Consider the following 57,671-nt stretch of genomic DNA (forward strand, 5'->3'; position numbering starts at 1 on the left):
AGCGTGCCGATGGCTGCGTCATTGACGGTATCCTGTTCGGAACCCAGCTGACCGTTCAGGAACAAGGTCGCCGTGTGTTTGCCGCCGGACAGCTCTTCGAGGGCTGCTTTGAAACCCAAACCCGTGGCTTCCTGGCTGGAGCCGCCGCTGTCACCAACTGCGATTTTAAAGTTTTTTGCTTGTGCAGCTCCGGTAGCGAGCATGGCAGTGACGGAAACGGCTGCGGTCAGGGTGCAGACCTTCTTGAGAAATGACATGGATATCCTCCCTGGTTGTCATTTTTGAAATCTCAAGGTGCGCGCCGGCGCGCCCTCCAGTTGCGCATCTGCCGGTCCGATTCTGCCTCGGTGGACGTGCTTTACCTTGCGAAATACGTTTCAAGAATGTAAATTTTTGCGCATAAGGTTTCATAAATTGCGAACATGGTCATGGCACAGAAACAACTGGTTACAAACATCGGGGACGCGGATCTAAAACTGTTACGGATTTTCAGATCGGTGGTTGAAAGTGGGGGATTGTCGGCCGCTGAAACCGAGCTAAATATCGGTAAGTCAACGATATCAAAGCATTTGGCAGACCTGGAATACCGGCTGGACCTGAAGCTGTGCAATCGCGGTCCCGCGGGGTTTTCGTTGACTGTAGACGGTGAAAAGGTTCTGAAGTCTGCGGAAACCCTTTTGGATTCAGTCCAAAGTTTTCGTGCCGAGGTGAACGAAATTAAACAGGAACTGGTTGGGACGATCCGCGTCTCTCAGTTTGACCTCTGCGCATCCAATCCCGACGCGAGGCTTGCGTCAGCAATCAACGCGTTCAACACGCTGGCACCCGAGGTCGAAATTGATCTCTCGGTCGAACCGCCGAATGTCATTGAAACAATGGTTTTCAACGGTGATATCGACATTGGGATCATCGCCAAACACCGGGTTTCGTCTAGCCTCAGCTATGTTCCGATTTATGATGAGAACATGTTTTTGTACTGCGGGCGGCTGCATCCGTTTTTTGACCGGGACCAATCCAACCTTGCCTTGGACGAAGTTCGTGCGACCAACTACGCGGGGATCAGCGTCAATTCACCGAACCTATTGGTGGGGCAGACGTTGAAATTGCGCCGGTCAGCCAAGGTGCAATCCGAACATGCGTTGACCATTCTGATCCTGTCCGGGCGATATATCGGTTTCTTGCCTGATCATCTGGCCAGCGGTTTTGAAGCTCAGGGTCTGATGCGGGCCATTCTACCCGAGCAATTGCACTACAGGGCCGAATTCTCAGCCATTACCAGGCGCAACCCGGATCCAAACAGGATCACCAAGCTGTTTTTGGAAACATTGGAACGCGAGCACGCGTGTTGACGAGCAGGCGGGTGATTCCGCCAGCCCTCCGATATTTGCGACATTGTGTTCTCTGACCAGTCAGGCCAGTAGGATCAGGCAGGCGGTGTCGAATAGCAAAACCGGCGCTCTGAGTCGGTTTTTGACGGTGGCCATCAACACGGCTGCGATACTGTTTTGGTTCCCGCGGCCAACTGATCCAAATTCTCTGACGATGGGAAATTGGCGCAACCGAGAACTTGTGCCGCGCCTCAAATTCGGACGCGGTCCATCTTGGGATCGTAACGGGATTGCAGGCTGCCAGAAGCTGGTACAGGGCGTCCGTTGACCATCACTGTATAGGATTCAGCTGCAAGGTCTTTTGCGGTCATTCCCTGTGGCAGGGATACGTAACCCATTCCAACCGCTCCACCAACCGTCCAGCCAAAGCTGGCCGAGGTCATACGCCCGACAATTTCACCATCCCTTAGAATTGGCTCCTTGCCAAAGATCAACGCCTCAGGATCGTCCAGCCGGAATAGCAGCAGCCGGGACTTGGCACCGCTACTGCGCATGGCTTGGATCGCGGCTTTGCCAGTGAACTCGGTGTCAAAATCGCACGCGAAGGTGAGCCCGCTTTCAACAGGACCATCAAAGGGCCCGATGTCGTGCCCCCAATGTCTGAAGCCTTTTTCGATACGACAGGAATCCACGGACATGCCACCACAAAGACGAGGTGAATTTGGTGAGGCCATCACAGTTTCGTACACCTGCTGAGCAAATTCCGCAGGCACGTGCAGCTCCCAGCCCAGTTCACCGACATAGGTGATCCGCTGCGCCCGTACCGGTGCGTGGCCCACGTGAATTGCCTGCCAACTGGCAAAAGGAAAGGCATCGTTCGACAGGTCTGCGTCGGTCAACGTGCTCAGAAAATCGCGGGCGCGTGGCCCCATTATGGCCAGCGTGGCCTCGGAGGATGTGACGTTTACGACGCTGACGCCAGTGCCTTCCAGCTGGGATTTCAGCCAGCTTTCGCACTGTGGTTCTGCGCCTGCAGATGCCATCACCAGATAACGTGTGTCGGATTGGCGGGCGACGGTGATATCAGCTTCGATCCCGCCTTGTTCATTGAACATATGGGTGTAGATCAATGCGCCCACAGGCACTGCCATATTGGCCCCGCATAGGCGCTGCATCTGCGCCTCGGCCTCGGTACCATCAACAATAAATCGTCCAAAGGTCAGGTCGATCATACCCAGATCACTGCGTATGGCGATGTGTTCATCGCGCCAGTCATCGAACCACGGCTGACGGTCGAACCCATCAGTCATCTCGCGGCCAAAGTACAACGGGCGTTCCCACCCGTTCGCACTGCCAAATTGCGCACCTGCGGCCTGAAGGTGGCCATAGTAGGGCGTGCGCCGAAGCCCACGCGCCTGTTCCTTGCGCAGATAAGGCCAATGCATGCCATAGGCATGGCTCAGCGTTTCAGCGGCTTTTTCGGATGTGTAACTGCGGGCGTTTAACCCTGGCACGATGCGGCGCGAGTCCACATCGGTAAGGTCCATCGTCATATGGCCCGACATGATCCATTCTGCCAGCGCCTTGCCTGCGCCGGGTCCGTTTTGGATGCCGGTAGAATTAAATCCTGCTGCCACCCACAGGCTCTTCACATCCGCGATCGGTCCAAGATAGTGCTTGGCGTCGGGAGTAAAGCATTCTGGTCCGTTAAAGAACTTGCGAATGCCAGATTCGGCCAAGGCTGGAACGCGTTCCATCGCGGCTTCAAGGATCGGATAAAGATGTTCTTCATCACACGGCAGCTCGTCAAATTCGAAGTGCGCGGGCAGGCCATTATCCGGCAACCATGGCGTCGCATGAGGTTCAGAGCAACCGATCAACAGCTTGCCAGCGTCCTCTTTGTAATAGGCGTATTCATCCATCACCCGCAGGATAGGCAGATCACCGGTGACGCCTTCTATTGGATCAGTCACCACGTAGTAGTGATTGGTATAGTGCAGCGGGATGTTCACACCATGTGACAGCCCGAATTCACGGGCCCACATGCCTGTTGCATTGACCACATGTTCAGCACGTACCAGTCCGGCTTCGGTTTCCACGCCCACGGCACGCCCGCCTTCGATGACGACCTGTTCAACCTTGGTGTCTTCAAAGATTTGTGCACCGTTCATACGGGCACCTTTGGCCAATGCCATGGTGGTATCGATGGGGTTGGTATAGCCATCGCCGGGGAACCAGAACGCGCCTTTGGCACCGTCTGTGGACAGCAATGGCCAGCGATTTTGCGCCTCGGCTGTACTGATTTCTTCGGCGCGAATGCCGCAACCATGGGCATAGTCGACCTTGCGGCGCAACTCCTCCATACGGGCATGATTCAGCGCGACAGTCAGCGATCCGTTGCGTTTGAACCCGGTGTTTTGACCTGTTTCATCTTCAAGGCTTTCCATCAGATCAAGGCCATATTTGGCCAACGCTGACATGACTGGCACGCCTTGGGTTTCAGAGACCAATCCAGCGGCGTGCCATGTGGTGCCGCTGGTGAGTTTTTTGCGTTCGAACAGTGCGACGGACCATCCTGCCTTGGCGAGGTGATAGGCGGTGGCGCAGCCAACGATACCGCCGCCGATGATGGCGACCTGCACGTCTGTCGGAAGAGTTTTTGCCATTGGGTTACCCTCTCAGCCGATCGTTTTCAGGATCATAGAACGGTAAGCTGGCAACCGTGGCGCGTACAGGTTGGCCCAGAATTTCGATGTGGAACACATCGCCAGGGGTCGCAGGCACTGTAAGATATCCCAGAGCAATACGCTTGCCGACCCGAAACCCGGTGCCGCCCGAGCTGACATAGCCCACAGGGGTACCATCGCGACAGATCGGGTCCGACGACAGCGCATCCGCGCCGTGGCCGTCCAACACGAACGCAGTGAAATGATAGTCTTTGGGTTGGTTCGCTTGCGCAAGAAAGGCGTCGCGCCCGACAAAGCTGTCTTTCTTCTTGCTGACAAAACGATCCAGGCTGGCATCAAAAGCGGTATATTCGATGCCGAAATCAGCCCCCCAACCGTGATAGCCTTTTTCCAGACGCATCGCGTTCAACGCATAAGAGCCGAATTCGACCATGCCCTTGTCGGCACCTTGTTCCATGATCGCCGAATAGACAGTAACGAGGTCTTCATTGCGCATGTGCAATTCCCAACCCAACTCGCCGACATAGGAGACGCGCAACGCAATGACAGGTGCGCCTGCGATGGTGATCTCACGCACGGACATCCAAGGTGCGTTTGCCTTGGACAGATCGTCGGTAGTAAGCGGCTGCAGAACATCGCGTGATTTGGGGCCCATGACCATCAAAGCTGCGTCGAAATCTGAGCCTCTGCGCAGGGTGACGCCGGTCTCCGGCAGGAATTGGGACATCCAATCGTGGTCACGTTGATCGGCCAGCGTTGGCCCGCACAGCAGGTACTTGTTGTCGTCCAAACGGGCAATTGTGGCTTCGGACCAGATCTTGCCCTTGGGGGTCAACATATAGCTAAGTTTGACCCGGCCCACAGAGGGCATCGCGCCACAGAACACGGTATTCAGGAAATCGGTCGCACCCGGTCCTTCGACCTCGTATCGGGTGAAACCACCGTGATCCATCACACCGACATTGTCGCGTACGGCCTGACATTCGGCGGCCACAGCATCATGCCAACACTCGTGATGAAAGCTAAGTGCACCGTCGTTTTTGATTGTGTCCGTTTCGAACCAGAACGCCCGTTCCCAACCAGCGACCTGTCCGAACACAGCGCCTTTGGATTTGAGCGTGTCGTAGAGGGGCGTGGTTTGCACTGGCCGCGCCGATTCCCACAGGCGATGCGGGTAGGGGATCGAGTATTGGTTTTCGTAGAGTTCGCTGGCACGGGTTGCGGTATAATCGAACGTGGCCCAGTTCTCGTCGAAACGACGCGGGTCCCACATCGACATGTCCCACTCTGTTTCGCCTTCGGTGATCCATTCCGTGAGCGTTTTGGCCGCCGCGGCAGAATGCGTAATGCCGACCGGGAAACAGCAGGCATGATAGAAGTTTGGCAACCCAAAAGCAGGACCACAAAGCGGAGCGCCATCGGGACTATATGGGATGGGGCCGTTGACGAAACGCCCGACACCGGCCTCGCCCAAAATCGGCACATGGGTCAATGCCGCGTCCAGAACTTCGGCAATGTCATCTACGCTGTCCGGGTAAAGCTGATTGGCAAAACAATCGGGCATTCCATCCAGCCATGCGGGGCGCCCCGCGTGACCGTAGGAGCCCAACAGCAACCCATTCCGTTCGCGGCGCAGGTAATACATGATGTCCGGGTCGCGCACGAGCGGGAAGTTGTCTGGATTGGCCTCCAGTTCCGGCAAGGCCTCGGTCACCAGATACTGATGTTCCAACGTCACAACAGGCAGTTTTTGCCCAACCATTTCGCCAACAACACGACCGTAATAACCGCCTGCGTTGATAACGATGTCAGCGATCACGTCGCCTTTGTCAGTGGTCACCTGCCATTCGCCAGAGGATCGGCGGCTGATGTCCGTGACTTGGGTAAAACGCGCGATCTGAGCACCCAGATCCCGTGCTCCCTTGGCTAGGGCTTGGGTCAGCTGGCTGGGGTCCACATCGCCTTCGTAGGGGTCGTAAATGCCGCCGATGATGCTATCGCCCGAACTGAAATAGGGGTGCATATCGTCCATTTCCTTCGGCGACAGCATGGCCATTTCATAGCCCAACCCCTTGGAAATCCCTGTTAGGTGACGAAAGAAATCCATCCTTTCGGGGGTGTGCGCGGGCCAGAATGCGCCCGTGTGGCGATACGTGATCGGATAATCGACCTCTTTGTCCAAATCCTTGTAGAGCCGCCAGGCATAGTTGCCGGCGCGCATGCCGCCCCAGCTGTTGGCATAGGTCGGAATGTTGCCCGCCGCGTGCCATGTCGATCCCGAGGTCAGTTCGTTCTTTTCGATTAGCAGCGTATCGGTCACGCCCGCCTTGGCCAGATGATACAGGGTCGACACGCCAACCGCGCCGCCGCCAATGATCAATACTTTTGCTTGGGTCTTCATGAGTTCAGGCTTTCAGATGAATAGGCAAACGCGCGCGCAACGCGGCTTCGATTTCTGCAGAAAGATGGTCAGGGGCGGGCAGGGCGTCGATTTCGGCGGCCCGGATGATGGCTTTGTCCCAGATGGTCTGAGCGCCACTTTCCAACCAATCATTAACGCTTTGGCGATCGCCTATGGACGGATAAACATATTCCTTGGTCATCAAGTCCAACGTTTGTGCAGTCCCAAGAAAGTGACCTTCGCCGGTGACGACCTGTTCAATCATATCCAGATCAATGGCACCGTCGAACATTTCGACCCCGCGTACAGATCGAAGGATCGCGCCGCACATATCGTCGTCGATCACCAAAGCCTCTTTGCTGGCGGCCATGATGGAGCCCAACATCCCAACGCTGAGATTGATCATATCCGCCCCGGCCTGGGCGGCCAAAGCGATGGTATAGCCCTTTTCATAGCCTGATTGGGCGTCTGCGGTCTTGGCGTCGGTCATACCAGCCGAAACTGTTGATGGAATGCCAAGGTTCAACAGCAATTGTGCCGCTGCGGCATTGGCCACTGCAGCCTCACCCGAGCCACCCGTCATCGCGCCAGTGCGCAAATCCGAGATGAACGGCAGAAACGCCAAAATGCATGGGAAACCGGGTTTCATCATGTTGACCAGCACAAGGCCCGCCAGTGACTCGGCCAATCCTTGGGCCAAAGCACCTGCCAGGGCGGCAGGGCTGGTTGCGCCTGCTTGGGCAGCCGAGCAGATTTGCAACGGCATCCCCAGACGCACGCATTCGCGCATAACGCCACAGGCTTCCTCCGCCAATGTCAGCGGCGGGACGACGTGACAGATCGAAGCAAAGCAAAACGGTTGCTTGGCAAAAGCCCCTTCGCCGCCCAAAGCCTCGTCAAACATTTGGACCACTGGGGTCACGTTCTCCGGTTCGAAAAAGCTGGTGCCAATGGGTTTAGAAGTGGCTTTCATCGCCGTAAAGGCTGTGTTGATGTCCAGCGTCAGAGGGTCTTCGAGGTCGCGCGCTACAACAGGGCGCAGCGAGTAATGGATGTTGTCGCAGGTGTCGACAATGCGCATCAAGTCATAGAGATCGGACAGTTTGCTGTCGCGGAATTTCCCTGTGCTGGATTCCAGAACCTGAACGGCTGCTCCGCCGGTGCCGATGTGTACGCGGCCGCCGCCAACTTCGATCCCGCGGTCCCGAATGAAGCCGGGCAATTCAACCCGCTTGCAGGATTTGGCGATCATGTCTTCGACCAAAACCCGTGAAAAGAGCAACCGCCCATCCGCGCGTTCTGTTGCTCCGTTGTCCAGCGCCAGCGCGCGAATATCAGCAGGGGCGTTTGAAATGCCAATCCGTTCAAGGATCTCAAATGCTGTGTCAGTGATGTTTTTCAGAGATTCCGGGCCCAGCGGCATAAAGCGACCGCCGATTGGTGGTGTGGCGGAAATCTGGGGTTGGCGGGGGGTCCCGCGCTTTGTTCTGGTGCGCCGCATCAGCGTCCTCATCCTTTGGTGTTACCGCATCTTAGGAACGCATATTGATTAGCTCAATTTCATAAGTTTCCAACTTTTGTGAAAATTTTTCATCCTAAATTTCGCGAACTGACAAAAAAACCCGGAACAGTCACTGTTCCGGGTTCCAATTCAACCAGCCGCACGTTGCGCGAGTGTTCGGTTCAACCAATTGGGATCCATTTCCGGAACTGACGACAAAAGCAGTTCGGTGTATGGCGCGTGTGGCGGGGCGAAGATTGAATCTTTCGCCCCCTGTTCCACAATCTTACCATGCTGCATCACCACCACTTCGTCTGCGATCGCACGGACCGTCGAAATGTCGTGGGTGATGAACATATAAGCCAAGTCGTGTTCTTTCTGGAGCTTGTCCAGCAGACGAAGAATGCCTTCGGCCACTAGCTGATCCAAGGCGCTGGTGACCTCGTCACAGATCACCAGTTGCGGAGAAGCCGCCAAGGCTCGGGCAATTCCAATACGCTGCTTTTGTCCCCCCGAAAGCTCGGACGGCAGCCGGTTCAAATATTGGTCCGGCTCCAATTCAATCGCATCCAACAGAGCACGGATTTCTTCGGTTAACTGTTTGCCCCGCAACCCTTTGTAGTAGGTCATGGGGCGACCGATGATATCACGAATCCGCTGTTTCGGGTTCAGCGCAGTATCGGCCATCTGATAAATCATCTGCACTGCTTGCAGCTGTTTCTTGCTCCGCTTACGGAACTCATGCGGCAACGCTTCTCCATTCAACAGGATATCCCCGTTCAGCGGAGGTAACAGTCCCATGACCGACCGTGCGGTGGTTGATTTTCCAGACCCGCTTTCCCCTACAACAGCCACTGTGCGACCTGCGTGGAAATCAATCGAGATGTCGTCAAGCACCGGACTGGACATTCCGGGATATTGGGCCGTGACATTGCGGAGGGCTATGACGGGTGATTTTTTCGTGTCGATCGGTGGCTTCTCCGACGCTCTGAACGCGCGTACAGCCCAAAGCGACTTTGTATACTCTTCGCGTGGAGCGTCTAGCATGGTTTTGGTGTCAGAAACTTCGACCTCGTTCCCATGACGCAGGACCATAATCCGGTCCGCCATCTGGGCCACGACGGCCAGATCATGAGTGATGTAGATCGCGGATGTACCAAACTGATCGACAATATCACGGATTGCAGACAGCACCTCGATCTGGGTGGTGACATCCAGCGCAGTTGTCGGTTCGTCAAAAATGATCAAGTCAGGTCGACAAGCCATCGCCATGGCTGTCATTGCCCGCTGGAGCTGTCCGCCGGACACCTGATGCGGATAGCGAAATCCGATCTCGTCTGGGTTAGGCAGTTGCAATTTACCATACAGGTCAATGGCATCCTTGCGCGCCTCATCCCTGTTCATAATGCCGCGTCGCACCGGGAACTCAGTATGTTGGTTGATCAGCTTGAAAGCCGGGTTAAAACTGGCGGCAGCTGATTGTGCGACATAGGCAATCCGGGTCGACCGCAAGTTGCGGCGGGTTTCACGGTCTGCGCCGGTCAATTCTACACCGTCAAAATGTACAGTACCCCCGGAGAACCGGCACCCATCCCGCACATATCCCATGGCGGCCAGGCCGATAGTTGATTTCCCGGCGCCACTCTCACCGATCAAGCCAAGAACTTCACCCTTGGCGAGCGTCAGATCGATGCCTTTGACGATAGGTTTCCATTTGTCCTCGGACAGGCCTTCGATCTTCAGGCCCTCTACGGTCAACAGCGGTGTGTTTTCTTGCGTCATATTCATGGCCTCAGGTCTTTAGTCCACTGGCTTTGTGCAGCATCCAGTCCACGATAAAATTGATCGACACGGTCAAAAGGCCGATGGCGGCGGCTGGGATCAGTGGGGTCAGATCGCCAAAGGTGATCAGCGATGCATTCTCTCGTACCATTGATCCCCAATCCGCGGCGGGCGGTTGAATCCCCAACCCCAGAAACGACAGACCCGAGATGGTCAGGAAGACAAAACAGAACCGCAACCCGAACTCTGCGACCAGCGGCGGAGCGGCATTTGGCAGGATCTCTTTGCGCATGATCCACCACAGGCCTTCGCCGCGGATCTGGGCGGCTTCGACGTAATCCATCACCACAATCCCCATCGCGACCGCGCGGGCAATCCGGTAGACAAAGGTGGCATAAATCAATGCAATCACGCCGATCAAGCTGGCCACAGACGCACCAAAAATGGTCAGCAGCAGCAGCGCAAAAATCAGTGTTGGGATCGAAATCACCACATCGACAGCACGCGACAGCAACTGGTCCACCCAACCCTGCAAGATGGCGGCAAAAAAGCCAGCCGCGCTGCCGACAACAAAGGCGATAATAGTGGTCACCAGCGCAATGCCGATGGTGTTGCGCGCGCCATAGATCATCCGCGTTGCCATATCCCGGCCCAGGCTGTCAGTGCCCAACCAATTGACCGATGACCAGGGTTCGTATTCGTAGCCAACGATCTCGCTCTCGCCAAAGGGGGCGAGGACCGGCGCAAACAGAGCCACAAGGATATACATCAGGATCACAATGACCCCGAATTTGGCCGTCAGGGGCGCCTTGTGCAGTTCATACATCACAGCGTTCATCGGATCACTTCCTGTGCAAGAGACGGGGGTTCGAGGCGATCGAGATCAGATCAGACGCCAGGTTGAACAGGATGTAGGTGGCGGCAAATAACAAGCATGCAGTCTGCACCACGGTAAAGTCCCGCTTGGCCACACTGTCGACCAGCAACTGTCCCATGCCGGGATAGACAAACACCACTTCGACAATCACGACCCCGACGATTAGATACGCCAGGTTGATGGCGATAACGGTTACAATCGGTGCAATCGCATTGGGCAGCGCGTGGATCACAATCAGGCGGCGCTGGCTGGCACCTTTCAATTGGGCCATTTCGACGTACGGCAAGGCCAGCAGATTGATCAGCGATGCCCGCGTCATGCGCATCATATGGGCCGTCACGATCAAAGTCAGAGTCAATGCAGGCAGGAACGTACGATAAATCCGATCGGTAAAGGGCGCATCTTCGGACAGGTTGGCAATCGACGGAAACATCGAAAGTTCGACCGCAAAGATCCAGACCAGGATATAGCCGACAAAGAACTCAGGCACCGAAATGGCGGTCAGCGTGGCGACGTTGATGGATTTGTCCAGCAGCGTATCGCGGTGCAATGCGGCTACGACACCCAGGATCAACGCCAGCGGTACTGAAATCAGGGCAGCGAATCCAGCGAGAAAAAAGGTGTTATACAGCCGCTCGGAAATCAGGTCGGAAATCGGGATACCTGAAATCAGCGAAGTCCCCAAATCCCCCTGCAGAAACCCACCAAGCCAATCCAGATAACGGGTGTGAGCAGGCAGATCTAGCCCCAACTCACGTCGGAACGCTGCGAGGTTTTCCGGTGTTGCGGATTGCCCGAGAACTTGTTGGGCCACGTCGCCGGGTAGTAACTCGATGGACAGAAAAATGACGAGAGACACTGCGAACAGTGTCAACAGTCCAAGCGCCAGTCGTTGAACGAAAAGCCTGAGAAGGTGTTGCATGCCGGATTATCGGAACCCTTGAATGTGAGAAATGGCGGGGCCAATGGGCCCCACCAACAGATTTTTTCTGAAAGACTTAGACTTTCCACCAGCGTTCGATGGCCTTGTAACCATCCAAAGCCCAATTGGAGGCCACGTCTTCGGAATGGCTCACATCAGCGCGACGGGCATAGACAAAGTTACGGAAGAACGGGATCACCGACCCGCCCTCATCTTTCAGAATTGCCTGCATGTCGCCGTACATCTGACCCCGTTTGGCTTCATCCAGTTCAGAGCGGGCTGCCAGCATCAGCTGCTGGAACGTATCGTTGCTGAATTCACTTTCGTTCCAGTCGCCACCCTTGGAATAGGCTGTGGCGAAAATCATGTCCGGCACCGGGCGCGCGCCCCACGAGCTGGTAAAGAAGGGTTTCTTCATCCAGACGTCGGACCAGTAGCCATCACCGGGTTCGCGTGCGACCTGTACATCGATGCCACCGGGGGCCGCGTGTTCACGGAACAGCGTGACGGAATCGACCGCGCCAGCGAACAATGAATCTGATACACTTAGCGATACGCTGAGACTGTCCAGGCCAGCTTCTTTGAGGTGGAATTTGGCTTTGTCCGGATCATAAGCGCGTTGTTCCAGCGATGCGTCGAAGTAAGGCATCGAAGGTGCAACCGGGTGGTCGTTGGCCACGGTTCCATGCCCGCGCAACACCTTCTTCACCAAGGCTTCACGGTCCACCCCGTACTTCAGCGCAAGACGCACGTTGTTGTCGTTAAACGGTGCCTGAGAGCTTTGCATTGCAAAGGTTGGGTGGAACCCGCCCGAGATCGATTCAATGGCAACGTTTTTGTCGCGGCCCAACAAGCCCAATGTCTTGTATTCCGCAGATTGAACTGCGTCGATTTCGCCGGTGACCAGCGCTGTTGTGGCCGCACCAGAATCCGAGATCAGCAGCAATTCGACAGTGTCAAAGTTTGCCGCGCCCTCTTTCCAGTAGTTTGGATTGCGTTTCAAAACGGTTTTTACACCGGGTTTCCAGCTTTCCAGAGTGTAACCGCCGGTACCTGTGCCTGACAGATCCAATTCTCCATCATCGCCAACCGGCATGATCTGGAAGTGGTAATCTGACAAGATGAAGGGGAAGTCGGCATTTGGGGCAGACAGGGTAATTTTGATCCCGTCGCTGCCCTCGGCTGTGATGTCAGCAACACCTGCCAACAGAGACTTTGCGCCTGACGTTGAATCCTCGCCACGGTGCAGGTTCAGCGAGGCGATAACGTCCTCGGTACCCAGGGTCTTTCCATTATGGAAGGTCACGCCTTGGCGCAGTTTGAATACCCAAGTTTGCGCATCATCAGACGACCAGTTGGTGGCCAACTCAGGCTTCAACTTGTTGTCTGACCCGATTTCCGTGAGGTTGTTGCGCAGTGCCCAACCCACCATGATCTGCTGTGAACCGCTGGCTTCGGCGGGGTTCAGAGTGTCGCTGGTTCCACCTTGGTTGACCGAGACACGGAATGTTCCGCCCTTGGTAGGCGCGGCAACTGCCGGGCGCGGCAATTGCGACAAGCCCAATACCGCAGCCGAGCCCGTCAGGAACCCGCGGCGGCCGATTTGCAGGCCAGATGTGTATTTTTTCATGTCTTGTTCCTCCCAAGAAGTGTATTGGTTCAGCCCGATTGGGCGAGCTGTTCGTCGCGTGCGAAGTGATCCGGGTGCGCTTCGCCCCAGATTCTAATGGCCTTGTCCGATGTGGTGATGTCGGTCGGGTTGGTTACGTAGCTGAGCAAGAGACTTTGACGTTCACTGCCTTGCGGTGCAGTGACCCGGTGCAACGTGTACCCGCCTCGGAACAATTGCAGATCACCCGGGCGCAATTTCAAAGTGCGCAGGTTTGTGCGATCTCCGTCCAGCACCTGTTTCACCGCGTCGTAGTTTTCGTTCTCGCGGCTACGCAGGTTGGGCACATATTCAAAGTCCCCACCCCGATCCGACTGTTTCAATCCGAAGGAAACGGTGAAGTCGTTGTTGTCGAAATGCCAGGCAAATTCGCAGCCATCGGGCTGGACGTTCACATTGGTGCAGGCGTAAGGGTCGCGGTAGGTATAGAGTTTTTCATACCAAAGTGCCTGAGCCACGAACCGGCATAGATCCGGGTTTTGAAACACTGCCCATATCACCCCATCGCGGGCAAATTTGTCGCCGCGCACCATGCCATGGCGCCGTGGGGAAAAACGGTTCAGCGGATGATCTTCTGGGGTGTCTTCGGGCGGATTCGAGAAATAGGGGTTCAAATTCGCCTCGTGGAACACCGCCCCATCAGCCAGCTCTGCTGCTTCGCGTTGCATGGCTTCGACGATTTCAGGCCGTATGAAATTGGGCAACTGCGCACAGCTGACAGTATCAAGACCTGTGATCGCCTGCTCGAGCATGATGCCGTAGGCGTCGCTATCGGGCTGGTTCAAAGGATAGGTTTCGACGTCAAACAGCTTACTTGTCGAAAACTCAGTGGTGCTCAAGTCTGTGGTCATATCGGCCATTGGCATCCTCCCTTTGCGCAATTCTCTCCCGGGCTCTGAAAGCAGTGGCTTTCAAAGGGATTCGAGACTTCGGACGTGATAGGTCTGCGTTAAGTTTCGGCCATAATTGCGCTGCTTAAGATTATTTCAATTTAATAATAATCTGATTTTGATGAAAAGAATTCACCCAAGATGGTGAGGCCCTTCGAAAAGCCCTGCTGGGACGCACATCTTCCGAAGGTGCCAGAGGTGTGAATTTTTCAGAAATTAAATTCGGTCCAACTCGAGCAGCACGCGTCAGACCTTACGCACTTCAAAGCGTATCCGATTGAAATTAAGCCATTAATTCACTGGTCTTGAGCATTCAGCCAAAAGCGGCATACCCTGACAGTTGGAAATCCTTCAAGGGCATGCCGTAGCACCTGTGAATTCTCTCAGCGTCAACGTGTTCAGAAGATACGACTCCGACGATCACGTAGACCAAAATCGCAAAATTTGACTGAATTTTTTTTCATCACCACCTGATATTGTAGGGTGCGCACGTCAAATCGGGCCATTTCACGAAACGAAAATGGACTCCTCATCTACATGCTGTGAAAGCCCGAATCCGGCATGTCGCACCACTCTGCCAGTAACTCGGCAACCAGCATGATCGGGTCATCCTCGACCATGTCTTCTGATCTTAGGACTGCGCACCAAGGCACGGTAATACCCTCTTGAGTGACCTGTGCGCCCACGATTCTCTGTTCTTTCAAGGCTGCCTGCAGCGCCCAGCTGGACAAAACACTGGTGCCAAGATCCGACGCCACCAATTCGACGATCGCCTCTGGCAGTTCCACGGTCGCTGCCCATTGCGGATAGCTGTCAGTGGGGCGGAACAGACGGGCAAATTCCCGATCTGGTTCTGGAACTTTGGTATAGGTGATAAAGGGTTCCCCCTCGATATCAGTACCTTCGACGAACGCCCTGTCTGCCAGCCGATGCGTCGGTGCCATGATATACAGCAGAGGATCATCAAACAGGGCCAGGCTGCCCAGACCCGCCTGAGCGATATTGCCAGACACCACGGCAATGTCGATGTGCCGGTTGAGCACTCCGGTCAGGGGATCGCCTCGGGCACCGGCCATGATCTGAATATCGATCCCCTCGGTCCGGGTTTTTAGAAATTTGATAAACGAAGGAAGCCAGCGATAGTTGCTATAGGCTTCGACCGACAATCTCACCACGTGCTGAATGCCACGGTTCATGCGCCGCACGTCTTCTTCAGCGCGACTCAGGTCCGACAGGACACGTTCAGCGACCACCGCTAGATAATCCGCCGCCGGTGTCTTGCGGAGCTTTTTGTGCATCCGGGTGAACAAGGGCACGTCAAGACGTCGCTCGGCCTCGCGCAAGCGGTGTGACAAAGCCGAAGGAGTAACCCCCAAAACCTTGGCCGCATCAGTGATGCGTCCGGTTTCGATGATCGCCTGAATAAGTTGCAAATGGCGTAGGTCGAGAAGGGGTTTCATGAGGTTGCCTGAATTTGATTCATTAAAATGAGAAAACTTCGAGATTGATCCTCAGTCAAGATGAATGTGAAATCGCCACAACGAATTTCTCTGGAGCCCGCGAAATGAACGTCGACGCCACCCATACGATTGCCTTAGACAAGGCGCACCACGTCCACCCTCAGTCTAACCTGCGCCAACATGCTGAAAAAGGTCCTACCATGATCACTCATGGCAAAGGCGTTTACGTCTATGACGATCAGGGCAACGAAATCATGGACGGGTTTTCCGGTCTGGGCTGTATGTCATTGGGCTATCACAATGAACGACTGGCAAATGCTGCCGTGCGCCAGATGAATACGCTGCCTTTTGCGCCGACCTTTTACAACCGATCGCACCCGCGTGTGGCGGAGTTGTGTGGGCGTTTGACCAAACTGGCCCCCGGCAACATGACTCGCGCACTGATCCAGTGTTCCGGTTCGGAAGCAAACGACACCGCGATCAAACTCTTGTGGTACACCAACACGGCCAAGGGTCAGCCCGAACGTCGCAAGGTGATCGGACGTATTCGCGGCTATCACGGCAACACTGTGGCAACTGCATCGTTGTCGGGTCAGCCGCACATGCATGCCAAGTTCGGCCTGCCCCTGCCCGAGTTCAAGCACACGGAATTGCCCAACTATTACCGCTTTCACATTGATGGCGAGACCGAGGAAGAATTTTCGGCCCGGATGGCAAAGTCGTTTGAGGATTTGATCCTTGCCGAAGGCCCCGACACAATCGCCGCATTCTTTGCTGAGCCAGCAATTTCGGGTGGTGGTGCCTTGATGCCGCCAAAAGGTTATTGGGAGGAGATGCAGGCGGTGATCCGCAAGTACAACATCACCTTCCTGGTCGATGAAGTTGTGACCGGCTTTGGTCGTACGGGCAATCGTTGGGGATCTGAAACCTGGAACCTCAAGCCTGATATGGTCACCTGCGCCAAAGCCCTGTCAGCGGCATTCTTCCCTGTGTCTGCTCTGATGTTCCGGGATGATTTCTATGCCGATATGATGAAAAACTCGGACGAAATGGGCACCTTTGGGCATGGGTATACCTACGCCGGGCACCCAGTGGGAGCCGCGGTTTCGCTTGAAGCGCTGGACATCTATGACGAGATTGATCTGGTAGGCCACGTCCGCAAAGTTTCTAAGGGTTTCCTTGAGAAATGTTATGCGATGCAAGATCACCCGCTGGTCGCCGAAGTGCGCGGCGTCGGTCTGTTCTGTGGCTTTGAGCTGATGAAAGATGCCAAAACGCGCGAGCCTTTTGATCCATCATGGAAAGTTGGCGAGCTGGTGCAGAACTTTGCTCATGATCGCGGGCTGTATCTGCGCGCGATCGGCGACCGGATGAGCTTTATGCCGCCACTGATCATCAACGACGACGAGATTGAAATCGCAACCGAACGGTTCAAAGGCGCTCTGGATGATGCCTGGGCCGTGGTTCGCGGCAAAATCTAATCTCGACGGGTTCAGATCCCGCTCTCATCTGAATCCAGCGCTGCTCCCATTCTCCCCGGGGGCAGCGTATCTTTATTAAACACCGACACGCGCTGAGGAAGACAAAATGACTACGTTGCTGGAGCCGAAACTGCCCGAGGCTGGACTGGCCGGAAACTACATCAACGGCGCTTGGCATTGGCCTGCCAATGGTCAGACGCTGACGATTGAAAACCCGTCGCGTCGCGTTGACATATGTGCTGTCGGACGTGGCACCGCGACAGAAGTTGATCTGGCTGTCGATGCGGCTCGCGCTGCTCTGCCCGCATGGCGCGCCATGGCAGCCGCCGATCGGGGTAAGCTGTTGAGCGAACTCGGCCGACGGCTCGAAGAGAACGCCGAAGAAGTCGCCCGTGTTCTGGCTGCTGAATCCGGCAATGCGATCAAGACCCAATCGCGCGGCGAAGCGATGGGCGCGGCTGGTGTATTGAAATATTATGGTGGAGTCGCTGTCGAACAAAAGGGTGAAACCCTGCCGTTGGGCCCCGGCATCTTCAGCTATTCCACCCGCGAACCGCATGGGATTGTTGGCTCGATTATCCCGTGGAACTCGCCCTTGCAATTGGGGGCGGTCAAAATCTCGATGGCGTTGGCCACTGGCAACTGCCTGATCCTGAAACCCGCCGAAGACGCGCCACTTGCGATCTTGAAGCTGGCCGAATTGGCGGACGGTCTGTTCCCACCCGGTGTGTTCAATGTCGTCACTGGTTTTGGTGAAGATGCGGGGGCCGCCATCGCCAACCATCCGGGCATCAACAAGGTGTCCTTTACTGGCTCGTCCGAAGTAGGCAAGCTGATCGCACATTCCGCCGCCGACCGCATTGCCAAGGTAACTCTGGAACTGGGTGGCAAATCTCCGACAATCGTTTTCTCGGATGCAATTGAAAGCGGACGTCTGGAAACAACGGCGCAACAGGTTGCCAACGCGATGCGATTTGCACGTCAGGGTCAAAGCTGTACCGCCGGATCACGCCTGTTCATTCACAAAGATATTTGGGACACATTGCTGCCCAAGGTGGCAGAGAAATCCGCGGCTCTCAAAGTCGGCGATGCGCTTGACCCGGATGTTGATATGGGCGCTGTGGTGAACGCCGAGCGCTATGGTGAGATCCGCGCTTTTGTAGCCGAGGCTGAAGCCCAAGGTGCCAAATTCCTTATCGGAGGAACGCCGGCGGAAGATCCAGCAGGTTTTACCCCAAACCCGACCATCATCACAGGCGTCGACAACACGTGGCGCATCGCGCGCGAAGAGGTTTTTGGCCCTGTCATGGTTGCGATCCCCTTTGAAACCGAAGCCGAAGTCATCGAAATGGCCAATGATACCCATTACGGGTTGGCGGCATTCATCTTTACACATGATGTCAGTCGCATCACCCGTCTGACACGCAGCATCGACGCAGGTTGGATTCAGGTGAACCAAGGTGGCGGGCAAATTCCTGGCATGTCTTATGGCGGGACAAAACAGTCGGGCATGGGCAGCGAATATTCGATCGAAGGCGCGCTCGAAGCCTATACCTATCGTAAAAGCGTAACCATCAATGTGGAAGCTGGCGAATGAGCGTTGATCGCTTTGGAAATACCATTGACCCTAGCGTGGGCTTTGCCCGCGGCGCGGTGTTGACAGGCTCAGCAGACGAGGTGCGGCGCTTGGCCCAGGCGGGGCGCGTGGCGGCGGATTTCGTCGCGCGCGAGGGCATCGACAAGGTCGCGATCTGCACTGGGAACCTTCGGTTCTATCCGGCGACTGCTCAGGATTTGGCAGAAAACTGCGAAGAGTGGGTCGGTCCCGGTCTGTTCAGTGAAGAATTGAGGCAGGCTGCGATTGCACATTTGGGTGGGGACGGCAGTGAATCTGTTGCCGTTGTCAATCGGACCAGTGCCGGCATTGTGGCGACGGTTCTCGCTCATTCAAACGGGCGTCCGGTTGTATCTCTGGTGCCCGGTGGCGATCGCTCACATGCGTCGGTTACCCGAGGTGCGCGGTTGGCCAATGTACCTGTTCACGAAGGTTACGACCTGGAAGACATCAAGGCCCTGATTGCCGAACATCAACCAACACTGGTTGTGATTACGCCCGTGACTTCGGAATTGGCTTTGCTGGACGACGAGCTCATCGGCGGAGCCGTGCGTTTGGCTCAGCAAGCGCGCAGCGTCGTTCTGCTGGACGAAGCCTATGGTGCGCGGTTTCGGCCAGTCCTGAAAAACGGAGCACCTTCGCTGTCTTTTGGTGCTGATCTGGTGATTACCAATGCGGATAAAGCTGGTCTGACTGGCCCACGTGCAGGTGTGCTTTGTGGCAATGCAGATGCCTTGGTTCCGGTACAAGCCAAAGCAAGTGAGCTCGGGATGGAGGCGCGCGCACCTATCGCTGTAGGGGCCATGCGAAGCCTGCAGGGTTTTACGCCCGAACTGTTGATCCAAGAGGCGCAGGACGGTCAGGATCTGGCCGCCGGTCTGGAAGCCGTCTTGGGAGCTGGCCGCGTTACGCGGTCGGCGCTTGGGCCCAAGGTCGACGAGCAGGATACGTTGGATCTCGTGTTGGCGATGGCCGGACAAAAGCAAACTGATCGTGTTCCTGCCGAAGTCACCGCCGCCATCGGTATGCTGATGCTGCGTGACAAGGGGATCGTGACTGTGAACACTCACGGCCAACCCGGTGGGCGTGTGTCGATCCGATTAAAACCGACTTCGGGCGCAGTGGCCCGTGCCGGTGGCGCGACCGCTGTGGCGACCTGTCTGGTTGCTGCCATGCAGGAGACCGCCGCGCATCTGGACGATGCGGATTGGTTTGCCACCCTATTGTTTGGAGACGTATGAATGACCGATCCCAATCTGATCACGCGGCTCGACAATCGGCTGGATCAACTGGTGAACATCGACATGGGCGAACGCGGTGTCGAACACTTGTTCGAAGCCGCGCGTGCCTTGCAGGGTGGATCGCTGGTCGGCGCTGCTGCGGATGCGCTGATGGCTGTTCCCGAAGGGGGCACAGTAATTCTGACCACGGGGTCCGTCTCTCGGGCCTGGATCACGCCTGAGCTGGGGGAAAATGACGGACCGTCAGGGGCCGCAGCGATTGCACGGGCGTTGGTTCTAGAACGTAATGCGACCTGTGTGATGCTGTGCGAAGACACCTTGCTGCCTGCGATCCAGAACGTGATGCAGGCTGCAGGACTGTTCCCTGTAACTCTGCAGCAAGCCGCAATTGCACGTGCAGACCAGAGCCTCGCGACCATTGTGATGTTGCCCTATGCAACCGAGGATGACGCAGGACAGGCTCAGGCCACTGAGATGCTGGACAAGCTACAGCCGGACCTTTTGTTCTCAACCGAACGGGTCGGACGCAACGATTCCGGCGTGTACCACTCGATGCGCGGAATTGACTATGGAATGGGTCGCGCACGTGTGGACTTTCTGTTCGATCTCGCCCTTGAACGCGGTATCCCCGTGGTCGCTGTTGGCGATGGGGGCAACGAGATCGGTATGGGCAAAGTAGCAGACCACGTCACATCCCACGTGCCCTATGGTGATACGTGCCAATGTGGCTGTGGCGGAGGCATCGGTGCCGTGACCGGATGCGATGTTCTGGTCACCGCCGCCTGTTCCAATTGGGGATGTACCGCCATCGCTGCGGCCATGGCTGCGCGAACAGGCAACGCCAAATTGTTGCATACCCCCGACCGCGAGGCCTTGTTACTGGACACAATGGTCACCAATGGTCTGATCAACTCCACCCACGGGATCGTCGATGACAGCGTCGACGGTTTCCCCCGCCAAAGCCATATCGGTGTTGCCGAACTCTGCCGCACCATCGTGAGCCGTGCGCTCTGAGATTTCTGACAGGACAAACAGATGATCCAAAACAATCCCGCCCTTATCGCCGCAATCCGTGATCGGTTTGCCCATGTGGACACCTGCCCCTATCAGGGCGAGCGTGTCTTCTTTGAAAACGCTGGTGGAGCGCTGACGCTGAAATCGGTGGCCGAAACCTCGGCGTTTTATGCGGCAATTCCGGATAACCCCGGGCGTATAAATCCCGCCGGTCAGGGCACCCAGAATGTTATCAACAAAGCCAAAGCGGATTTGGCGATGTTTATGAATGCTGCGTCAGGTCAGTTCTTCGCCGGCGAAAGTGGGACCGAGCTGCTGTTCCGCATGATCCGTACTGCCTGCGTGAATGCGCCCAAAGGGGCCAAGGTCATCGGTTCGTCGATCGAACATCCCGCCACCCGCAGCGCGGCACGCCGTTGGGCGGGTATTGTTGGGCAGGAGTATGTGAACGTCCCTCATGACGACGCTACAGGTATGGTCACAGCAGATGACTATGCTGCGCTCATGACACCGGACGTGGCGGTAGCAACAATCCTGCATGCTTCGCCTGTGACAGGTATGGGTATGGATGTCGCTGCGATTTCGAAAGCCATCCGCGCAGTATCTCCTGACTGCATGATTATCGTCGATGGAATCCAGCACGCGGCCCACGGCCAACTGGATTTGAAGGCTTACAATGTTGATGGCTATGCGATCTCGCCTTACAAAGTTTTCTCGCGCCACGGCTATGGCATCGCCTGGATTTCCGACAGGTTCAGTGCGGCACCACATGATATGCTGATCGACGCGCCTGCGACAGGCTGGGAGTTCGGCACCCGCGATACAGGCTCTTATGCGACCGTATCTGACGTTGTCAGCTACTTTGATTGGTTGGGAAGTGAGGTTTCGGACGAAACAGATCCACGTGCCCGGATCGAGGCCGCAGGGCGCGCCATTCATGCCTATGAAACCCATCTGACAAACACGATGATCAACGGCACGGGCAACCTACCTGGTCTGCGCGACATGGATCACATCACCATCCTGGCAGGGGAAGACAACCCAGCCCGCGAAGGGTTGGTGTCTGTCGTCGTCAAAGGCAAGGAGTCACCCGATGTGGTGGAAATCCTGAACGCGCAGGGCATTCGCACCCACACCCGCAAAGCGGACCACTATAGCGGCAATGTTCTGGAACCACTTGGCTTGCCGGACTGCATCCGAATTTCGCTGTGCCACTATAACACTGAACAGGAAGTCGCCCAACTGCTTGGCGCGCTCAAGGCTCTTGGCGAACAGCTGAGTTGATTCAAACGCCAGGTAGAGGTCTGTGCAACAGGCTTCTACCTGGGTGTGAGCGATGCTTGAACCGCGCTCTTGTTGTTGTCAGGGTGGGGGCCTTGCCGCATTTCCTTCAGCATCTTTTCAAGAAAGAACTCAGCTGAGCCTCCCATCCCAGGCACTTGCGGGGGAACCAACGTCAGGCGCGGCGGTTGGTGTTCTCTGTGATCCGCAGTTGTGTGTAAGCGGCTCCCATACCGGTTCTCTTGCTGCGTAATCATTTGCTTTATAATGGAAATTAGAGTTAACGTTAACGCCCGCTTGGTTACACGTCAGCAAGCCGATAATCATAGTTATGTTAATTAATGGGTATTTTCGCAGCAATTCCGGGATCCCTCTGGCATGGGCTATCTTGAAAAACCTGTTGCTTTGCGCTTTTCGAATTTTCAATTGCCTCGGTTCCTGCCGCTTTATGTGTGATACCCGAATTGTGTTTTGGTGAACGGGCCTCTAATCGGACAGCGGTCGATCACATAACTCCACTCCATCAGCATTGGAGCGAGAGACATGAAAGACATCCAGGACACAACCGGAATTCAGGCCGCGATCATCGAAGCGTTCAATTTCCGTCATGCCTGCAAGGTATTTGATCCCGAGCGCAAGATCAGCGACCCAGAGTTTGCGACCATTCTTGAAGCGGCGCGTCTGTCGCCGACCTCGTTCGGGCATGAGCCCTTCAAGATTCTCATGATTCAGACGCCGGAAAAACGAGAACTGTTGCGCGAGTTTTCCTGGGGTGCGAATGGCATGATGAACGGCACCACCGGACAGTTGGGAACCGCAAGCCATTTCGGCATCATCCTTGCCAGCACGGCGCAAACCATGACCGCCGGCTCCGATTACCTGCAGGACTTCTATCGTCAGGTGAAGCAGTTGCCAGACGAGGTGATCGAGATATTCAACGGCGCCTATGGTAATTTCCAGCAGTCGGACCACAAGATCACCACCGACCGCGAAATCAGCGACTGGGCGGGGAAACAGGCCTATATCGTGCTGGCCAACATGATGACCACCGGTGCGCTGATGGGTATCGATTCCTGCCCCATCGAGGGGTTCCAGATGGACGCGACCTCGCAGGCGTTGGAAGAGCAATTCGGGGTTGATCCGAAACTCTACAAGCCTGCCGTTATGTTCGCCTTTGGGTATCGCGCAGCTGATCCGGAATTCCCCAAGACTCGCCGTTCCATGAAAGACACTGTCAGCTGGTTCTAAGCTTTGCCAGCCGGGGCAGGTATTGACCTTGTCCCGGCGGGTCTCAGCTTTGCTCCCAAGCGGGATTCCTGCCGATGTGTTCAAGCAGGAAATCTATGAACACCCTCACCTTTGCGGACAGGACATTGGCTTTGGGGTAAACCAGCCACAGCACTGAATCGCCCGCAACGTGGTAGTCCGGCAAAACGCGGATCAAACGGCCCGCCAAGAGGTCCTGACGGACGCTCCAGATCGAGTTTATCGAGATGCCTGCGCTTGCGATCGTTGCGATCTTCTGACTTAACCCATCATCCATGATGAGCTGGCTGCGCGCATCTCGCGGGCTGTATACTCCGCTGGGACCTGTCGGCCCCGTCAGCGGGCGCGGTTCCTGATCCGCAAATGCGATCAGATCGTGTTGGTTCAGATCCTGTGGGTGCAGCGGCGTGCCGTGTTCGGCGAGGTAATCCGGCGAAGCACAGAGAATGCGACGGTCGCTGGCCAGCTTGCGCCCTTTGAGGCTGGTGTCTTCCAGTGCAGCGTTTCTGAGAGCCAGATCAAAGCTTCCCTCGATCAGATCGAACCGGCTGTCCGAGAGACGCAAGTCCAGCGTGATGCCGGGATATTGCTTCAGGAACACTGGCAGGATCGGAGCGATATAGAGCTGCGCAAAGGTGCTGGGTGCAGTGAAGCGCAATTTGCCAGAGGGGGCTGCTTGCCCCTGTCCCAGAGCGGCGCGACCAGCCTCTTCTTGGGCAAGTATCTCGCGGGCAAAAGGCAGGAATTCGGCACCCTCCAGCGACAGCGCGACTTTGCGGGTCGAGCGGTGTAACAGGTCCGCCCCAAGTGAATGCTCCAGCTTTGCAAGCCGCGCGCTGGACACGGCAGGCGCAAGCCCAAGCTCACGCCCCGCAGCGCTGATGTTGAGCTTTTCCGCGGCCATTACGAACAGGCGAAGGCTGTCAGTATCCATCTCTTTATATCCATAATCCGAATTATCTATCCTGAAATGGACGCTTTTTATCTGATTTTCAACATGTACTTTAATGGAAAGCCACTTTGGTGGCCCTGTTTCCCAAAGAGGCTGTCATGCCCCAAACTGTCATGGTCAACTATCACGTCCACAGCCCCCGTCGTCAGGCGTTTCATATTGATGCGGGTGGTGTCGTGGGCACGGTTGTCTCGCCGGAACTTGGGGAAACCGAGGTGCCGTTGCGCAACCTGCACGGTCCCGAGTTGGATCTGACATTTGCCAGGGACAGCGTTGCCTTTATCTCGGCACCGACCAGGGTTCGGTCCTTTGCGACCGTCCAGGAGTGGTTGACAGATTATGATGCCGAACTTACAGCGCCGCTGACCCACGGGGTTGGCACCAAAGAGGTGGCGGTATTTAACATTACGGCAATAAGGGCCTGCCGTTGGATGGGCGCAGTACCGTCGATCGGATGGAGAACCCCGGCCTCATTTCGATCCGCAAGAGCCTCGAAAGCCGCACATCGGGTCGGCTTTGAGATGACCTCGCAAGGACTATGACAATGCTTGATACACTTGAGGCCCAAGGTTTTGCCACGATCAACCGGGCTTATAATACGGTCTTTCGACCGGAGCGGCTGAGCCTTGGTCTGGTCATGCCGCTCGAAGCTTATCCCAATAGCGCCGTTCCGGCGATGGATCGCCATATCGAACGGGTTCAACTGGCCGAAAAGCTGGGGTTCGCATCCGTGTGGCTGCGCGACGTGCCGTTCAATGTGCCGTCCTTTGGTGATGCGGGTCAGATTTTTGATCCCTTCGTTTACCTTGGTGCCTTGTCCATGACGACCAGCCAGATCGCGCTTGGCGTTGCCAGCATTGTGCTGCCACTGCGCCATCCGGCGCATGTGGCCAAGGCGGCGGCTTCGGTCGATGCTTTGTCAGGTGGGCGTCTGTTGCTGGGCGTTGCCTCGGGAGATCGGCCCGAAGAATACCCGGCAATGGGCATGGGCTTTCCCGATCGCGGTAAGAGGTTCCGGGACAGCATGGACTATATCCGCGCGATGGGCGAAGGTTATCCAAGCCTGAACAACGGCCAAGGGGCGCTATCCGGCGGCATGGATATGCTGCCGAAACCCACCGGTGGTCGCCTGCCGGTCCTGATCACCGGCGGCAGCCAGCAATCCCCCGATTGGGTGGCTCAGAACGGCGACGGCTGGATGACCTATCCCCGTGACGCGACCTCTCAGGGGCGCGTTGTCGCCGACTATCGCGCGCGGATCGCAGAGACCGGAGGTCAGAACAAACCGGTGATGCAATCCCTGTACGTCGATCTGGTGGCAGATGCGGACGCAACCCCGCGCCCAATCCATCTGGGGTTCCAGTCCGGCGTGAATTTCCTGCGCGGCTACCTGCAAGAGGTACAGGCACTGGGAATCAATCACGTTGCCCTCAATCTGCGCTTCAACCACGCTGATATCGAAACCACGTTGCGGTGCCTGTCTGACGAATTGCTGCCCGACTTCTCTGTTTAAGGAACCATTCATGTCCCAGATCATTCTCATCACCGGATCGACCGATGGCATCGGCTTGCTGACCGCCAAAACACTGGCCGAACGGGGCCACACGATCCTGTTGCATGGCCGCAACCAGACCAAGTTGGACAAGGCCGTGGCCGAAGTGGGTGGCACGACCGAGGCCTATGTCGCCGACCTGTCGAAATTGGCGGATGTCGAAGCCTTGGCGACGGCGATCCTTGAGCGACACGACCGGCTGGACGTGCTGATCAACAATGCAGGCGTCTATAAGGTGCCACAAACCAGAACGCCCGAGGGATTGGACGTGCGCTTTGTGGTGAACACTTTTGCGCCCTGGGTGCTGACGCAGCGCCTATTGCCGATCATCCCACAGAAGGGTCGCATCGTGAACCTGTCCTCGGCCGCGCAGGCCGCCGTTGATGTCAAAGCTATGGCCGGACAAGGCGCGCTTGACGACTTCAGCGCATATGCCCAAAGCAAGCTGGCAATCACAATATGGACACAGGAACTGGCGCGTAACTTGTCCGAGGGTCCCATAGTTCTTGCCGTGAACCCGGGGTCTCTGTTGGCCTCGAAAATGGTCAAGGAAGGGTTCGGCGTGGCCGGCAACGATCTGAGTATCGGTGCCGATATCCTGAGCCGGGCCGCACTGGCCCCCGAATTTGCGACCGCCTCCGGCCAATACTTCGATAACGACTCCGGCGGTTTTGCACGCCCCCATTCTGCGGCGCTGGATGCACAGCATGCAAATGCGGTGATGCAGGGAATCAATCAGACGATTGCGCTTATGCGGTGATATTTCGCTCTTCAATCAGCTAAATTCTCGGTCGCGATGGTGTCGTTCATTGTCGCGACCGTAATTTATTCCGGGCAACAAGCATGGGTTGTTGCGGCGGGCAATTGACGTATCGCACAGGCCAACCCGTAAACGACAGAAGACCTTTGGCCGGTTCGAAGCGCCCAGGCAGGCTCAGAGGTTTCTTTCTGCGCACGATCAGATCAATCTGTTCTGGCATCCCCGCTGCTCTCAGCTCATTGAAAGATCCTTCCTCAAATCAAATTACAAAACAGCCAACAGGGCCTGTGCCTGTGCTGCCGCGTTTTTTGTGGTCAGGGACTCAGGCGTACTGCCCAGAAGGTTCTGCAAACTCTCACAGGTCTCGGGGGTGTAGATGATCGTGCCATCCTCCGTGACGCTTTTGATCCCGTCCCATGCCAGCGACTGTTCATTGACCGCAATTGCCTGGTCCAAGCTCCACTCTAGCGGCAAGTCCAGAACAATCCCGGACGTGCTGGCCTGGACCGGATACCCGCCCAGCAACGCGCCAATCCCGGGCAAGTGGATCGATTGCGGTAACTCGGACGTAAGCGCCTGCAGGGCTCGGATCCCTGCCGAGGCCGTTACCCGGTTGAAATGCAGGTCATAGGGAAACGGAAACGGGTCCCACAGTGCTTGGCTGGCGATCGGGCTGACGTCTTCCCCGTGCACGGTTGCCTTGATCAAATGTGGGGGCAGTTCCTTGGGAGTGGGTGCGTTCAGAACATAGTATTCAAACGCGTGCTGCGCCACCAACTGCACCCGCACCTCGTTGGGGCTGCAGCCTTTGATCCGCGCCACGTAGGATTGGATTTTTGCGATAGGTTCCTGCACATTTCCAATGCCGCACGTCGGCCCATAACCCGTGCGATTTAGCACGGCATTGATTACATCTGGATAAGAGGCGCCGATCCAGACCCCGTTGAAATTCGCCTCGGTCATCTGATCCCGCAGGGCAACCATCAAAGCCAGATGTAATGCCGTATATCCGGCAAACGGTAGGCTGGCAGCGGCCTCGTCCAGCTTCCACCAGGGTAACATGCTGGGTGCAGTAAACAGATAATCGGGCGCGATTTGATCCAGCTTTGCACCAAACCCCGGTGCGTTGAAATCCAGTTCTTCGGCAATGATCTTGGGGAAAAACCCTTCGATCCCGGCCCCGATCACGGCATTGTTGGCGCGAGCCTGGGCTTTGGCCTTGTCCCGGCTGGCCACGATGATCGTATCGAACAACTGAGACCGGGCCGCGGCTTCCAGCAAATGTGTGCCCAGCTCTCCCAAGGAAAGTACCATCAAGGTTGGCTTCGCCATGGTGGCTCCTTTTCGATGATGAGCGCCGAGATCGAATCAAATCTTGTAAATGTCTATCGGAAAACGGCGTCGTTTCAAATATGAAACGATTCCAGGTCACAGGACCACCCGCCAGAGAGACTGGTAAACCGCCCAAACGCCCGTAATATCCGTGCAGACAATCATGCAATGATCCGGACATCCGAAAAATGCCGCCAACCGACACGCATAAACCCGACGCTGGGGATCCAGGTCAGATGAATATCGGAGAAACGATTCGTCAAATGCGTGCAACCCGCGGCGTATCGCTGAGCCGCCTGGCCGAGAGAGCCAATGTCTCAAAATCCAACCTGTCAAAGATTGAAAACAACGTAATTTCGCCAACCTTTGACATGATGGGTAAGATCTCTCAAGGGTTGGGAGTGACCACATCCGAATTGCTGTCGCACGGCAGGCTAACCACCGATATGCTGTCTTTTACCGATGCAGGAGAAGGAGGGAAATCTTCCAGCGGGCATTACGAGTTCGAATTTCTGTTTTCCGAACTCAGCAACCGGAAAATGATCCCGATCGTCACAACAATTCAGCCACATAAATCCGAAATGATTTCATCCCCATCTTCTCATGGAGGCGAAGAATTTTTCTATGTGATCGAGGGGACCGTAGACTTCCTGAGCGACGGCAAAGTGATAAAAACCATGAAGAAAGGTGACGCTGCCTATTTCAGCAGCGGATTGCAACATCTTGCTGTAAATCAACAGCCTCACCCGGCCCAACTGCTGTGGGTCTGGCTTGCTTGAGCATCACACGGGTCTGAACGCTGGTCGGTCCTGAACCCCTTACCACGTACGTGTTCACAGGTCAGGGCCGCGTTAACCAATGGGCTAACCCTCAAACTCTTGGTATGAATGAGGGAGCCTCGGGGGCAGGTCAGGCAAACTTTGGTCCGCCCAATATGTTTCTAGTACAAACACACCCAAAGGAGAGAATCCAAGCATGCGTAATCTCGAACTCCCCGGCCGGTCTCCTGTGATTGCCACAACTGCTGTCGCGGCAACGTCACACCATCTGGCCACTCAGACCGCGATTGCGATCTTGCAGAAAGGCGGCAATGCCATGGACGCCGCCATCGCTGCCTGCGCTGTTCAATGTGTTGTCGAACCCCAGTCGACCGGGATTGGTGGAGATTGCTTTTGCATGTATGCACCCAAAGGCAGCGACGACTATGTCGCCTTCAATGGGTCAGGTCGCGCACCCGCCGCTGCAACGCCCGAATGGTTTGCCGAACAGGGTATCACCAGAATCCAGCAACAAAGCGCCCATGCGGTCACTATTCCTGGTGCTGTTGATGCCTGGGATACACTGCACCGTGACCACGGCGTCCTGCCTTTTGCCGATGTCCTGCAACCTGCAATCGATTATGCCCAAAACGGATATCCGATCGCCTCGCGGGTCAGCGTAGATTTTGCGCGCAACCTTGGCCTGCTGCAAGGTTGCGAACATGCGTCTCGGGTGTTTTTGCCGGGTGGTCAATCTGTGCCAGAGGGACATGTTCACAAACAGCCTGATCTTGGTCGAACGCTGGAAAAGATTGCGACCCAAGGTCGTGACGGCTTTTACACCAGCGACGTAGCCGAGGACATGGTGACCTTTCTGCAGGGTCATGGTGGTTTGCACACAATGGAGGATTTCGCCAACGTCCAAGGCGATTATGTAACTCCGATCAAAGCACGCTATCACGGCTATGACGTCTACCAATGTCCACCGAACGGACAGGGTGTCATTGCGCTGATGTTGCTCAAACTGATGGAACGATTTGAGAAAGAAGGTGATACCCCGATCAACCTGGATCGGATTCACCAGGAGATCGAAGCGGGCCGTCTGACCTACCATCAGAGGGATTGCTACGTCGCAGATCCTGAACACGCGCAGGTTCCGGTTGAGTGGCTGTTATCCGATGAAAACATCGACAATCTTTACAACACGATCCAGGCAGATCAGGCACTCACCGAGATGCCGGATTTCACCCCTCCCGTTCATCACGATACGGTCTATATAACCGTCGTCGACAAGGACAGGAACGCCTGTAGCTTCATCAACACCTTGTTCCACAATTTCGGGACGGGTTTGATGGCCCCCAGGTCTGGCGTCTTGTTGCACTGCCGTGGCATGGGGTTTTCGCTCGACTCCGAACATCCCAATTGTATCGCCCCGAACAAACGCCCGCTGCATACCATCATTCCCGGAATGGTGGCCAAAGATGGAAAAACAGTCATGTCCTATGGTGTGATGGGCGGTGCCTATCAGGCCTTTGGGCACATGCAATTCCTGTCCCGCTTCCTGCAATACGGGTTCGACATACAGGAAGCTCAGGATTTGCCCCGTTTCTTTCCAAACCCCATCACAGGGAACATCGATTGCGAAGGAACACTGCCTGACGATATTACGGAGGATCTCAGAGCTCGTGGGCATCGGATTGCCGCTGCCAAGGTCCCAATCGGGGGATCACAAGCCATCTGGATCGACTGGGACAAAGGCACTTTGACCGGCGGATCGGACCCTCGCAAAGACGGCTGTGCCGCCGGGTATTGACGCGCCACTAAGACCTGGACCGGCGCACGCTGTATCAGCCTCGCCATTCCTTGAGCCCCTAAAGGCGCGCGTTCCAAATCGGGGCGGCGTGGCTTGACGTCGCAAACCCTTGCCCGCGTGTCGAAAGGAAACAGGGGCAATCGGGATGCCCGCGTGTCTTTAGGTAGGCTCCCGCCCCTGGTCCACCATTGCGGCCCAGGGGCGGGATCAGTTCGTTAGGCAGACCAGGCCCATTTGTAGTGGTGGTCTTCGTGGGCAAGATGTTTGTCCACGCCTGTCAGACCCTCGACATGGTGGCGATAAAGCGACCGCCAATAGGGCTGGATGGTGACCGCCTCTTCCTGGATCAAGGCTTCGATTTTTGCCATGACGTCGCTGCGTTTGGCCGCGTCGGCAATGCCCAACGCTTCGTCAAGCAGCGCATCAAATTCGGCGTTTTCCCAACCGAATTCATTCCAGGCTGCCCCACTGCGATAGGCCAACGCGTGGATCTGAACACCCAGAGGGCGCGGGTTCCAGTTGGTCGAGCTGAACGGATATTTGGTCCAGTCGTTCCAGAAAGTCGCCCCAGGTAGAACGGTACGCTTCACCTTGAACCCAGCATCACGCAATTGCGCAGCCACCGCGTCAGTGGTGTTACGACGCCAGTCATCGTCGATGGAGTGGATTTCCATTTCGAAATCTTCCATCCCGGCTTCCTTCAACAGCTCCAGCGCCTTGGCTGGGTTGTATTCGGTGTCGCCGATGTCGCGGTATTCCGGGTGCACCGGACCGACGTGGTGATCCTGTGCGGGCTGGCCACGGCCAGCTGCACCCAGCTCCAGCAGAACCGCGTTGTCGGTCGCCAGTTGGATCGCCTTGCGGACGCGTTTGTCGGCATAGGGGCGGATGCCTTCGACTTCGGCCAGTTGGTTGGGACGGATTACGATGGTCGCCATGGTCACCACTTCGGATTTCACGAAACCCAGACCGTCCATCACGTCGATATATTCACCAACCGATTCATACAGCATATCGACTTCGCCGGAATCCAGCGCCGCCAGATAAGCCGACGGATCGGTACCAAAATCGATGTATTTGATGGTGTCGAGATAAGGGCCGCCATAGATCTCGGTGCCCCACCAGGTGTGGTTTGTATTGCGTTCCAGCGTGGCCTTGATGCCCACTTCCAACTCGGTGATCACAAACGGGCCGGTGCCCACAGCGTTCATGGTATCCGCCGGATCATAGCTGGAATGCACGATTGCCGCAGGATAGTCGGTCATACCGGCGATCAGCGAAATATCCGGCTTGACCAGGTTCAACACCACGGTGTGACTGTCGACGACTTCGACCACCCCGTCTTTCAGCTTCTTGGTGTCCGGGTCGACCATGCTCGACATGCGGCCCGCCATCGAGTTGCCCTCGACCCCGCTGTCGCACCAGCGTTCGACATTGTTGGCAATGTCCTGAGCGGTGAAATCGTCGCCATTGTTCCATTTGACGCCCTTGCGGACATTCAATGTGTATTTGGTGGCGTCGTCGCTGACTTCCCAGCTTTCCAGCAGCATGGGGCGGATGGTGCCGTCGTTGTTGAATTCGACGCAATATTCCAGCGTCCCACGGGTCACACAGCCGATTTCGGCCCAATCCATGGTACGTACGTCCTTGAGACCCTTGATCTGCATCTGCACCCGAAGGGTTCCGCCGTCTTTGGGCGTTCCGGCCGCCATCGCAGGGCTGGGTTCGCCAATCAGGCCATAGGCTGCAGCTGCAGTCACGCCGAACCCTGTCGCACGTGTCAGGAATTCGCGGCGGTCCATCAGACCGGCCTTGTATTCATCGACGTACATTTCCACCGCTGGGTGTTTTGCAGTGTTCACACCTTGATCAGTTTGCATCTTTAACTTTCCTTGCTGGTCTTCTGTTTCGGCGAAATTAGTCTTGTTTGCCTGAAGCTCGACCCAGTGCATAAACAACACATCTGTGCCAACTATCCTGTTCGCGCAAAGCGAGTAGTGCGTGGCAGGTCCAGTTCACTCAAACGAATTTTTCGATGGCATAGACCTTCTTTTTATTTTGAGTATGCAATTGCCTTGTATGCCCACGGTGTCCCAGATGAAGAAGTTGGAAAATTGACGCTCTGGAATGCGGGCGGGAACGTCTCATACCTGTTGGTGGTGCGAGAAAGCCATAATACGATCGGACTGACCGCTGGAAATACCCAGTACACCCACTTGGTCAAAGCCGGTCCAGCTCCACCTTGTTCATGACCACCAACAGCCTGATTACAGACAGAAGCCAAACGAAAGCCTGAAACATGACCATATCCGACACGCTCACTCTTTTGGCCTGCCAAATCTGTATTCCGCCGATGGCGACATCGGCCGAACGCGACGCCCATTTAACAGCCTCCACGACCAAAGTTCGCGCCGAACTGGACCGTGCTCAACGACCCGTCGATCTGGTTGTTCTTCCCGAATTGTCGAGCCTTGACTATGCGCGTGAAACCTTTGCGCAGCTGGACGATATTGCCGAGCCTTTGGATGGCGCATCTTTTCGGGCCTGGCGTCAGGTCGCGATGGATTTGAACGTTTTCGTGTCCTACGGATTTGCCCGCGCTGGTGACGGTGGTCCTTTTATCTCGATCGGGGTGGTTGGTCCGGATGGGGTGCTGGTCGGGTATTACGACAAACTTCACCTGGCACAATACGGTGCCTCGATGGAAAAGGAGTATTTCAACCGCGGCAACCATTTGTTTGTATTCGAAGTCAAAGGGTTCCGCCTTGCGCCGATTATTTGTTACGATATCCGCATTCCTGAATTGGCGCGTACTTTGGTCTTGGATCACGATGCAGATGCAATCCTGCATTGCGGGGCCTATTTCCGGGACGAGAGCTTTCACACATGGCACCCGTTTGCCATGACCCGCGCATTGGAAAACCAAGTGTTTTTCCTGTCGCTAAACCGCGCAGGAACCAGCTATGGCAATTCACTGTTTTGCCCGCCATGGCTCGATGAAAACACGCCACCGCTCAGATTTCCGCAGACAGATGAAGCCTTCCGCATCATTACCCTGGATCGCGAAACACTCGACACCGCGCGGCGAGAGTATACGTTCCTCAAGGACAAGTTGGGGACCTACAATATCTCCCTTCATGCACCACAGCGGTCAGGCACCTGAATATAGTGTTCTGAGTGAACCCGTATTTGGGCTAGGATGCGAAGAGACCGTTGTTTTGTGGCGGGCCGTGACACGCAGTTTATTGACCAGTACTAGGCGCGGGTGATCAGGTGATACCCCGGTGCAGCCAAGGCACGCACCATCGTAATCGGCGCATCGTCGATCCAAGTGGTTCGCCCCATAACAAAGAGCGTTTCATCGACGTCTGTTTCCAGCAATTCTGCTTCTCGGTCACGGGTTGGCCTGTGCGAGACGTCGATTGCGTTATGTTGGTCTCTGTGGGCGCGATGGTCGACCTGCGACGCCCGCGCATCAAGCGTCTTTGCGGTTTGCCAGGTTTGACCCGACTGTCGAGAACATCGCCGTCTGCCGGGAGCGCCTGCCAAAGCAGGCGAACCTGTGCAGATTGGGCTCAGTTCGATTCCAGTACCGCATTGAGGAACTGCTGGGTTCGCTCGTTCTTTGGCGCACCAAACAGTTCCACGGGGCTGCCCTGTTCCGCAATGGCACCGCTGTGAAAGAAGCAAACCCGGTCCGAGATATCGCGCGCAAATCCCATCTGGTGCGTCACCATCAGCATGGTCAGGCTGTGCGCATCGACCAGCTTGCGGATGACGTTGGTCACCTCGCCGATCACTTCGGGATCAAGCGCCGAGGTGACTTCGTCGAACAGCATCACCTTGGGCCGCATCGCCAGGGCGCGGGCGATGGCGACACGCTGTTGCTGGCCACCGGACAGGCGCGACGGGTATTGGTCCGCCTTGTCGGCCATCCCGACCATGTCGAGCAATTCCAGAGACCGCTCCTGCGCTTCTTTCTTGGACATGCCCAGCACCTGTACAGGCCCTTCCATGCAGTTCTGCAGCGCGGTCATATGCGGGAACAGGTTGAAGTGTTGGAAACACATCCCGATCTTGGAACGGATGCGGCGGATATGAGAGGCGTTGGCCGGCACCAGCACACCGTTTTTTTCCATATGGGTCAGCGGTTCGCCATCCACATAAATCACCCCACCGTTGATCGTTTCCAGCGTCATCAACATCCGCAGCACGGTGGTCTTGCCGGACCCCGACGGGCCGATGATCGTGACCATCTCGCCCATGTCGATATCCAGGTTCAGGTGATCCAGAACCGTCAGCGACCCATAGCTTTTGCGCACATTGGCAAACCGTACCATCGGAATGTTGTCCCCCTCCAGACGCAGGGGGTATTGGCTCATGTCTTCGGTGTTCATTGGTTACATTCCCATTCTACGGCGCACCCATTTTTCGAAACGGGCGATGAAAAACGCGGTCGGCAGTGAGATCGCAAGGAACAGCACTCCGACCAACGTGTAAGGTTCCAGATAGCGATAGCTTTGCGCGCCTACGGCATTTGCCGTGTGCATCAGCTCGGCGACACCGATCACCGACAGCATCGGCGTATCCTTGAAAATGCCGACCAGATAATTGCCCATCCCCGAAATCGCAGGCGGCAAGGCCTGGGGAATGATCAGCCGCCGATAGGTCTGCACCGTCGACATGTTGATCGCGGTCGCGGCCTCCCACTGGCCTTTCGGCACGCTTTCAATGCCGCCGCGATAGACTTCGGACAGATAGGCGGCGTAGTGGACGCCAATCGCGATCAGACCCGAGGTCCAGGGCGACAAGTTGATGCCGAATTGTGGTCCTACATAAAAGACAAAGAACACCTGCAGCAGTAGCGGGGTCGACCTGACGAACTCTACCACCTCGCGCACGCAGAAGGTTAGCGGACGCCATGGGGTACGCTGCGCCAGCACCAGTACCAGCCCCAGAACAACCGCAATCAGATATCCGCCACCGGCCGCCAGCAAGGTCTTGCCTGCGGCCTCGATAAACCGGGGGAGAAGCTCCCACGTCCAATCCCAACGCCATTCCATGGCTCAGGCCCTCCCGATCTTGAACGCCATCTTGCGTTCGAATGCGCGCATGAATGGCGTCACGCAAAAGCGTGCGAAAACGTAGTAGATGATTAATGCAGTGCCAAAGGTTTCAATCGACAGGAAGGTCGAGATGTTGATCTGGCGGGCGTGGAACATCAGGTCGGTCACCGAAATCAGCGCCACCAGCGCGGTGCCTTTCAGGATCTCGATCACCAGGTTGCCCCAAGGTGGCAGCATGATAACCAGCGCCTGCGGCAGGATGATCCGGCGCATCCGCTGAGCGGTCGTCATGTTTATGGCCATGGCGGCCTCCCATTGCCCTTTTGGCACGGCAAGGATGGCACCCCGGACCAGTTCGGCACCATAGGCGCCCATGTTCAGACCGACGGCGATGAAACCGGCGGTGAATTTATCCATGGTGATTCCAAACAGGGGCAGCACAAAGAAGATCCAGAACAGTTGGACCAGCAACGAGGTGCCGCGAAAGATTTCGATATAGACGGTGGCGGCCCCTTTGATCGCGGGGTTCGACGCAAGGCGCATCAGGCCAAAGGTCAGCGCGATGGCGACCGAAACAACGGTGGCCAGCACGAACTGCACCAGCGTGATCAGAGACCCGTCGACCATGCGGCCGCCATAGTCTTGGAGGAATTCAAAGTAGGACAAGACAGGCGTTCTCCGCTTCTGTCCCGATGAGGGGAGTTGAGGGGGGGCGGTGCCCAGGAACCGGGGCACCGGGTCTTGATTGCGAGAGAGAGGCGCGCCTTAGCGGTTGGCGCAGGCCCATTCCATGGACGCGTCGTCACCGGGTACGTTCGACGGCAGGTAGTCCCACTGTTCGACCTTGGACAGCATGTCGTCGGATCCGATGTACCCCGGCATCGCCGCGTTGAAGTCGGCGCGGAACTGATCGTCTTCGGGGTGGAAGCCGACGGCGACCCAGTTAAAGGTCCACTGTGGCAGCGCATTGGTGTCGGTATGGCCGATCCCGTCGGTTTTCGCCGCCAGATCATAGGCTTCGACCGCCGTCATGGCGCCAATCTCGGCGCGCCCAGCCTTGACCGCCGCCAGCACTTCGGTGGTGCCGGGCAGCTGCATGATCTTGCTTTCCGGGATGCCGACCTTCAGCGCCTCTTCGACATTCACATAGCCCGCAACGGCCGCCATGGTGACACCGGCGTTCTTGATGTCCTCGTAGGTCTGCAGGCCGCCCGGATTTCCATCGGGCACGATAAAGGCGTTGCCGAACTGGCCGATCGGCTCGGAAAAGTCGATATTGGCGCAGCGCGACCCCAGAATGTACATGCCGCCGGTGATCACATCAACGCGGCCCGCCATCAGGCTGGGGATTAGACCGGCCCAGTCGGTGACAACCGGTTCGATTTCGGTGTGACCCATTCTGGCCAACAGATCGAGCGTGATCTGGTTCACAAAGCCCAGCGGTTCATTGTTTTCGCCCGGATGCGCCCAGGGCGCGGCAGCGGCAAAGCCGAGACGGATCGGTTCACCCGCAGCGATGCGATCTTCGAGCGGCCCCGCGAGCGTGGCGCTGGCCGTCAGGGCCAGGGTGGCGGAAACGATGCTTCCCAGAAGTTTGGATTTCATTGGTGGTTCTCCTTGCTGTTGGACATGACGCACCCGGTCCGGCGACTGGATCGCCAGATGGTGGGCCGGATTTCCCGACGCACGGTTTTCCGCATCTTTTCGGGAGAGAGAGGGCCGGTGGTCACCTCACGAGGCGCAGTCACCGGCGAGAATTGGTTTGGGTTCAGTAGGGCGCTTGGACACCTCCCATTTCGACATAGACGGATTTGATCTGACTGTAGTGATCCAGCGCCGCACGCGAGTTTTCGCGGCCAACGCCGGATTTCTTGACCCCGCCAAATGGCATTTCGACGGGCATGATATTATGGGTGTTGATCCAGCAGGTTCCCGCATGAATGCGGTCGATCACCCGGTGGGCGCGCTGCAGGTCGCGGGTAAACACGCTGGCGGCCAGCCCCAGGTCAGTGTCATTGGCGCGGGCGATCACCTCGTCCTCGGTGCTGAATTCCAGGATGGACAGGACCGGGCCAAAGATCTCTTCGCGGGCGATCCGCATGTCGTCGGTCACCCCCGTGAACACGGTGGGCAGCACATAAGCGCCCCGTGCCAGCCCATCGCCTTTGGCCCGGCCTCCGCCACACAGCAACCGGGCCCCCTCTTCTCGCCCAAGCTGCATGTATGACAGCACTCTTTCCATATGCGCCTGCGAAATCAGCGGCCCCATCTGGGTTTCGGGGTCCAATGGGTCGCCCAGACGGATGGCGCGCACGCGTTCGACAAGGCGGGTTTCGAATTCCGCACGGATGTTGCGATGCACGAATACCCGGGTTCCATTGGAACAGATCTGCCCGGCGGAATAGAAATTCGCCAGGATGGCACCGCTGACCGCTGCGTCCAGATCCGCGTCGTCAAAAACGATCAGGGGGGATTTACCGCCCAGCTCCATCGTCACATGTTTGATATCCGCGCCCGCCGCTGCCATCACCCGCGCGCCGGTTTGCACCGACCCGGTGAGAGAGACCTTTTCGATGTCCGGATGCGCCACCAGGGTGCTGCCCACTTCGCCATATCCCTGTACCACATTATACAGCCCTTTGGGCAACCCGGCTTCGGTCAGGATCTCGGCGACCTTGAGCGCACAAAGCGGCGTGACCTCGGACGGTTTGAATACAACAGCATTGCCACAGGCCAGCGCTGCGGCACCCTTGTAGGCCGCGATCTGGGTGGGGTAATTCCAGGCACCGATGCCCAGACACACCCCCAATGCGATGCGTTTGGTATAGACGAAACTGTCGCCCAGCGGGATGCATTCACCATTGATCGTACTGGCAATACCGCCATAAAATTCAAAGGCTTCTGCGCCCGACAGCGCATCCGCGACGATGGTTTCTTGATAGGGTTTACCGGTGTCGAGCGTTTCCAGCACCGACAGATCATGATTGCGGTCGCGCATGATATCGGCGGCCCGGCGCAGGATGCGGCCACGGTCCGCCGGCAGGGTGCGTTCCCATTCCACTTGCGCGCGTTTGGCGCTGGCCACTGCACGTTCGATCAGCGCCGGTGTGGCGGAATGCAGACGGGCGACGACCTCTCCGGTCGCGGGGTAAACGCATTCGATCAGCGCGCCGGACGCGTCTTCCACATAGGCGCCGTCAATGTAATGAGAGGCGACCGGCTGGGCGCGCAGATCCACCGAGGAGTCGCCTGCGGCAGTTCTGGTTGGATGGTCCAGTGTGACTTGCATAGAAGCTCCCCCTCCAAGCGGAGAATCACAGACGGTTCGCGTCGCCTGATTCGTGGCTGGTCTTGGAAAAGGTTACGCCCGAAAAAACGTATTACGCAATACACTTTTCGGATACATTATTTTTTTGCCCGTAACTTCCACTTTTAGTACGAAATTCGAAAAGAAGCCTCATAAATGGCGCATATCACGCAATATCGCGAATCCCAGCGCTAGCCCCAGTTGCTTTTCAGCAGGAACTGATTCTTGAAATTCTTGAGCCCCGTCATCACGTCGCTTGACCCGATATCGGGGCTATTGTGGACATGTTCGCTGAGGACCGCCAAAAAACCCGCGCGATCCTCGCTGACGATCTCGATCAGCAAGTCATAAGCACCGCTGACCCAGACCACATAGACGATCTCATCCAGCTGCGCCAAACGGGTCGCGACGTCCTCGGGCCGGTGGCCCGGTGCGACTTTCAGGCCGATCATCGCTTCGGTCCGGTATTCGGAAACCCCGGGATCGGTGATCGCCACAATGCGCAGCGCGCCGCCGGACTTCATCGCTCCGACTCGGTTGCGCACGGTGCCTTCGGACACGCCCAACTGCTGAGCGATCTCAGAAAACGCCATACGCCCGTCGCGCTGCAACCGGTCGATGATTTCGCGGTTCAGTCGGTCGTCCAACAATGCCAGCCCGGCGCTGCGCGCCCCGCCCTCTGTTGCCAGGTTACGTTTTCGCACATTCGGGTCGCTTTGACGGGTCTGATCACTCATGGGAGGCTCCAAAATTTCGAATATCGAATTTATAGAGCGGAAAACGTAGTTTTTTGAAGCATATTTTCGGTTGACGCAGACGATTTCGCAATCAACCTTCGAATTACAGTTTTTGCGGCAGCCTCGGCCACCGCCATACAGACCCCAAACAAGGAGGTAGCGACCCATGACAACCGCAACCCAAAAGCCCGAAGTCAGCACTTTTGCAGGTAATTTTCAGGGCTATGCCCAATCTCAACCAGCTGAAATTGATGAGGAAATCTCACGCGTCGGACCGGCGACCCCTGGAGGCGAATATCTGCGCCGCTTCTGGCACCCAGTCTATATGACAGACGACCTGGGTGACCTACCCAAGGCAATCACCATTCTGGGCGAAGAACTGGTTCTGTTCCGCTATGGCGACGGTACGAAAATCGGATTGGTGCACAAATACTGCCCGCACCGTCGCGCTTCGTTGGAATATGGCAAATGCGAAACCCGCGGCATCCGCTGTTGTTACCACGGCTGGCTGTTCGCGCCCGATGGCGAAATCCTCGAAGCTCCGGCCGAGGATTCAACCGCCCGCGCTGTGGAAATGGTCAAGGAACGCACCCGCCTGGGTGCCTATCCGGTGATCGAATATCGCGGACTGATTTTCGCCTATATGGGCCCGTCGGACAAACAGCCGGACTTCCCGATCTATGACGCCTTTGAACACGAAGGCATGACCAGTGCGCCTTACAAGGCACCCTATACCTGCAACTGGATTCAGGTGCAGGACGCGATCATGGATCCGACCCACACCACTTTCCTGCACAGCCAGAATAGCCACCCGCAGTTCTCCGAAGGGATGATGGCCAGCGGTCAGCTGAAATTCTACGAGCGTCACGAAAACCACTTCCTTGGCACATCGACCCGCCGCATTGGCGATAATGCCTGGGTGCGCCTGAACGAATTGATCCTGCCGAACTTTACCCAGGCTGGATCCGCCTATGCCGCCGACGGCACCGAACAGCGTTACTTTGGCCGGTCGTGCTTTACCCGTTGGGTGGTGCCGGTCGATGACGAAAACACCATGGTCTATGCTTGGGCCAACTTTGGCGACCGCTGGGATCCGCATGAATACAACACCCGCGAAGGTCACGAAAAGATGGAGCAGGGCGAGGTGCTGGACCGCACCCCCGAAGAAAAGCAGCGCTATCCCGCTGACTCCGAAGCGGTTGAAGGCATGGGCGCGATTTCCACCCACAAGGGCGAAAACCTGATGCCGACCGACCGTGGCATCTCGCTTTATCGGCGCCGGGTGCGCAAGGCGATCCGCGATCTGGCAAATGACAACATCGAACCACCCCAGCCCAAGACCTTTGAAGGCCATTCGGTACGCACTTACGGCCAGGACACGGTGCTAACCATGCCCGCGATCGAAGGCCGCGATGACGGGGAATACCTGATGTCGATCGGTGCCGCCGTCATGGATATGCAGTTCGATCACGAAGACTGGTGTGACGAAAACCGCGACACATCAATCATCGCAAAGCTCAAAGAGATCGAAGCCAATGGCATCGGCTAAATCCGGCTGCGCCTCCTGCCCCAATGCGGGGCAGGGTGGCTGCTCTCAATTCGCGCGAACGACAAAGGACAAAACCGATGACCGTGAAGGTTCACGTCAAAAATAACCGCTGGGCCGAAGGCTCATTCCCGAACACGCCCGAAGGCGAAGAGGTATTCACCGTCACCCGTGACCGGTTTGAAAGTGCGCTGGCTGAGTTTCCTGGCGTGCAGGGTCAGCTTGATCCGTTTGTCGATTGGGACACAGACAATTGGGCGAGCTCCATGGCCGAGGCCGAGGTGCTGTTGACCTGGGACATGCCAACCGAAAATCTGGCCGAAGTGGCGCCAAACCTGAAATGGATTCACTGCATTGGTGCAGGTGTCGAACACATGCTGCCGATGGACTGGCTACCGGATCACGTAACGCTGACCAACAACAAGGGCGTGCATGCGGCCAAGGCTGGTGAATTCGGGCTGATGGCAGTGCTGATGCTGCATTCGCATATGCCCGCCATCGTCACCAACCAGCGCAGCGCCGTCTATGACTCGCTTTATTGTTCGCCGATCGCGGGCAAGACGCTGGTGGTGCTGGGCACCGGATCGCTGGGCGGTTCCGGCGCGGCGATGGTAAAACCGCTGGGCGTCAATTTGATCGGGGTAAACCGGTCGGGCCGCGACGTGGAAGGTTGCGACCGCTGTGTCACCACCGAACAGCTGGACGATGTGCTGCCGCTGGCCGACTACCTGCTGATCGCCACGCCTGACACGCCGGAAACCCGTGGGCTTATGGATCGCCGCAGGCTGGACCTGATGAAGCCCACCGCCGGCATCGTCAACATCGGGCGCGAAGCGGTGATGGATTACGACGCGCTCTGCGACAAACTGGAAGAAGGCTCAGTGGGCGGTGCCATCCTCGATGTGTTCGACCCGGAACCCATCGCGGCAGAGTCGCGCCTGTGGAACACCAAGAACTTGATCATCACGCCGCATGTCTCGGCCGATGACGGCGACGCCTATGTGCCGCTGACGCTGGGGCTGTTCTTCCGCAATATGGAGCTGTTCCTGAAGGGCGAACCGCTGCTGAACCCCATCGACCCCAAGCTTGGATACTGAGGAGTTACTCATGAATATCGGATTTATCGGCCTTGGCGTCATGGGTGCCCCGATGGCGGGGCACCTGGCGGATGCGGGCCACACGATCTTTACCTGCCTCAACCGTTCGCCGCTGCCGGATGAGCTGTCGGGCAAAGCGGTGGAGGTCGTCGGCTCCCCCGCCGAAGTCGCGGCCCATTGCGACACGGTCATTGTCATGGTGCCGGACACCCGGGACGTGGAGCGGGTGATAACCGGCGAAAACGGCGTGCTGATCAATGTGCACGAAGGCTCGCTGGTGATCGACATGTCGTCGATCAGCCCGATTGCCACGCAGGAACTGGCCGCGGCAGTGAACGCCAAAGGCGGGCTGTACGTCGACGCGCCGGTGTCGGGCGGCGAGGTCGGGGCCAAGGCCGCCAGTCTCACCATCATGTGCGGCGGGCCGCAGGCAGCGTTTGACCGGGCGACGCCGCTGTTTGAGGTGATGGGCAAGAACATCACCCTGATCAGCGAAAACAATGGCGCAGGCCAGACTTGCAAGATCGCCAACCAGATCATCGTCGCGCTGAACATCGAAGCGGTGGCCGAGGCGCTGGTGTTCGCCTCCAAAGCCGGCTGTGACCCGGCCAAAGTGCGCGAAGCGCTGATGGGCGGGCTGGCCACATCACGCATTCTGGAGGTGCATGGTGAGCGAATGATCAAGCGGACCATGGATCCGGGATTCCGCATCAACCTGCATCAGAAAGACCTGAACCTGGCGCTGAGTTCCGCCAAGGCGCTGGGGGTGTCGCTGCCCAACACCGCGACGGCGCAGGAACTGTTCAATTCCTGCGCGGCCCATGGCGGCGCGAATGACGATCATTCCGGCATGGTCAAAGCGCTGGAGCGGATGGCGAACCATCCGGTCGCCGAGTAAACACACGACTTAGTGGCGGTCCCGCATGACGGGGCCGCAATATCAAAAAATTCTGCGAATTTTTTAGCCCGCCCGGACGTCAGGTCCCGGATTTTCCTAACAGCCAATCCATGAAACGCACCGCGTTGGGGGTCGGGTTGTCCACCTGGTTCTGCACCACGAAATACCCATCTCGACCAGGAATCCGGATGTCGAAGGGCACGACAAGCTCTCCCCGCTCGATCATCCGGTCAACCAGCGTGCCGTGGCTCATCGACACCCCCTGCCCTTCGCGCGCCAGGTTCAGTGCCAGCACATAGGTGCTGAAATAGTGCCGGTTCGACAGCGAAATGCTGCGCAGGCCCGCCTGTTGCAACCAGTAGTCCCAGGCATCGCCAATCCCGGTCAGATCCAGAATGCGTTCCCCCGCCAGATCCTGTGGATCGCGCAGACGGTCGGCCACCGACGGCGCGCAGACGGGAAAGAGGAACTCCGCCCTCAGCGCATGGGTACGCCCGTCGAACCGTTCTTCCTTGCCATAGTGGATTTCAATATCGGCGTTGCTCTCCAGGAAATCCTGTTCCCACAGCGCGGTTGAAATTGTCATTTCGACGTCCGGATTTGCCTCCATGAATTCATGGATATGCGGCGTCAACCAGAAGGTGGCAAAAGCGTAGTTCGATTTGATGTGCAAATTGCGATCTGACGAATAGCCCAGAAAGCTGCGCGTCCCTTCCTCGAGCGCGTTGAACGCGCGCACCACGGTGGGCAGATAGTTCCGCCCCGCCTCGGTCAGGCGCAGGCCCCGGTGGCCGCGCAGAAACAGCGGCTGATTCAGGTGTTGTTCCAGCAATCGCACCTGTTTGCTGACGGCTGATTGCGTAATCAACAGTTCCTCTGCCGCATCCGTAAAGGACAAATATCGCGCCGAAACCGCGAAGGCGCGCAGCCAATGTAGCGGCGGTGTCGAAATTTTTCGTTCATTTGCAGACATTTGCTAGCCTCGAAACAGGTATTCCATTTCGTCGCACCATGCACTGAAATTGGTCGTTTGAAAAGATGCACACAAATTGCCCTTATCGAAATCAGCAAAAATGTCTGCCGATCCAACGGTCAGGCCACAGCACCCCAGCAAGGAGACAAAGGTTTGAAAATCGCCTTTACCGATTTCGTTCAGCCCGATCTTGACCTAGAAACCGCGCTCATCACTGACGCCGGGCTCGAGATGGTCGTGGCGGACCCGCACTGCACCACCGAAGATGAGGTGATCGCACTAGTCAAATCCAGCGGTGCCGATGCCATCGTGTCGCTTTATGCGCCGATCACCGAAAAGGTGTTTGCCGCCCTGCCCAACCTTCGCATCGTCAGCGTGCCGCTGGTCGGCGTCGATGCCATCGATATGGAAGCGGCAGGCAAACACGGTGTCTGGATCGCCCATATCCCCGACGCCTGGGTGTCCGAGGTCGGCGTGCATGCAGCCGCCATGGCCCTGTCGCTGGTCCGCCATCTGCCCTTCTATGACCGCTCGGTGCGCGAACGTCGCTGGAACTACGAAGAGCCCGGCGTGCTGCACCGCACCCATGACATGACCTTCGGCCTGATGGGCTGTGGCCGTATCGGCCAGCAGGCCGCGCGCAGTGCTGCGCCCAGTTTCGGCAAGGTCATCGCCTATGACCCCTATATGCCCGCCGACGCCTGCCCCGATTGTATCGCACAGGTCGCCACGATCGAAGAGCTGTTCGAACGCGCCCATGTGGTGTCGCTGCATTCGCCGCTGACAGCGGAGACGAAACACATCGTCAACGCCGACCTTCTGGACCGGATGCAAAAGGGCAGTTTCATCGTCAACGCCTCGCGCGGAGCGCTGATCGACCCGAACGCGCTGCTGGCGGCACTGGATAGTGGTCAGCTGGGCGGCGCCGGTCTCGATGTGTTCGAGGTCGAACCGCCCAACCCGGATGATCCGCTGCTGCATCACCCGCGGACGGTCGTGTCGCCGCATGCTGCCTATTACTCGGTCGAAGCCGACGAAGAGGGCCGCTCCCGCGCCATCAAGAACGTCATCACTTACGCCAACACAGGCGCCCCGGATCACTACGTCGTCAAAGGCGAGAAATAGGACATGCGCGATATGCCCCCTGAAAATCAAACCGATACAACCGAAATGACCTGCGGCGAGGCGTTGCTGCATCTACTCAAGGCCTACGGGATCGACACCGCCTTTGGCATCCCCGGTTATCACACCGTCGAATTCTACCGGAACTTTGACAAAATGGGGATCCGCCAGGTAACCCCGCGCCACGAACAGGGCTCGGCCTATGGTGCTTATGGCTATGCCGCGGCGACCGGCAAACCGGGCGTCTGTTTCCTGGTCACCGGCGCAGGCGTCACCAACGGCGCCACCGCGATTGGCGAGGCTTATTCCAATTCGATCCCGATGCTGGTGTTCACCACCATGAACAACGTGCATGAACTGGGCATGAACGGCGGGCGAATGCACGAACTGCGCTCGCAAGAGGACATCCTGGGTCAGGTTTCGGCGTTCACCCACACCCTGCTCGACGCCAAGAACCTGCCCGAAGTTCTGGCGCGTGCCTTTACCGCTTTCAACTCGGGCCGTCCGCGCCCTGTCAGCATTCAGATCCCGCAGGACGTGCTGGCAGGCCCGGCAGGCTTTGACATCGACGCCTGGCCCACAGCGCCGCGGGCAGGTCCCGACCCGGAAGAAACCGTGCGGATCACCGATATGCTGGCCGATGCCAAAACACCGATGATCGTCGTGGGCGGTGGCGCAATCCGGGCTTCGGACGAAGTGTTGAAACTGGCCGAACGGCTGGACGCGCCGGTGGTCAACAGCTGCGCGGGCAAGGGCGTCATCCCCGAAGATCACCCGCTGTGCCTGGGCTTCACCCAGGCGTTCGACCCGGTGCGCGACATGCTGCGGGATGCGGATGTGGTGCTGGCCGTAGGCACGGAATTTGCCGAACCCGACCGCTATTTCACCGCTGATTACCCGATCAATGGCCAATTGATCCGCATCGACATCGACCCCGGTCAGCTGATGCATTATTCGAAACCCAGCGCCGCGTTGCTGAGCGACAGCAAATCCGCGCTGACCGCGATCCTGTCGGGGCTGGAACACCGCAACGGTCCGCAGGTGACCACCGCCGGCGCGACACGCGTGGTCGAAGCAAGCGCCCAGTTCAACGGCGATCTGTGCAAGGAATCCCCGAAACACAAAAAAGCGCTGGAGATCATCCACGACGTGCTGCCAGATAATACTATCATCAGCGCCGACGCCTCGCAGATCTGCTACACGGGGCTCTATCACTATCCGATGAAGCACCCGAACCTGTTCCATTTCCCCAATGGATACGCAGCCATGGGTTTTGGCATGCCGGTCGCCATCGGCATGAAGGTCGGCGCGGGTGACCGTCCGGTGGCCTGCATCACCGGCGACGGGTCCTTCCAGATGACGATCGAGGAGTTGGCGGCCGCCGTCGAACAGAACCTGTCGATCCCCATCGTGGTCTGGTCCAACGGCGGCTATCAGGAAATCCGCGAATATATGGACAGCAAGGGCCTGCCCACCATCGGCTGCAATATCTACAACCCCGATTTCACCAAAATCGCCGAGGCGTTCGGCGCCCGTGGCTTTCACCCGCAAAGCGGGGATGAACTGCGCGCCGCGCTGGAAACCGCGCTGGTGTCCGAAGGGCCGACGATCATCGAAATCGATGAAACCGACGCCTGGCTGCAATAGCAGTCGGGCCCCGGGTTGGAGGACGCGATATGATCACGAACGCAATAACGTCCAACATCAAAATGGACAAAAAACAGCTCAAGGCGTTGATGCGGCGCAGCGACCGGCCCGGGCTGATATATCTGATTTCCTGGGTCGCGCTGCTGGTGGTAACCGGCATTCCGGTCCTGCTCAGCGTCGGGAGCTGGGGGTTTGTTCCCGCCATCCTGCTCTATTCGGGATGTTTCGCTGTGTCGGCCTATGCGCTGTCCCATGAATGCGCCCACGGCACCGCCTTTCGCACCCGCTGGCTGAACGAGGCGGTGTTCTGGATCACCTCGCTGCTTTATTACGAGGAACCCCTGCACCGCCGCTACTCCCACGCCAGCCACCACACCCACACCTGGATCGAAGGCGAAGACAACCAGATGCCCTACGCCCCGATCCCGCTGACCTTTGCGGGCTGGGTCGAGGAGATCCTGGGCCTGGGTCTCTACTGGCATCAGACCAAGATGTTCGTGGCCCATTCACTGGGGGTTTTTTCGGATAACGTCAGACGGGTGACGCCGGTCAGCGAATTGCCCCGGATGCAGCGCAACACCCAGATTTGCGTGGCAATCTATGTCGGGCTGGCAGTGGTCAGCATCTATGCGGGCTGGATGTGGCCGGTCTATCTGATCGTCATTCCCCGCGTGCTGGGCGGCCCGATCATGAACGCCTTTATCCTGATGCAACATGTGGAAATGGCGGAAAACCAACCCAATATCGTGCAGTCCACGCGCAGTTTCCGCACCAATTGGTTCTTTCAGTTTCTCTATTTCAACATGAACCATCACATCGAACATCACCTTTATCCCACGGTGCCGTTCCACGCCCTGCCCGACCTCAGTGATAAACTGGGCGACCAGTTGCCTGCCCCGGATCCCGGCTTTCTCAGCACCCATTGGGAGGTTCTGAAAATCACCATCCGCCGCTCGCTGGGCCGCAACGACCGGTCCCGCAAAATCCGCCAAGCCTTTTCCGACGACCTGACAGGAGCCGAAAATGACCGCTCAATGGCATGACGCCTGCGCCACCAATGATGTGGACGACGAAGATCTGATCACGATGAAGCTCGCAGGCCGAGTGGTCGCGATCTACAACACGCCCGAAGGGTTCTTTGCCACCGCCGGCATGTGCACGCATGAGGATGAATCGCTCGACGGCGGGCTGGTGATGGACGGGGTGATCGAATGCCCGCTGCATCAGGGCCGGTTCTGCGTGCGCACGGGCCGTGCGCTCAGCGCGCCTGCGGTGGAAAACCTGGTGACTTACGAGTTGCAGGTCAAAGATGGCCGCGTTTGGGTAAAGGTCTGATCCCATGCGCTTTGCCGACATGACCCTGACCCAGGCTGCCCGCACCACGCCGGTGGTCGAAATGACCGACACGCTGGAGATGATCGACCTCGCGAAAATGCGGGCTTATCGGTTGCAGCGCCTGCGGGACGAGATGAAACGCCAGGACGTGGGCGGCTGCGTGCTGACCTCGGTCTATTCGATCCGCTACGCCACCGGCATGCGCGACGCGGGCGTTATGCAAAGCCATATTCCGCTGAGCTATCTGTTTGTCCCCGCCGAAGGACCAACGGTCTATTTCGACGGCGAAACCGGTAAGCAGATCGCACACGGGCTGGAGACGATTGACGAACTGGGCGACGAGGCGATCCAGATCTCCTACATGTTCGCGGGTCAGCGCATGGACGAGATGATCGACCGCTGGGTCAACCAGATCGCCGCGCTGATGCAGCGCCATGGCGGTGGCAGCAAACGGCTGGGCATGGAAAGCCCGGTGCCGCAGGTGGCGGCGCTGTTTGCGAACAAGGGGCTTGAGGTTGTTCACGCCCATAAGGTCATTGAACCCGCCCGCGCCATCAAATCGGTCGAAGAAATCCTGTGCATGAACTACGCCATCGCCGTGGCCGAAGACGGCATGTGGCGAATGCGCGAAGAACTGCGCCCCGGCATGACCGAGATCGAACTGTGGTCACACCTGTGGAAGGCCAATGTGGAGGCCGGGGGCGACTGGATCGAAGGCCGCCTGCTCGCCGCCGGAGATCGCACAAACCCCTGGCTACAGGAGGCGTCGGGCCGGATCATTCGCCCCGGCGAACTGGTGGCGTTTGACACCGATATGGTCGGCCCGCTCGGCTATTCGGCGGATGTCTCGCGCACCTATTACTGCGGCTCGGGCCGTCCGACCGATTACCAGCGCGAACTCTACGGGCGGGCGTATGAGGAGATTCAGCACAATCTGGAACTCATGAAACCCGGCATGTCGTTCCGCGAGGTGACGGAAAAGGGCTTCAGACAGCCCGAACAATTCCGCGACCAGCATTATGCGGTAATGGCCCATGGCATCGGCATGTCCGACGAATGGCCCTGCATCTACTACCCCCAGGACGAGGCCCTGATTTATGACGGCGAACTGCAACCCGGCATGGCCATGTGCGTCGAAAGCTACGTGGGCGAGATCGGCGGGGCCGAAGGCATCAAGCTCGAAGAACAGGTGCTGATCACCGAAGACGGCTGTGAACTCCTGTCGAAATTCCCGTTCGAGGACAACCTGCTGGGCCATGAGGTCTGAACCCGCTAGCCTCTCCCGCATCACGTCCCCGGGAGAGCGTAAGAGAAATGAAACTGAAACACGTCAGCCTGACTGTCCGGGACATCGACCGGTTGACCTGGTTTTATATGGAGGTCTTCGGATGTGAGATCCGCCGCCCCCTCACCGTTCTGAGCGGCGCAGCGTTCAGCAAGGGCAACGGGCTGCCCGGCGTGAAAATCCGTTCTGCCTGGCTCTCCCTGCCCGGGTCCGATTCGTTCCTTGAGTTGCTGGAATACAGCGAAACAGCGCCGCGTACCCGGCCCCGGGTCAATGAACCGGGCTGGGGGCATCTGTCTTTTGCCGTACCCGACATCCACCAGACCTGCGTGCAGATCATCGGGCACGGCGGGGAGTGGCAGGGTGACATCACAAACCTCGGCTCAGACACGGCCCCCTTTCTGGCCATCTACATGCGCGACCCCGAAGGCAATATTCTGGAACTGGAGCAGAGCGCTTCCTAAGCCCGTCGGTCCGGCACCATGGTAAGACGGTTCATGCCGGTTGCAGCATTGCTGCCGCAACCGGCATGAACAGGGTCAGATCTGCTTTTCCGGCAGATGCACCACCAGACCATTCAGGTCGTCAGTCACTTTGATCTGACAGGTCAGACGCGACCGAACCGGATCCGGTTCCCAGGCAAAATCCAGCATGTCCCGTTCCATGTCGTCCATACCCGGGATCCTGGCGGCCCAATCCGGGTCCACATAAACATGGCAGGTGGAACAGGCGCAGGCCCCACCACAATCGGCCTCGATCCCGGGTAGATTGTGGTCACGCGCACCTTCCATCACGGTCAGGCCGGCGGCCACTTCAACGACATGCTTGGTGCCGTCATGTTCGACATAGGTGATCTGAGCCATCAATGTCAGTCCTTTCTCATTCAGCCGGTATGGCGGTTTCATTGGGATTGTCGGTGAAATAGGCGATGCGTTCGTTCAGCACGCCGGTCTGGTCAAAGCGGATACAGGCGGCACCGCGAAATTCGGTTCCGGTGACGCGCCACCAACACCAAGCAATCGCAGGGGCGACTGCGGGATTCGTATCCACAACCGTCAGATCCGAATACTGCAAGAACGGCACGGGCACCTTGCCGCCCGCCATTTCAGCACCTGCTGCACGGAATTCCTCAAAAAAACGACGAAAACCGTCGCGCCTGATTCGTCCTGTGTCCGGGTCATCGTAGAAGAACGTAGGGGCGGTCGCCGACAGGCTCAGGTCCGCGTCCCCTGTGCGCCAGCCTTCCAGATAGAGGTCAAGCCATTCTCTTTGCTGCATTTTTTAAAACCACCTTAGCGAAATTGCAAAACCGCGGGCTACGCCAAACTGCGCTGGGGCTGCTTAGCTTGAGAGATTCGCAGGCACCTGACCCTTAGCCTACTGGTTCAGCCGAAAACTGACCGAAAATCAAACAATAAATTCATATTAGAGAGGGCTGAATTGCGTATTAGGCAAAATAAAGGTTGCAATATTACTGATTCAGCATACCTTGATTCGTAATTCGCAAGCCACGCTGCCCATCATGCCCCAGATCGGGAGAGCGGCCCCAACAGGAGGGACCTTGTGACCGGAACAGTCAGCAATTCAACTTCTTCGGCAGGAATGCCGAAACCGAATACTCCAGTGCCACGGCAACGGTTCTTCGAATTCAAGAAGGATATCCCCGCCAGCTGGAGCGTGATCCTCGGCATCGCCGTCTGGATTTGTTTCTTTGGCTTTTGGGAATTCGCGGTCTGGCAGCAATGGACCAACGAAATTCTGCTGCCCGGCCCGGTCAAGGTGCTGGACGCACTCTATACCATGTTCGCTGAAAACGGGTTTTTCAACGATGTACTAATCAGCGTCTGGCGCGTCATGTTCAGCTTTGGGCTGGCCTGTGCCGTCGCCATCCCGCTGGGCATCCTGATGGGCACCTTTCGCACAGTCGAAGCCTTCTTCAGCCCCTTTGTGTCCGCTTGGCGCTATCTGCCTGCCCCGTCGTTCATCCCGCTGTTGCTGATGTGGTTCGGTGCCGGCGATACCCAGAAACTGGCGCTGCTGTTTATCGGGGTGATCTGGTTCCTGATCACGCTGATCTCGGATCACGTCAAGGCCGTGCCTGCGGATTTGATCCGGACCTCGGTCACTCTGGGCGGCAGCCGCTGGCAGGTGCTGCGCACCGTGGTGGTGCCCGCCTCGCTGCCCAATATCACGATTGCCATGCGTCAGATGCTGGCGGTCAGCTGGACCTATCTGGTGATTGCCGAAATCACCGCCGCAGATGCGGGTATCGGTGCCGTGATGATGCGCGCCAAACGGTTCCTGCATGTGGACGAAATCATGGCCGGGATCCTGGTGATCGGTGTGCTTGGCCTGTTCTTCGATTTCCTGCTGCGCCAGGTGTACCGCTTTGCATTCCCCTATCTGGAGGGCCGTAGCTGACCCCAAAGACATGACCCAATACGCCCATCAAGCGGACAAACCGCACAGGTCGAAACCTATGGGCTTTCCCAACAGGAAAAGGAGACAAACATGAACCGGACCCAATTGCGCAACACGACAGCAGCCCTGTTACTTGCCTGTGCCCCAACGTTCGCCACGGCAGCCGAAGAGGTCAAGATCTCAGGCTTCACCTGGCCCGGCTACGGCTTTTGGCACATTGCGATCGAAAAGGGCCTGGCCCCGGATCTGGACCTGCAATACCAGACCATCGAAGACCCCTATGAAAGCTTCAACCTGGTTGCAGCCGGGCAGATGGATGTGGTCAGCTCGACCGCGGAATTCACCCCTGTTGGCGTCGAAAGCGGCCTGCCGATCAAACTGGTGGCATTCGGAAACCTCTCCTATGGCACGGACAAGATCGTCGCCGGCCCAGGCATCAACAGCGCCCAGGATCTGGTCGGCAAGGAAGTCGCAGTTCTGGAAGGGGGACTGTCGCAGATCTTTGTCGCCATGTGGTTGGAGCAGAACGGGCTAGCCTATGATTCCGTCACCTATCGCAACATCATCGCCGATGACGCATTCGCCGCGATGATCGGCGGTGGCGTGGCCGCGTCCGAATTCTGGGAACCCTACGGTGCCAACACGCTCAAGGCGCTGGATGGCTCCAGTGTACTGGCCCAGTCCAAAGATTCCTATTGGCTGCAACAGGGCGTGGTCGCCGACGGGCACTACATGTCCGAAACCTTTGTGACGGAACGCCGCGAAACCGCGCGCAAGACGCTCAAGGCAATGTATGACGCCATCTCCTGGTGGCAGGACAACCCGACCGAGGGCAACCAGATCATCGCCGACGGCATGAAGATGAGCGTCGCCGATGTGGAGCTGGTGCTGGGCAAGGATGGGTCGCGCACCGATGGCGGGCTCTATGTCTACGACTTTGTAGAAGCTGCGCAATTCTGCGGCTCGGCCCCTGGCAATCCGCCCTTTGATCAAACCAATGGTCAGATCAACGACCATTGGAACCTGGTCAGCGAATGGTGGGTTAAATTCAACCTGATCAAATCAGTTCAAGCCCCGGACAAAGGTATCGAATGCGACCTGCACCGCGAGCTTTATGACGCTGGCTATCGCGGCTGATCAGCTCTTTTGAATTGACCTCACCGGGGTCGGGCGGAATCCCTGTCTGCCCGGCCTCACCCCCCTCTCCTTACGACGCAAAGGGCCTGCCATGCCTCTGGACGATGTCATCCTGACCGCCACCAATGTTTCAAAAACCTTTGGGAAAAAGACCAACACTGTCGAGGCGCTGCGCGAGGTCTCATTCTCGGTCGCCCGGAACGAGCTGTGCATTCTTCTGGGTCCGTCAGGTTGCGGAAAATCCACCCTGCTAAACATTGTGGCCGGGCTCGAAGATCCCTCGGGCGGTGGCGTCAGTCTCGAAGGCAAACGCATCCATGGCCCGGCGCGCGAACGCGGCATGGTGTTCCAAAGCTACACCTCATTTCCCTGGCTGACGGTGTTCGAAAACGTCGAATACGGGATGAAGCTGAATGGCGTACCCAAGGCGGAACGCCGCGAACGGGCCGAAAAGTTCATCGATCTGGTGCATCTGACCCGGTTTCGCGACGCCTATCCCAAAACGCTGTCGGGCGGCATGAAGCAGCGCGTTGCCATCGCACGCACCTTGGCCAATGAACCCGATATCTTGCTGATGGACGAACCCTTTGGCGCGCTGGATGCAGAAACCCGCTGGCACATGCAAGAAATGCTGCTCGAGATCGTCGAAACCACCCACACCACGATTCTGCTGGTCACACACGACATTCAGGAGGCGATCTTTCTTGCCGACAAGATAGTGTTTCTGTCAGCGAACCCCGGACGGCTGAAAACCATTCTCGAACTGGACTTCAAAAAGGGCAAAGAGCTGAAAAGCAAGGAAGATCTGATCGCCCTGCCCGGCTATCTCGAATGCGAACGCGAAATCACCGCGCTGATGCGGGCCGAGGCTGGAAAGAGCAAGGACGATTACTGATCCTGAGGGTCGGGATCCTCCCCTCATCACGCCAGGCGACATGCCTGGCAATCAACCTGCTAGCCGGACTCGCATGACCCCTCAGCAGCAGGCTTCAGCCCTGCTGCTGTTCCCAGTCCCGCTTCAGCAGGAACTGGTTCTTAAAGTTCTTCAGGCCCAGCATCACTTCGGCGTCGACAATGTCCTCAACACTGTGGATGTGATCTTCGAGGAACGAGGCCATATTGTCTGGCTCATCACAGACGATTTCGATCAGCAGGTCAAACCGCCCGGTCACCCACAAAATGTAAACAACGCTCGACACTTTGCTTAGCCGGTCAGCCACCGCCTTGGGCGTCACACCCGGGGCAACCTTGACGCAGACCATGGCGTCAGCCTTGTATTCGGTGGCGCGCGGATCGGCGATGGCGACAATGCGCAGCATCCCGGCCTCTTTCATACCGTTGACACGGTTACGAATGGTGCCTTCGGAGACTTTGAGCTTCTGGGCGATTTCAGAAAACGCCATGCGCCCGTCCTGTTCCAGCATTTTGACGATTTCGCTGTTCAGGCGCTCTTCGACGGAATGGGTGCCACGCTGGCGCGTGGGTTTGTCCGGATCGTTGCGTCGTATCGTGGAATTCAAAATGCGCCCCTGTTCACCTCAAACTGGCGCGCAGGCTGTCTGCGGCCCTTCTTTGCGATCAAACATAAGGTGACGGACAGACGATTGGCAAACGCATCCCGATTGAAAAGGGGCCACTGCGGCCTGTGGAACACGATTTTCTGCGAATTCGTTACCAAGATGCCGCATTTGTCTTCGGTATCGGCAGATGATCCCGTGACCCATCGTTTTTTTCAAACGGGATTAACGCTGTAGAAGCTCCTGAATGTTGGCATCAAGCTGCGCGGTGAATCCGGTGTCATTGCCGGGGTTGGCGGCGCAATGGCCAAAATCGGACGCATACGGTCGGAAGATCGCGCCAGGGATCAACGCGGCCTCGATCTCGTTATCTTCAGGCGGAAAATAAAGATCACGGGTACAGGGCATCAGGATCGTGCGGGCCGTGATCGACCCCAGAGCTGTCTTGAAGTCCCCGTTGAACACTGGTCCGGCGCTGACGTCGCCCGCCTGCCAGGTCGCCAGCTTGCACAGCAGATTGTTGGCATCCCAGTTTTCCGCGTGATCAGTGGCCCAGTCGTCCATCAGCGCGGCCGGATTGTCATATCCCAACTGTTGATACAGCCCATCGCGATAAAACGCCTGTGAAAACGCCCAACCCGCATAGACCCGGCCAAAGGCTTTCAACCCCTCAATCGGTTGGGTGTCATAATGCCCACCGTTCCACACAGGATCGGCGCACAGTGCGGCTTTGACTCCTTCGAGGAAGACGAAATTATGCGGCGAGGTACGTGCCGAGGCGCAAAACGGCAGGATCGCGTGCACCATATCAGGGTATTGCGCCGCCCATTGATAGGACTGGCACCCGGCCATCGACCAGCCGGTGACCAGCGCGATCTGTGTCACGCCCAGTCGCTCGGTCAGCAACCGATGCTGCGCGGCAATATTGTCGTGCAATGTGATGTGGGGAAAATTCCCCCCCGCTTGATCGCCTGTGGTGTTGCTGGGCGACGAAGACACACCGTTGCCGAACAGATTGACCGAAACGATGAAATGGCGCGCTGGATCCAGCGCCCGGCCGGGCCCAAAAAATCCTTCGTTGCGGTCATGGCTGCCGGTGTAAAAGGTCGGCATGACAACGACATTGTCACCCGCAGGAGACAAAGTGCCGTAGGTTTTATAAGCCAGCTGGGCCCCTTTGAGCACGCCACCACCAAGGAGTGGATGATCGCCAAGCTCAAAGATTTCATAATCGCGGGACATAGCCGGCCTTTCGAGGATAAAAGTAGGCAAACAACGCCCTTGTTGACGATGTTTGCCCAGGTGGAACAAGGCGGACGGGAGAGCGATGTCCGCGTTGCCAGGGATCTTTGATCGGATCAGTACAGCCGCAGATATTCCTGCACTTCCCAATCGGTAACCGACTGGTGATAGCGTTCCCATTCGTCATTCTTGTACTCAAGGAACGAATGGCGCATCACTGGACCCATGACATGTTTGGCCATGTCGTCGTGGCGCAGGGCTTCGATCGCGGCATACAATGTGCGCGGCAGACGGCGGATGCCCAACTCTTCCAGCTCGGCTTCGGTTTTGGCGTAGAGATCAAAGTCGGTGGGCTTGCCCGGGTCGACCTTGTTTTTGATCCCCTGCACCGCGCAGGTCAGATGCATCGCCATGGCCAGATAGACATTCATGGTCATATCGCAGGCGCGGTTTTCGATGCAGTGACGGCTTTGCGGCAACCGGAACTGGGCCGAGCGGTTGTTAAAGCCATAGGTAATGTTGGTCGGCGCCCAGGTTACAGTGCCGCCTTCAAACCCACCCACACGCGGCACCAGGCCGTTATACGAGTTCACAGTCGGACAGGTGATCGCGGTGATCGCCTCGGCATGCTGCATCAGGCCACCCACGGCCCAGCGGCTTTCATCCGACCAATCGCTGCCATCGGGGGTTTCAAATATGTTTTCACCCGGGCGGCTTTCGTGGTGCATCGACATGTTGATATGTGCGCCCGACCGCCAGTCGCCGACAGTGGGCTTGGGCATGAAGGTCACGAACATACCGTGCTTCTTGGCGACTTCTTTCAGCACGATCCGCAGGAACGCCAGACGGTCGGACATTTCCAGCATGTTGGTATAGTGGAAATCCAGTTCAAACTGGGAATAGGCTCCTTCGGCCACCACGTCATGCAGGTTCCAGCCCATGCCTTCGATGATGTCGATCATGTCCTTGAGAAAGGGCATCGAGTCGATCGAATATTCCACGTCATAGCCAAATGCCTGACGCCGCGGCGAGATGGCTTTGCCCAGATCATCGTCAAACGCTTTGACCGGCAAGCCATTTTCGTCATACTTCATGACGATGAATTCAGGCTCGACACCCGCATACCCGGTGTATCCGTCTTCCGCAGCTTCATGCATCGCACGCTTCAGCGCCTGACGCGAACAGACATTATACGGTGCATCTTCCCAATAGAGATCCGAGAAGATGATCGCCAACGAAGTGTCCCAGGGGCAGATATAGACCGCGTCCAAATCCGGAACCACGACCTGGTCGCTGTCGGCCGGGCTCAGCTCGGGTACGAATGAGATCGAGTGCACCGCAAACTGCGGTCCCTTGCCCAGGCAGAGCTGTTCAAAATCGCTCATCGGTACCGGTTTGGTTTTGGGAATGCCGTGCAGATCGATCCAGGCCGCCATGACGTATTTCACGCCGGCTTCTTCCAGGTACGCTTTGACTTCGGAAATGCGGGGGCGATTGCGTTCAACCGCGTCCTCGAAACGTTTGTAATAGATCTGCGATGCCGGATTCGACTTCAACATTCTGGAATACCTCCTGTTCGGCGCTGCCGCCTTTGCTTGTTCATTCCGTCAACCACGCGTCTGCTGTTTAGACAGCGCCATTCGGCGACGAAAACTCTTACGACACGTCCGATTTCCAGGGGTGAACCGCGTTCAAGACCGGAACCGTCGATTGTCGCTCTCACCTTTACTCAACTGCGAAAAACAAAATCTGTCCAGCA

Annotated in this window: 50 protein-coding genes (1 of these 50 only partly in view); 25 read left to right on the forward strand and 25 right to left on the reverse strand. The window is 57.3% G+C overall.

All coding sequences use genetic code 11. From position 1 onward, the window contains the following. Positions 1-257, reverse strand: partial view of a TRAP transporter substrate-binding protein gene (locus tag K3727_21980; GenBank protein ID UWQ93664.1) — the start only. 760 nt of this gene lie to the left of the window's left edge; only the first 257 of its 1,017 coding nucleotides appear in the window; its start codon is at positions 255-257; its stop codon lies off the left edge, out of view. Positions 258-428: 171 nt separating this feature from the next. On the opposite strand from K3727_21980, the gene K3727_21985 reads away from it, so the two are divergent. Beyond that, a complete protein-coding gene (locus tag K3727_21985) occupies positions 429-1,349 on the forward strand; it encodes a LysR family transcriptional regulator (protein UWQ93665.1) in 921 nt (306 codons plus the stop codon). A 230-nt stretch (positions 1,350-1,579) separates the two neighbouring features. Here K3727_21985 and K3727_21990 read toward each other — a convergent pair whose 3' ends face one another. From K3727_21990 to K3727_22030, 9 genes are all read right to left on the reverse strand, one after another. Then, complete coding sequence (locus K3727_21990) at positions 1,580-3,994, reverse strand: FAD-dependent oxidoreductase (GenBank protein UWQ93666.1); 2,415 nt, start codon at positions 3,992-3,994, stop codon at positions 1,580-1,582. A gap of 4 nt (positions 3,995-3,998) precedes the next feature. Beyond that, complete coding sequence (locus tag K3727_21995) at positions 3,999-6,416, reverse strand: FAD-dependent oxidoreductase (protein UWQ93667.1); 2,418 nt, start codon at positions 6,414-6,416, stop codon at positions 3,999-4,001. Positions 6,417-6,420: 4 nt separating this feature from the next. Further along, positions 6,421-7,917 (reverse strand): trimethylamine methyltransferase family protein, encoded by a 1,497-nt coding sequence (locus K3727_22000; protein ID UWQ93668.1) that lies wholly within the window; start codon positions 7,915-7,917, stop codon positions 6,421-6,423. A 150-nt stretch (positions 7,918-8,067) separates the two neighbouring features. Further along, entirely contained in the window at positions 8,068-9,699 is a 1,632-nt protein-coding gene (locus tag K3727_22005; protein ID UWQ93690.1) for an ABC transporter ATP-binding protein, read from the reverse strand. 10 nt (positions 9,700-9,709) lie between these two features. Next, positions 9,710-10,537 (reverse strand): ABC transporter permease, encoded by an 828-nt coding sequence (locus K3727_22010; protein ID UWQ93669.1) that lies wholly within the window; start codon positions 10,535-10,537, stop codon positions 9,710-9,712. Between the two features lie 4 nt (positions 10,538-10,541). Further along, complete coding sequence (locus K3727_22015) at positions 10,542-11,498, reverse strand: ABC transporter permease (GenBank protein ID UWQ93670.1); 957 nt, start codon at positions 11,496-11,498, stop codon at positions 10,542-10,544. A 76-nt stretch (positions 11,499-11,574) separates the two neighbouring features. Further along, positions 11,575-13,128: an ABC transporter substrate-binding protein gene (locus tag K3727_22020; GenBank protein ID UWQ93671.1), complete on the reverse strand. Its 1,554-nt coding sequence runs from the start codon at positions 13,126-13,128 to the stop codon at positions 11,575-11,577. Between the two features lie 29 nt (positions 13,129-13,157). Beyond that, the gene (locus K3727_22025; protein UWQ93672.1) at positions 13,158-14,027 is read right to left on the reverse strand and encodes a hypothetical protein; all 870 of its coding nucleotides are present in this window, start codon (positions 14,025-14,027) and stop codon (positions 13,158-13,160) included. Between the two features lie 563 nt (positions 14,028-14,590). Then, positions 14,591-15,517 (reverse strand): LysR family transcriptional regulator, encoded by a 927-nt coding sequence (locus K3727_22030; protein UWQ93673.1) that lies wholly within the window; start codon positions 15,515-15,517, stop codon positions 14,591-14,593. Positions 15,518-15,621: 104 nt separating this feature from the next. Between K3727_22030 and K3727_22035 the strand changes: the two genes are divergently transcribed. The 6 genes from K3727_22035 (at position 15,622) to K3727_22060 (ending at position 23,397) form a co-directional block, all read left to right on the forward strand. Then, positions 15,622-16,998, forward strand: a complete 1,377-nt coding sequence (locus tag K3727_22035) for an aminotransferase class III-fold pyridoxal phosphate-dependent enzyme (protein ID UWQ93674.1) — start codon at positions 15,622-15,624, stop codon at positions 16,996-16,998. A gap of 106 nt (positions 16,999-17,104) precedes the next feature. Beyond that, positions 17,105-18,595, forward strand: coding sequence for an aldehyde dehydrogenase family protein (locus K3727_22040; protein UWQ93675.1), 1,491 nt, complete (start codon positions 17,105-17,107; stop codon positions 18,593-18,595). Then, positions 18,592-19,854, forward strand: coding sequence for a hypothetical protein (locus K3727_22045; GenBank protein UWQ93676.1), 1,263 nt, complete (start codon positions 18,592-18,594; stop codon positions 19,852-19,854). The genes K3727_22040 and K3727_22045 overlap by 4 nt, the downstream gene beginning before the upstream one ends. Beyond that, a complete protein-coding gene (locus K3727_22050; protein ID UWQ93677.1) occupies positions 19,855-20,868 on the forward strand; it encodes a DUF4392 domain-containing protein in 1,014 nt (337 codons plus the stop codon). A gap of 21 nt (positions 20,869-20,889) precedes the next feature. Beyond that, positions 20,890-22,152, forward strand: coding sequence for an aminotransferase class V-fold PLP-dependent enzyme (locus tag K3727_22055; GenBank protein ID UWQ93678.1), 1,263 nt, complete (start codon positions 20,890-20,892; stop codon positions 22,150-22,152). A 540-nt stretch (positions 22,153-22,692) separates the two neighbouring features. Next, a complete protein-coding gene (locus K3727_22060) occupies positions 22,693-23,397 on the forward strand; it encodes an NAD(P)H-dependent oxidoreductase (GenBank protein ID UWQ93679.1) in 705 nt (234 codons plus the stop codon). 43 nt (positions 23,398-23,440) lie between these two features. On the opposite strand, the gene K3727_22065 is transcribed toward K3727_22060, so the two are convergent. After that, entirely contained in the window at positions 23,441-24,349 is a 909-nt protein-coding gene (locus K3727_22065) for a LysR family transcriptional regulator (protein UWQ93680.1), read from the reverse strand. 116 nt (positions 24,350-24,465) lie between these two features. Here K3727_22065 and K3727_22070 point away from each other — a divergent pair, with 116 nt between their 5' ends. From K3727_22070 to K3727_22080, 3 genes are read left to right on the forward strand one after another with little or no spacing between them, the layout of a single operon-like run. Then, positions 24,466-24,909 carry a hypothetical protein gene (locus K3727_22070; protein ID UWQ93681.1) on the forward strand — a complete coding sequence of 148 codons (444 nt, stop codon included), beginning with the start codon at positions 24,466-24,468 and terminating at the stop codon, positions 24,907-24,909. 2 nt (positions 24,910-24,911) lie between these two features. Continuing rightward, positions 24,912-25,880 carry an LLM class oxidoreductase gene (locus K3727_22075; protein UWQ93682.1) on the forward strand — a complete coding sequence of 323 codons (969 nt, stop codon included), beginning with the start codon at positions 24,912-24,914 and terminating at the stop codon, positions 25,878-25,880. Between the two features lie 10 nt (positions 25,881-25,890). Then, the gene (locus K3727_22080) at positions 25,891-26,679 is read left to right on the forward strand and encodes an SDR family NAD(P)-dependent oxidoreductase (GenBank protein ID UWQ93683.1); all 789 of its coding nucleotides are present in this window, start codon (positions 25,891-25,893) and stop codon (positions 26,677-26,679) included. Positions 26,680-26,943: 264 nt separating this feature from the next. Here K3727_22080 and K3727_22085 read toward each other — a convergent pair whose 3' ends face one another. Next, positions 26,944-28,011, reverse strand: a complete 1,068-nt coding sequence (locus K3727_22085; protein UWQ93684.1) for a hypothetical protein — start codon at positions 28,009-28,011, stop codon at positions 26,944-26,946. Between the two features lie 188 nt (positions 28,012-28,199). Between K3727_22085 and K3727_22090 the strand changes: the two genes are divergently transcribed. Both K3727_22090 and ggt read left to right on the forward strand, forming a co-directional pair. Beyond that, positions 28,200-28,790, forward strand: coding sequence for an XRE family transcriptional regulator (locus tag K3727_22090; GenBank protein UWQ93685.1), 591 nt, complete (start codon positions 28,200-28,202; stop codon positions 28,788-28,790). Between the two features lie 196 nt (positions 28,791-28,986). Next, a complete protein-coding gene (ggt, locus tag K3727_22095) occupies positions 28,987-30,582 on the forward strand; it encodes a gamma-glutamyltransferase (GenBank protein UWQ93686.1) in 1,596 nt (531 codons plus the stop codon). Positions 30,583-30,797: 215 nt separating this feature from the next. Here ggt and K3727_22100 read toward each other — a convergent pair whose 3' ends face one another. Continuing rightward, a complete protein-coding gene (locus tag K3727_22100) occupies positions 30,798-32,462 on the reverse strand; it encodes an ABC transporter substrate-binding protein (protein ID UWQ93687.1) in 1,665 nt (554 codons plus the stop codon). A gap of 419 nt (positions 32,463-32,881) precedes the next feature. On the opposite strand from K3727_22100, the gene K3727_22105 reads away from it, so the two are divergent. Then, entirely contained in the window at positions 32,882-33,745 is an 864-nt protein-coding gene (locus K3727_22105; protein UWQ93688.1) for a carbon-nitrogen hydrolase family protein, read from the forward strand. A 412-nt stretch (positions 33,746-34,157) separates the two neighbouring features. On the opposite strand, the gene ehuA is transcribed toward K3727_22105, so the two are convergent. From ehuA to K3727_22135, 6 genes are all read right to left on the reverse strand, one after another. Continuing rightward, positions 34,158-34,922 (reverse strand): ectoine/hydroxyectoine ABC transporter ATP-binding protein EhuA, encoded by a 765-nt coding sequence (ehuA, locus tag K3727_22110; protein UWQ93691.1) that lies wholly within the window; start codon positions 34,920-34,922, stop codon positions 34,158-34,160. A 60-nt stretch (positions 34,923-34,982) separates the two neighbouring features. Further along, positions 34,983-35,645 (reverse strand): ectoine/hydroxyectoine ABC transporter permease subunit EhuD, encoded by a 663-nt coding sequence (gene ehuD, locus K3727_22115; GenBank protein ID UWQ93562.1) that lies wholly within the window; start codon positions 35,643-35,645, stop codon positions 34,983-34,985. Between the two features lie 3 nt (positions 35,646-35,648). After that, positions 35,649-36,314 carry an ectoine/hydroxyectoine ABC transporter permease subunit EhuC gene (gene ehuC, locus K3727_22120; protein UWQ93563.1) on the reverse strand — a complete coding sequence of 222 codons (666 nt, stop codon included), beginning with the start codon at positions 36,312-36,314 and terminating at the stop codon, positions 35,649-35,651. A 99-nt stretch (positions 36,315-36,413) separates the two neighbouring features. After that, positions 36,414-37,253 (reverse strand): transporter substrate-binding domain-containing protein, encoded by an 840-nt coding sequence (locus K3727_22125; protein UWQ93564.1) that lies wholly within the window; start codon positions 37,251-37,253, stop codon positions 36,414-36,416. A 163-nt stretch (positions 37,254-37,416) separates the two neighbouring features. Next, a complete protein-coding gene (gene betB / locus K3727_22130; protein UWQ93692.1) occupies positions 37,417-38,880 on the reverse strand; it encodes a betaine-aldehyde dehydrogenase in 1,464 nt (487 codons plus the stop codon). A gap of 266 nt (positions 38,881-39,146) precedes the next feature. After that, positions 39,147-39,590: an Lrp/AsnC family transcriptional regulator gene (locus K3727_22135; protein ID UWQ93693.1), complete on the reverse strand. Its 444-nt coding sequence runs from the start codon at positions 39,588-39,590 to the stop codon at positions 39,147-39,149. A 268-nt stretch (positions 39,591-39,858) separates the two neighbouring features. Between K3727_22135 and K3727_22140 the strand changes: the two genes are divergently transcribed. The 3 genes from K3727_22140 to K3727_22150 all read left to right on the forward strand — a co-directional run bounded on the left by K3727_22140 (position 39,859) and on the right by K3727_22150 (position 43,233). Then, entirely contained in the window at positions 39,859-41,241 is a 1,383-nt protein-coding gene (locus K3727_22140) for an aromatic ring-hydroxylating dioxygenase subunit alpha (protein UWQ93565.1), read from the forward strand. Positions 41,242-41,318: 77 nt separating this feature from the next. Continuing rightward, the gene (locus K3727_22145; protein UWQ93566.1) at positions 41,319-42,335 is read left to right on the forward strand and encodes a D-2-hydroxyacid dehydrogenase; all 1,017 of its coding nucleotides are present in this window, start codon (positions 41,319-41,321) and stop codon (positions 42,333-42,335) included. 10 nt (positions 42,336-42,345) lie between these two features. Continuing rightward, positions 42,346-43,233, forward strand: a complete 888-nt coding sequence (locus K3727_22150; protein UWQ93567.1) for a 2-hydroxy-3-oxopropionate reductase — start codon at positions 42,346-42,348, stop codon at positions 43,231-43,233. Positions 43,234-43,312: 79 nt separating this feature from the next. On the opposite strand, the gene K3727_22155 is transcribed toward K3727_22150, so the two are convergent. Beyond that, positions 43,313-44,206: a LysR family transcriptional regulator gene (locus K3727_22155; GenBank protein ID UWQ93568.1), complete on the reverse strand. Its 894-nt coding sequence runs from the start codon at positions 44,204-44,206 to the stop codon at positions 43,313-43,315. A gap of 153 nt (positions 44,207-44,359) precedes the next feature. Here K3727_22155 and K3727_22160 point away from each other — a divergent pair, with 153 nt between their 5' ends. Genes K3727_22160 through K3727_22185 form a run of 6 tightly spaced genes read left to right on the forward strand, consistent with a single transcriptional unit; the run spans position 44,360 to position 50,059 of the window. Next, the gene (locus K3727_22160) at positions 44,360-45,331 is read left to right on the forward strand and encodes a C-terminal binding protein (protein UWQ93569.1); all 972 of its coding nucleotides are present in this window, start codon (positions 44,360-44,362) and stop codon (positions 45,329-45,331) included. 12 nt (positions 45,332-45,343) lie between these two features. Then, complete coding sequence (locus K3727_22165; protein ID UWQ93570.1) at positions 45,344-46,975, forward strand: 5-guanidino-2-oxopentanoate decarboxylase; 1,632 nt, start codon at positions 45,344-45,346, stop codon at positions 46,973-46,975. 29 nt (positions 46,976-47,004) lie between these two features. Next, on the forward strand, positions 47,005-48,018 hold the full coding sequence (locus tag K3727_22170) for a fatty acid desaturase (GenBank protein UWQ93571.1): 1,014 nt from the start codon (positions 47,005-47,007) through the stop codon (positions 48,016-48,018). Beyond that, positions 47,999-48,310: a non-heme iron oxygenase ferredoxin subunit gene (locus tag K3727_22175; protein UWQ93572.1), complete on the forward strand. Its 312-nt coding sequence runs from the start codon at positions 47,999-48,001 to the stop codon at positions 48,308-48,310. Before K3727_22170 ends, K3727_22175 begins: the two co-directional genes overlap by 20 nt. A 4-nt stretch (positions 48,311-48,314) precedes the next feature. Then, positions 48,315-49,577, forward strand: coding sequence for a Xaa-Pro peptidase family protein (locus K3727_22180; GenBank protein ID UWQ93573.1), 1,263 nt, complete (start codon positions 48,315-48,317; stop codon positions 49,575-49,577). A gap of 47 nt (positions 49,578-49,624) precedes the next feature. After that, positions 49,625-50,059 (forward strand): VOC family protein, encoded by a 435-nt coding sequence (locus K3727_22185; GenBank protein UWQ93574.1) that lies wholly within the window; start codon positions 49,625-49,627, stop codon positions 50,057-50,059. A 75-nt stretch (positions 50,060-50,134) separates the two neighbouring features. Here K3727_22185 and K3727_22190 read toward each other — a convergent pair whose 3' ends face one another. Together K3727_22190 and K3727_22195 are read right to left on the reverse strand one after the other, a co-directional pair. Next, positions 50,135-50,458 (reverse strand): 2Fe-2S iron-sulfur cluster binding domain-containing protein, encoded by a 324-nt coding sequence (locus K3727_22190; protein ID UWQ93575.1) that lies wholly within the window; start codon positions 50,456-50,458, stop codon positions 50,135-50,137. A 16-nt stretch (positions 50,459-50,474) separates the two neighbouring features. Further along, positions 50,475-50,873, reverse strand: a complete 399-nt coding sequence (locus tag K3727_22195; protein UWQ93576.1) for a nuclear transport factor 2 family protein — start codon at positions 50,871-50,873, stop codon at positions 50,475-50,477. 324 nt (positions 50,874-51,197) lie between these two features. Between K3727_22195 and K3727_22200 the strand changes: the two genes are divergently transcribed. From K3727_22200 to K3727_22210, 3 genes are all read left to right on the forward strand, one after another. Then, a complete protein-coding gene (locus tag K3727_22200) occupies positions 51,198-52,016 on the forward strand; it encodes an ABC transporter permease (GenBank protein ID UWQ93694.1) in 819 nt (272 codons plus the stop codon). A gap of 90 nt (positions 52,017-52,106) precedes the next feature. Continuing rightward, positions 52,107-53,153 carry an ABC transporter substrate-binding protein gene (locus K3727_22205; GenBank protein UWQ93577.1) on the forward strand — a complete coding sequence of 349 codons (1,047 nt, stop codon included), beginning with the start codon at positions 52,107-52,109 and terminating at the stop codon, positions 53,151-53,153. A 91-nt stretch (positions 53,154-53,244) separates the two neighbouring features. Beyond that, on the forward strand, positions 53,245-54,048 hold the full coding sequence (locus tag K3727_22210) for an ABC transporter ATP-binding protein (GenBank protein UWQ93578.1): 804 nt from the start codon (positions 53,245-53,247) through the stop codon (positions 54,046-54,048). Positions 54,049-54,142: 94 nt separating this feature from the next. Here the strand turns inward: K3727_22210 and K3727_22215 are convergent, their stop codons facing one another. The 3 genes from K3727_22215 to K3727_22225 all read right to left on the reverse strand — a co-directional run bounded on the left by K3727_22215 (position 54,143) and on the right by K3727_22225 (position 57,471). Further along, on the reverse strand, positions 54,143-54,598 hold the full coding sequence (locus K3727_22215) for an Lrp/AsnC family transcriptional regulator (protein UWQ93695.1): 456 nt from the start codon (positions 54,596-54,598) through the stop codon (positions 54,143-54,145). A 297-nt stretch (positions 54,599-54,895) separates the two neighbouring features. Further along, entirely contained in the window at positions 54,896-55,912 is a 1,017-nt protein-coding gene (locus tag K3727_22220; protein UWQ93579.1) for an alpha/beta fold hydrolase, read from the reverse strand. A 116-nt stretch (positions 55,913-56,028) separates the two neighbouring features. Continuing rightward, entirely contained in the window at positions 56,029-57,471 is a 1,443-nt protein-coding gene (locus K3727_22225) for a glutamine synthetase family protein (protein ID UWQ93580.1), read from the reverse strand. Between the last annotated feature and the right edge of the window lie 200 nt (positions 57,472-57,671).

It is taken from the genome of Rhodobacteraceae bacterium M382 (assembly GCA_025141015.1).
GTDB classification, from domain to species: Bacteria; Pseudomonadota; Alphaproteobacteria; order Rhodobacterales; family Rhodobacteraceae; genus Aliisedimentitalea; species Aliisedimentitalea scapharcae.

What these genes read in the sequence shown, in the direction of transcription:
- K3727_21985 (UWQ93665.1), top strand. Translation starts at nt 429, where the DNA reads ATGGCACAGAAACAACTGGTTACAAACATCGGGGACGCGGATCTAAAA.
- K3727_21990 (UWQ93666.1), bottom strand. Translation starts at nt 3,994, where the DNA reads ATGGCAAAAACTCTTCCGACAGACGTGCAGGTCGCCATCATCGGCGGC.
- K3727_21995 (UWQ93667.1), bottom strand. Translation starts at nt 6,416, where the DNA reads ATGAAGACCCAAGCAAAAGTATTGATCATTGGCGGCGGCGCGGTTGGC.
- K3727_22000 (UWQ93668.1), bottom strand. Translation starts at nt 7,917, where the DNA reads ATGCGGCGCACCAGAACAAAGCGCGGGACCCCCCGCCAACCCCAGATT.
- K3727_22005 (UWQ93690.1), bottom strand. Translation starts at nt 9,699, where the DNA reads ATGACGCAAGAAAACACACCGCTGTTGACCGTAGAGGGCCTGAAGATC.
- K3727_22010 (UWQ93669.1), bottom strand. Translation starts at nt 10,537, where the DNA reads ATGAACGCTGTGATGTATGAACTGCACAAGGCGCCCCTGACGGCCAAA.
- K3727_22015 (UWQ93670.1), bottom strand. Translation starts at nt 11,498, where the DNA reads ATGCAACACCTTCTCAGGCTTTTCGTTCAACGACTGGCGCTTGGACTG.
- K3727_22020 (UWQ93671.1), bottom strand. Translation starts at nt 13,128, where the DNA reads ATGAAAAAATACACATCTGGCCTGCAAATCGGCCGCCGCGGGTTCCTG.
- K3727_22025 (UWQ93672.1), bottom strand. Translation starts at nt 14,027, where the DNA reads ATGGCCGATATGACCACAGACTTGAGCACCACTGAGTTTTCGACAAGT.
- K3727_22030 (UWQ93673.1), bottom strand. Translation starts at nt 15,517, where the DNA reads ATGAAACCCCTTCTCGACCTACGCCATTTGCAACTTATTCAGGCGATC.
- K3727_22035 (UWQ93674.1), top strand. Translation starts at nt 15,622, where the DNA reads ATGAACGTCGACGCCACCCATACGATTGCCTTAGACAAGGCGCACCAC.
- K3727_22040 (UWQ93675.1), top strand. Translation starts at nt 17,105, where the DNA reads ATGACTACGTTGCTGGAGCCGAAACTGCCCGAGGCTGGACTGGCCGGA.
- K3727_22045 (UWQ93676.1), top strand. Translation starts at nt 18,592, where the DNA reads ATGAGCGTTGATCGCTTTGGAAATACCATTGACCCTAGCGTGGGCTTT.
- K3727_22050 (UWQ93677.1), top strand. Translation starts at nt 19,855, where the DNA reads ATGACCGATCCCAATCTGATCACGCGGCTCGACAATCGGCTGGATCAA.
- K3727_22055 (UWQ93678.1), top strand. Translation starts at nt 20,890, where the DNA reads ATGATCCAAAACAATCCCGCCCTTATCGCCGCAATCCGTGATCGGTTT.
- K3727_22060 (UWQ93679.1), top strand. Translation starts at nt 22,693, where the DNA reads ATGAAAGACATCCAGGACACAACCGGAATTCAGGCCGCGATCATCGAA.
- K3727_22065 (UWQ93680.1), bottom strand. Translation starts at nt 24,349, where the DNA reads ATGGATACTGACAGCCTTCGCCTGTTCGTAATGGCCGCGGAAAAGCTC.
- K3727_22070 (UWQ93681.1), top strand. Translation starts at nt 24,466, where the DNA reads ATGCCCCAAACTGTCATGGTCAACTATCACGTCCACAGCCCCCGTCGT.
- K3727_22075 (UWQ93682.1), top strand. Translation starts at nt 24,912, where the DNA reads ATGCTTGATACACTTGAGGCCCAAGGTTTTGCCACGATCAACCGGGCT.
- K3727_22080 (UWQ93683.1), top strand. Translation starts at nt 25,891, where the DNA reads ATGTCCCAGATCATTCTCATCACCGGATCGACCGATGGCATCGGCTTG.
- K3727_22085 (UWQ93684.1), bottom strand. Translation starts at nt 28,011, where the DNA reads ATGGCGAAGCCAACCTTGATGGTACTTTCCTTGGGAGAGCTGGGCACA.
- K3727_22090 (UWQ93685.1), top strand. Translation starts at nt 28,200, where the DNA reads ATGCCGCCAACCGACACGCATAAACCCGACGCTGGGGATCCAGGTCAG.
- ggt (UWQ93686.1), top strand. Translation starts at nt 28,987, where the DNA reads ATGCGTAATCTCGAACTCCCCGGCCGGTCTCCTGTGATTGCCACAACT.
- K3727_22100 (UWQ93687.1), bottom strand. Translation starts at nt 32,462, where the DNA reads ATGCAAACTGATCAAGGTGTGAACACTGCAAAACACCCAGCGGTGGAA.
- K3727_22105 (UWQ93688.1), top strand. Translation starts at nt 32,882, where the DNA reads ATGACCATATCCGACACGCTCACTCTTTTGGCCTGCCAAATCTGTATT.
- ehuA (UWQ93691.1), bottom strand. Translation starts at nt 34,922, where the DNA reads ATGGTACGGTTTGCCAATGTGCGCAAAAGCTATGGGTCGCTGACGGTT.
- ehuD (UWQ93562.1), bottom strand. Translation starts at nt 35,645, where the DNA reads ATGGAATGGCGTTGGGATTGGACGTGGGAGCTTCTCCCCCGGTTTATC.
- K3727_22125 (UWQ93564.1), bottom strand. Translation starts at nt 37,253, where the DNA reads ATGAAATCCAAACTTCTGGGAAGCATCGTTTCCGCCACCCTGGCCCTG.
- K3727_22140 (UWQ93565.1), top strand. Translation starts at nt 39,859, where the DNA reads ATGACAACCGCAACCCAAAAGCCCGAAGTCAGCACTTTTGCAGGTAAT.
- K3727_22145 (UWQ93566.1), top strand. Translation starts at nt 41,319, where the DNA reads ATGACCGTGAAGGTTCACGTCAAAAATAACCGCTGGGCCGAAGGCTCA.
- K3727_22150 (UWQ93567.1), top strand. Translation starts at nt 42,346, where the DNA reads ATGAATATCGGATTTATCGGCCTTGGCGTCATGGGTGCCCCGATGGCG.
- K3727_22155 (UWQ93568.1), bottom strand. Translation starts at nt 44,206, where the DNA reads ATGTCTGCAAATGAACGAAAAATTTCGACACCGCCGCTACATTGGCTG.
- K3727_22165 (UWQ93570.1), top strand. Translation starts at nt 45,344, where the DNA reads ATGCCCCCTGAAAATCAAACCGATACAACCGAAATGACCTGCGGCGAG.
- K3727_22170 (UWQ93571.1), top strand. Translation starts at nt 47,005, where the DNA reads ATGATCACGAACGCAATAACGTCCAACATCAAAATGGACAAAAAACAG.
- K3727_22175 (UWQ93572.1), top strand. Translation starts at nt 47,999, where the DNA reads ATGACCGCTCAATGGCATGACGCCTGCGCCACCAATGATGTGGACGAC.
- K3727_22180 (UWQ93573.1), top strand. Translation starts at nt 48,315, where the DNA reads ATGCGCTTTGCCGACATGACCCTGACCCAGGCTGCCCGCACCACGCCG.
- K3727_22185 (UWQ93574.1), top strand. Translation starts at nt 49,625, where the DNA reads ATGAAACTGAAACACGTCAGCCTGACTGTCCGGGACATCGACCGGTTG.
- K3727_22190 (UWQ93575.1), bottom strand. Translation starts at nt 50,458, where the DNA reads ATGGCTCAGATCACCTATGTCGAACATGACGGCACCAAGCATGTCGTT.
- K3727_22195 (UWQ93576.1), bottom strand. Translation starts at nt 50,873, where the DNA reads ATGCAGCAAAGAGAATGGCTTGACCTCTATCTGGAAGGCTGGCGCACA.
- K3727_22200 (UWQ93694.1), top strand. Translation starts at nt 51,198, where the DNA reads ATGCCGAAACCGAATACTCCAGTGCCACGGCAACGGTTCTTCGAATTC.
- K3727_22205 (UWQ93577.1), top strand. Translation starts at nt 52,107, where the DNA reads ATGAACCGGACCCAATTGCGCAACACGACAGCAGCCCTGTTACTTGCC.
- K3727_22210 (UWQ93578.1), top strand. Translation starts at nt 53,245, where the DNA reads ATGCCTCTGGACGATGTCATCCTGACCGCCACCAATGTTTCAAAAACC.
- K3727_22220 (UWQ93579.1), bottom strand. Translation starts at nt 55,912, where the DNA reads ATGTCCCGCGATTATGAAATCTTTGAGCTTGGCGATCATCCACTCCTT.
- K3727_22225 (UWQ93580.1), bottom strand. Translation starts at nt 57,471, where the DNA reads ATGTTGAAGTCGAATCCGGCATCGCAGATCTATTACAAACGTTTCGAG.